We start from the raw sequence: 57,671 nt of genomic DNA on the forward strand, positions 1-57,671 counted from the left end.
AATTCATTATTCACCGTCCCAACGTTTAAAACACAATACTGCATTATGTCCACCGAATCCCAATGAGTTCGTCAACGCATATTGAATCGCTTGTTTGCGACCACTACCTGGAACATAATCTAAATCACAGGCTTCTTCTGGATTTTGTAAGCCTAATGTAGCTGGTATAAAACCGTCATGTAGTGCTTTAACCACTGCAATAGCTTCTACCCCACCGGCTGCTCCTAATAAATGTCCAAAATGACCTTTTGAACTTGAAATCGCCACTTTATAGGCAGCCTCTCCAAAAGCATATTTAATCGCCTTGGTTTCAGCACTATCATTTGTAGGAGTTGACGTACCATGTGCATTGATATAGTCAATATCTTCTGGTGTGACTCCAGCTTGTTGCATTGCCATTTTCATCGCTTCTCCAGCCCCACTACCGTCTTCTGACGGAGCTGTCATGTGGTATGCGTCAGAATTTGCACCATAACCAACTAATTCTGCTAAAATCGTTGCACCACGTTTTTTAGCTGACGAAAGTGATTCTAAAAATAAAATACCGGCACCCTCTCCCATTACGAAACCGTCACGTTCTTTATCAAATGGTCGTGACGCTGTTTTAGGGTCAGAATTAGTCGATAAAGCCGTCAAAGCTGCAAAACCACCAATGCCAATTTCATTAATCGTTCCTTCACACCCCCCAGCGATACACGCATCTAAAAATCCCATTTTAATTTTCAAAAAGGCTTCACCTATTGAATTAGTGGCACTAGCACAAGCCGTCACAATATCTAAACTAATCCCTTTCGCTCCTAATTTCATCGAAATATTACCGGCAGCCATATTGCCAATGGTCAATGGTACAAATAATGGCGGAATGCGCTTTGCACCTTTATCAATCATTTTTCGGATACCATTTTCAATTTCAACTAAACCACCAATTCCAGAACTCACTAAAGTTCCCACTCGATGAGCATTTGCAGCAATATCATATCCGCTCATATTGACAGCTTCTACAGCTGCTGCTACTCCATATTGCGAAAAATAATCCATACGTCGTACTTCTTTACGCTCTATCACAGTAGTTGGATCAAAATCTTTTACTTCTGCTGCTACACTCACTCCGGTCGCAGTCGCATCAAATTTGGTGATTGGTGCAATACCAGAATTTCCCTCTTTCATATTTTGCCAAAAATCATGTACATTATTTCCAATGGGTGATATAGTTCCAATACCTGTCACAACGACTCTTTCCATTTTAAACCTCCAATTCTAGTTTGCTTAGGCTGGCTCTTTAAGTACTTTATTCAATCTGTCGCACTAAGCAGTCTACATATTCATTCCGCCGTTAATTTCCAGTACTTGACCAGTGATATAACGATTATTAATTAAAAAGTTCACACATGATGCAATTTCATCTACTTTGCCAAAGCGTTTTAAAGGGATTTGATTTAACATTCCCTCTTTATTTCGGTCAGATAACGCATCCGTCATATCGGTCTCAATGAAACCAGGTGCAATCGCATTTACCGTAATTGAACGTGGTGCTACTTCACGTGCCAATGCCTTTGTTAGTCCAATTAATCCAGCCTTACTAGCAGCATAATTCACTTGGCCAGCATTTCCAGTTATCCCAACCACACTCGTCATATTGATAATCGTTCCTGTCCGTTTTTTTAGCATTAATGGCACAATGTGTCGGCACATATTAAACGCACCTTTTAAATTGGTTTGTAAAACAGCGTCATAATCTTCTTCTGACATACGCATTAACAAGCCGTCTTTGGTAATACCTGCATTGTTTATGAGTACATCGACTTGTCCATATTGTTCCTTAATTTCTTGAACCATTCGTTCAGCATCTTGAAAATCTCCAATATTGCCAATTACTGTTCCAACTGGTTGGTCAAAATCTTTAAATTGCGTTAATACTTCTTCCTGTATCGGACTACGACTATTCAAAATCACTTGATGTCCTTGGCTTGCTAAATTTTTTGCAATCGCTAAACCAATTCCTCTTGAACTACCTGTTACTAAACATACTAAACTCATGACTACCTCCTGTTCTACTATGATAAAAATTCTTTTAATTGATCTACATCTTCAACATAATTTATAATTTGGCACTTCACTTGTGAGTGTTGACCTGCTAATAATTTTGCCAAAGTATCTCCTGGCCCAATTTGAATCACATGCGTTAGTCCGTCTTTAACCCATTTGTCAATCGTTTGATACCAATAAACAGGCTCTACTAAGTGCTTCACTAAATTTTCTTTAATCGTTTCTAATTGGTGTGGCTGCACCGTCACATTACTCCAAACTGAAATGTCACTAGAATTAAATGCCACTGCTTGTAATACATTCGCAAAAGGGGCTTGCACTTCACGCATTAAAGGAGAGTGGAAAGGTCCTTCTACTTTCAAAGGTAAAACCTTTTTATAGCCCAATTCTTTTGCAGCTTGTTTAAACGTTTGTATCGCTTGACTTGTCCCAGCAATAACGATTTGATTAGGTGAATTATAATTAGCAATATACAATGGCAAGTAGCTCGCAATTTTAGTGACCAAAGTTTCGATTTCATCAATCGGCATTCCAATGACAGCTGCCATTTGTGCATCATCAATGAACTCGCAATGAGCTGACATCAAGCGTCCACGCTCTTTTAATAATGCCAATCCCTCTGCTTGACTCAGCATTCCACTTGCGATTAAGGCACTATATTCACCTAAACTCAATCCCCCCATAAACTCAATTGACGGCAATTCAGTTTCAATGGCTCGATAAATAGCTAAGCTTGTTGTAGCAATCGCAACTTGTGCATTTTCTGTTTTAGCTAATTGATTAATATCTTCTCGTATCCATTGTTCGATTGGATAATTTGTTATTTCAGTCGCTTCATCAAATACTGCTTTTGCAGCTGTGAAATTATCTTTAAAATCCAATCCCATATTCGCAAAATGAGCACCTTGCCCATTATATATTACGGCTAATTTCATGTATCCTCCTTATTCGGACTGCCTCGACGTCCACTTCACATAACTCTCAACTTAATCAAAATAAGATTGTTTCGCAGCAAAAACAGCTTTTGCTTGATTAACATAGTCTTGAATAATGTCGTGACATGATTGTTCTTCTTTAATCAATCCGGCAATCTGACCAGCCATCATAGAGCCAGTTTCAGTATCACCCTCCACAACTGCACGACGTAATGCTCCACGTCCCATAATTTCTAATCGTGAAATATCGGGTGTTTCATCACTCGTAATTGCTTTTTCAACTGCTAAATATTCATTCGTCAATTTATTTCTCAATACACGGACAGGGTGTCCTGTAATTTGTCCTGTTACTACTGTATCAATATCACTTGCTTTAATAATCGCTTTTTTAAAGTTATCATGTGCATTCGATTCTGTTGCAACAACAAAACGTGTTCCCACTTGAATTGCCTCACACCCCAACATAAAGGCAGCTGCCATAGAGCGACCGTCACCAAAACCACCAGCAGCGATTACTGGAACAGATACAGCATCAACAACTTGAGGCACTAAAGCTAAAGTCGTTTGCTTACCGATATGTCCCCCTGCTTCCATGCCTTCAACAACGACAGCGGCAGCACCAATACGTTCCATGCGTTTTGCTAAAGCAACTGATGCAACGACTGGAATAAAAATAATTCCTGCCTCTTTAAATCTTGGAACATATTTACCAGGATTACCTGCTCCTGTCGTAATAATTTTCACACCCGATTCAACTAAATAGTCAACAACTTCTTCGACATGTGGATTTAAGAGCATAATATTGACGGCAAAAGGCTTATTTGTTTTAGAGCGAATCGCCTCTACTTTTTGTTTCACGACTTCGACCGGGTCATGCCCCGTTCCAATGACACCTAAGCCACCAGCATTCGATACTGCACTCGCTAAGTCAGCATCTGCAACCCATGCCATTGCTCCTTGAATAATCGGATAGTCGATATTTAATAATGTGGTAATTGCTGTTTTCATTTTTATGATTCTCTTCCTTTGTATCAGAATTTGTATAAAATGATGACCTCATAAGTCATATAAGCATAGAATACACTTCTCGCTTCGTTTACTTATAAGGTCATGTAGTTGTTCAATCGTTCTTATTATAAGCTTTCGATATAATTAACTAAGTCACCAACTGTTTTTAGATTTTTGTCTGTATCAATAGTAATATCTAATTCATCTTCAATTTCACTAATAATTTGAAAAACATCTAAAGAATCAGCTTTTAAATCTTGCTCAAAATCCGTTGTTAATGTAACCTCTTCTGCTTCAATTCCTAATTGATCAACAATAATTGCTTGAATTTTTTCAAATACCATATTTATTTCCTCCATTTATTTCGAATAATTTATACTGTTAAACTAATATTTCCCCATGCTAGACCGCCGCCAAATGCACAGAGCGTAATATGTTGTGTTCCGTCAAAACGTAATCGATGTTCTGTATTTAATTGATGCATTAAAACTGGAATACTAGCTGCCGATAAATTTGCCACTTGAGCAATATTTGACGGCACTATTTCGGGATTGACCGATAATTTTTTAATCACTAAATCAATTAATCGTTGATTCGCTTGATGACAAATAATCAATTCGCTTGCTTGTTCATCTGTCTCGATAAATGTTTTTAACGAACGAATCACATTGCGACTGACAAAATTAAACACGTCTCGACCTTTCATCGACATCAGTTCATCTGTCTGTCTATTCAGTTCAATCGCACCCATTGTATCGCCGATTGCATAAAGCTCACTACGATAATGAGTAAACGATGATGCGTCATTATGAATTAAAATTGCACCTGCTCCGTCTCCAAACAAGACACAAGAACTTCGGTCAGTAAAGTCTAAAATATCACTCATTTTTTCAACACCGATTAGAAGTGTGTAAGTATCTTCATAAACACGTGCAAATTTTTCAGCAATATCTATTCCTTTAACAAAGGCTGCACAAGCACCATTAATATCAAATCCCCAAGCATTATTCGCCTGAATTGCAGCTTGAACTTGATTTGCAACACTTGGTGTTGGCAGTTTAGATGACATGGACGCCACAATGATAAGTCCTATTTTATTGATGATTGATGCATCACAATCCTTTAAAAGATTTTGTGCTGCCTTTATCGCCATATTAGCGACTGTTTCCTCTTCATCTGAAAAATAACGCTGCTTAATTCCAGTTCGTTGTTGAATCCATTCATCACTTGAGTCTAGTTGATATTGATTGATTAATTGATGATTATTAAGCGAATTATTGGGTAAATAACTACTTACTTTTATAATTTGACTCATCAGCTCATCCTTCATTCATCCTGTTTTTGACATTGTCTAAGAACTGATTTAGATTGCGTAATCCTTTAATCAGTACTTGTGCTTCTTCTCTTTCAAGACCTGTCAACGTGTCTTTTACCATATCCGTATGGAATTTATGATGCAAACGATAAACAAGACGCCCTTTTTTAGTTAAATTCAATCGTACAACACGACGGTCATTCGGCTGATTTAATCTTTCGACATATCCTTTTTTAACCAAGTTTTGAATCGAAACAGATAAAGTACCTGCTGTAACGCTAAGTTTTTTCGCTACTTCATTCGATGTCGGTAGATCTACTAAACCAATCGCTTCAATCGTGTGCATTTCTTTAATTGTTAAATCCATGAATGCACTATTTCGCAACGACTCTTCTTCGATTTGCATAATCTCATTAAATATTCTGACTAAATATCCATTGACTTCATTAATGGTCTCAAAATCCAAAATATTCACCTCTTTCATTTAGTTTGATGTTCAAACTATTTGATAATCAAAATTCTAGCTTAATACTTTAGATTTGTCAAATGTTTTTTCATAAAAAATTTTTTCACGAGTTTGCCAAATATCAAAAAGACTATTCAGAACGCAAAAAAACACTTGAACCGAAGTCCAAGTGTCTTACCTTATTTAATGGCACCTAATGCCATTTTCTTTAATTTATCTACTTCAAATGCCGTTAATTCTCGTGAATCTCCAGGGTTTAAATGACGTAAATCTAAAAATGAATAGCGTTCACGCTTCAATTTCATCACAGGGTGTCCAACTGCTTCAAACATGCGTTTTACTTGATGATTCCAACCCTCATGAATCGTCAACTCCACAATCGCTGTTTGAGTTTGAATATTTTGTGACAATAATTTTGCTCGTGCCTTACTCGTTTTTCTTCCGTCCAAAATAATCCCACGTTCAAGACGACGTAATGCTTGAATATTTGGAATACCTTTCACTTTCGCAACATAAACTTTATCCATTTGATGTCTTGGGTGCATTAACAGATTTGCAAATTCACCGTCATTCGTTAATAAAATCAAACCACTCGTATCATAATCCAAGCGTCCAACAGGATAAATACGTTCTGCATATTGCGGTAAATAATCCAAAAGTACTGCTCGTCCTTTATCATCGGACACAGCACTGATAACTTGTTTTGGCTTATACAATAATACATAGACTGGATGCTCACGATAAATAGGGACACCGTCTACTTCAACGACATCATGTGAACTCACTTTTGCACCTAATTCTTGTACAACTTTACCATTTACAGATACTCTGCCCTCTAAAATTAACGCTTCACATTTACGTCGACTATCTACTCCGGCATGCGCCATTACTTTTTGTAATCGTTCCATCTTAGTCTACCACCTCTTCTTCATCAAATAAGTTTATTTCCCACTGCTTAGTTGAAAACAGTGCTTCATTAACAGGTTCTGCTTTCAATAATAATGGCTCTAAATCTGGTAAATCATCTAATGATGTTAACCCAAAATAATCCATAAAATACGGTGTAATCCCATATAATACCGGTCTACCCGGTGCTTCCACACGACCAACCTCTTTAATTAAATCACGTAATAATAACTTTTGCAGCATCCCACTTGAAGATACACCACGAATTTCATCAATGCCAATTCGTGTAATCGGTTGACGATAGGCAATAATTGCTAAAGTTTCAATGGCTGCACGAGATAATTGTTGTGTATATGGAGATTGAGCAAATTGCTCCACATCATGTTCTAACTCTTTTTTAGTAATTAAACGATACTGTTGGTTGAAATTCACTAGTTCAATCGGTGACTCTTCATCATGCAACAAATCCAATTGTAACTGTGCTAGTACATCATTGACTTCATTTAAAGACACTGCTAAAGAATTCGCCAACTGCTCACGACTTACACCTTCACTCCCAGCAACAAATAAGATACCGAATACACGTTTTTTTAATGATAATTGCAAGTATATCCTCCTATTCTAATTCATGCCGCTTGATTTCAATGGGAGCTAAGGCACTTGCTTGATAAAATACTAGCGTCTGTTTTCTAACCATTTCTAAAATCGCCATAAAGGTGGTAATAATTTCGTTGCGTGAACCAATTTTCAATAAATCTTGAAAAGCAATTCGTCGATTCGTATTTTCAATCAACAACTGAATTTCATTAATCTTATCTGATACAGACAATGGCTCATATTCTACTTCTCTTTGCCTTGGCTCACGGTCTTGTTGTCGTTGCAAAGCTTGCGACATCAACAATGCTAACTGCTCTAATGACACAGCACCAGCCTCTAATGGTATCGCCTTTTCAAACTGTGATAAATCTTCTGCTGGACGCATATATAATTTCGCACGCTTAGCTTCATTTATCTCGAGTGCAGTCGCCACATCTTGAAATTGTTGATATAGCAACAATTGTTGTACTAAAAATTCACGTGGGTCTTCTTCATAATCACTCTCTAACTCACCACTCGGTTCAATCGGCAATAACATGCGTGCTTTAATTTCCAATAATGTTGCAGCCATTACTAAATACTCGCCGGCAATATCCAATTGCAATTCCTGCATACTGGATAAATAATACATATACTGCTCCGTAATTTCACGCATCGGAATATCATTAATATCCACTTTTAATTCTTTAATTAAATGCAAAAGCAAATCGAAAGGCCCTTGAAATGCTTCTAGTTCGAGTTTAAGAATTTCTTTAGCCATTTCGATTGCTCTCCTTTTGAAAATTAATTAGTTTCTTCCAACGATTCATGATATTTTATAGACCAATTTTTAACAATCTCACTCATCATAATCGAGCCTTGGAAAGATGCAGTAGGATATAATGCTCGCAATTCTAAATACATCTGATAACCGATTCCCTCATTGCGATATGACGGCAGCACTGCTAAACGATGGATGACAATAATATCTCCGACTTCTTCAGAAATAGCCGGTTGTTCTTCAATCACCATAGCACCGATAAAATTATCCTGTTCTTCCTTACGGAATAAAAAGATTTCAAATGCTTCCTCTTCACGAAATGTATTCAATAACTGTCTTTGGTCATTCGAAGAAATAGATTCATCAAATGTATAAGACATTAGCCCCCATACAATTTTTTCATTTTTATGTTTTGAACGAATTAACATCTTAATCCTCTTCCTTAATTAAAAATTGGGTTCAATCAAATAGCTAGTCACTTAATTTTTCTCAATAATATAAAGCTATCGACTATATCCACAAAGAAAAACAACACCGACCATACTATCATTCTTTATTTAAAAAAGCAAATTCTATTATAATCTTGAAATCAAGCCACGTAATAATTTCTTAAATTGTGGTTTAGCTTTTTGAGAATATTCCATAACTTCTTCGTGATTTAAACTTACTTGCATACCGGCTGCTAAGTTCGTAATACATGAAATACCAATCACTTCCATACCAGCGTGTTTAGCAACAATCGCTTCAGGAACTGTTGACATTCCGACTGCATCTCCACCGATAGCACGTGCATATCGAATTTCTGCCGGTGTTTCATAAGTAGGCCCTGTAAACCATGTATAAACACCCTCTTGCAAGTTAACATTAATATCAGCTGCCACTTCTTTTAATAATTGTTGTCCACGTTTACTATATGTTTCGGTCATATCAACAAATCGTGGGCCATGCTCTTCAATATTAGCACCAATTAATGGATTTTCTCCTGTAATATTCAAGTGGTCAGTAATAATCATCAAATCCCCCGGTGAAAATTTCTCGTTCACACCCCCAGCTGCATTGGTTACAACAACAGTTTGTACTCCTAATTCTTTAAAAATACGAACTGGATACGTCACTGTTTGTAAATCGTATCCCTCATAATAATGGAAACGACCTTGTAAAGCGATAACTTTTTTACCTTCTAATGTACCGTAAATTAATTTTCCGGCGTGACCCGCTACGGTTGATACTGGAAAATTCGGAATTTCTTCATAAGGAATTGCAATCGGTGATTCAATTTCATCTGCTAATTCACCTAAACCAGAACCTAAAATCAATGCGATTTGTGGTGCTTCAATACCACGTCCAATTAAATATTGAGTTGTAACGTTAAACATATTTGCCTCCTATTCTACTTCAGTTGTGCTAAGAATGATTGTCCTAATCCTGTTGATGTCACTTCAAAATTATCAGCAATCGTTGCTGCAATATCAGCGAAATGAGTTGCTTCTAATTCTTTTGGCTCTTTGAACAAAGGACTATAAATTAAGATTGGTACATATTCACGAGTATGATCTGTTCCAGTAAAAGTTGGGTCATTTCCATGGTCTGCTGTAATAATTAATAAATCGTCTTCTTTCATCGCTTGATAAATTTCTGGTAAGCGTGCATCAAATGCTTCTAGCGCATCAGCATATCCTTGTGGATTGCGGCGATGTCCGTATACTGCATCAAAATCAACTAAGTTCGTAAAACTTAACCCATGAAAATCTTGTGCCATAACCGTCAATAATTTATCGACACCGTCCATATTATCTTTTGTACGATTTGATGCCGTAATTCCTTGTTCATTGAAAATATCTGAAATTTTCCCAATCGAAATGACATCTTTACCAGCATCTTTTAACGCATCTAAAGTAGTTGGCTCAAATGGGCTTAACGCATAGTCATGACGATTTGATGTGCGTTGGAAATTACCAGGTTCACCAACATAAGGGCGAGCGATAATACGACCTAACATATACGGTTCTTCTAAAGTAATAGAACGACAATATTCACAGATACGATATAATTCTTCTAATGGAATAATCTCTTCATGTGCTGCTATTTGTAAAACAGAGTCGGCAGAAGTATAAACGATTAAATCGCCAGTTTCCATTTGATGTTTACCATAATCATCTAATACTTCCGTACCAGAATATGGTAAATTACATACAATTTTACGTCCTGAAAAAGCCTCGATTTTGTCTAATAATTCTTTTGGAAAGCCCTCTGGAAACACACGAAATGGTTGTTCAATTTTAAGCCCCATAATTTCCCAATGGCCTGTCATTGTGTCCTTACCAGCCGACACTTCTTCTAATTTTGTCCAGTAACCAGTTGGCTGTTCAACAGGTGACATACCGGCTAATGGTTCGATATTTACCAAACCTAATGCTGTCATATTCGGTAATTTTAATCCCGCTGTTTTAGCAATATTACCTAATGTATGCGAACCTACATCACCAAAATCAGCAGCATCTGGTGCTTCTCCAATTCCTACGGAATCCATTACGATTAAATGAACACGATTAAATGTTGCCATATTTTTCTTCCTTTCATCATCACTTATTGTAATTTTCTATGCTCTTGGAAATGACTTGCGATACACTTCCTGCATTCTCACTTTTGAAATATGCGTATAAATTTGCGTTGTTGAAATATCCGTATGCCCTAATAGCTCTTGCACAAATCTCAAATCAACACCATTTTCAAGTAAATGCGTTGCAAATGAATGACGTAACACATGGGGAGATACCGAATCACTATCCATTCCAGCTATTTGAACATATTTTTTAATTGTTTTCCAAATGCCTTGACGTGTAAACTGCTTACCACGCTCCGTAATAAATAACGATTCTTCCACACGTCCCTTTACTTCAAAACTATATCTCACTTCTTGTAAATATTTATCAATCCAAAAAGCTGCCTCTTCTCCCATTGGGATTATCCGCTCTTTATTTCCTTTTCCAATCGTTTGAATAAAACCGAGCGACAAGTGGCAATCACGCATTTTCAAATGCGTTAACTCACTAACCCTCAGTCCAGTCGCATACATTAATTCTAATATCGCTCGGTCACGAATACCCCAAGTTGTTTCAGTATCGGGAGCTGCTAACAGTGCATCAATTTCCTGTAATGTAATTGCTTTAGGTAGGCTTTTTTGCTTTTTAGCTCCTTGTATTAACGTCATCGGTGAATGTTCAATTACTTTTTCGATAACTAAAAAATTAAAAAATTGTTTTAAACTCGATAACATACGATTGGTCGAACTAACGGAATAGTTGACCAATTTCAAATGAGCCAAAAATAATTGAATCGTTGTTTTATCAACGTCTTTCATCGATGTGATGTTCTTTTCTTCTAAAAAATCATTAAACTTCACTAAATCTCTGGCATAACTTTCAATTGTATTTTGCGAACGATTATGGTCAATCAATAAATAACGCTTAAAATTTTCAATTTCCGTCTGTATCATTCAACTAAATATATCCCATTATTTTTTTCTTGACGAATTTTACCTTGTTTCAACAATTGACCAACTGCACGCTTAAATTGAGCTTTGCTAATGCCTAATTGAGACTGAATCATATCAGGATTAGACTTGTCGTGTAAGCCTAAATATTTAGTTGGTGATTTTTCTAAAATCGCCATTAACATTTGCGCATCATCACCAATCGCCTCATGCGCACGTGGTTTCATTGAGGCATTTAATGAGCCGTCACGAGCCACATTAATCACTCGCACCGATAATTGTTCCCCTAAGCGAATCGCTTGTGTCAATTCCGACTCATGAATAAAGACACGATACCCCTGTTCAGTAATCGCTAGAGCACCTGCTAATTTCACTTGAAAAACCGTTACTTCAATGGTTTGGTTCATCATGCCTTTAGGTGCTTTTTTAAATAAACGTGCAATCGTTTCATAATCGGCTAATTTCGCCCACATACGCTCTTTAGCATCAACTTCGTACGTTACATACAATTTATCTTGCTTTTTCGGCCATAATTGGCGATTTTCCGGTAAATCATCGAGCGATAGCACGACTTCTTTATCTTGCAAGCCAATGTCCACAAACACTCCTAAATCTTTTCGTGAACTATTCACAACACCCCAACCATAATAACCAGGTCTAATATCTGGCAACTCCGTCTGCATGACACGCTTGCCAAATCGATTCTCATAAATTAAGCCCTCTACTTGCTCACCAATCGCAAATGTTTCATCAGTGCATTCTTTAGCAACACCATAAGTCACACCCTCATATTGCACAAAATAATGCGATTCATTTTCATCAATTACTTTTCCTATAACGATTTGTCCGTATTTCAACTTAATTCACCTACTTTCCTTGAAAAATTTTTACTCTGCTGTCATTTTATCATATTTTTCGTACTGATGAAATGGACTTGTGATTGAATCACGATTATTCATTCGCTAAATACGCTTGAATTACTTGGATAAACTGCTCACTATACTTCATCGCTTTGACTGCTCCAACACCCTCAACTTCAAGAAAACTGTCATAATCTGTCGGCATTTTGCGTGCCATATCTTCCAATGTTCGATTGGAGAAAATGATATAAGCTGGCAATTGAGCTTGTTGAGCGAGTGTAAATCGCATATCTCGTAAACGATTATATAGGGCAATATCTATTTCAGAACTATCAGCCATACTATTTGAGAGTTTCTTCTCCACCTTAGTCTTTTGCTTTTTCATCGTTAATTGTTGCTCGCCTAATAATATTTGTCGTGCTAAGGGTGTCAACATTAACCCTTTATGCTCTGTTACAGCTAAATATTGATTCGCAACTAATAAGGAAATCATATCTTTAATTTGGCCTAACGAATATTCTTTCATCAACCCATAAGTCGATAACTGGTTTAAGTTATTCTCTACGATTTTTTTATCCCGACTACCTTTTACGACATTCGCTACCATTGTCATACCAAATGCGTATTTTAATCGTGCGACAGTCGATAAAATAATTTGTGCTTCTTTCGTAATATCCTGTACATCAAACTCACTTAAACAACTCGAGCAATTTTGACAGGGCTTAGATGCTTCACCAAAATAATTCAAAATAAATTGCCGTAGACAAGTCGTTTGATTCGCATATTGAATCATCGTTTCCAATCGTGGCAGTCGGTTCGTGTCTTGCCCATTTTCAATCATAAACTTCGCCGTCACAATATCTTGCTTAGCAAATAGTAAAATCGCCTCGGCTGCTAATCCGTCACGTCCTGCACGACCAGCCTCTTGATAGTAACCTTCCAAATCGGTCGGTAAATTATAATGAATCACTTTACGAACATCTGTTTTATCAATTCCCATACCAAAGGCATTCGTTGCCACAATAATGTTTTTCTTATCATAAATAAATTCTTCTTGTGCTTGATGTCGTTCTTGATTGGATAAACCAGCATGATATTTTGTTGCCTTATACCCTAATTGCACCAATTTTTCAGCAATGCGTTCCACATTTTTTCGTGTTTGAGCATAAATAATAATCGACTCATCATGGGATAAATAACTCACTAATGTACGCATTTTATCCGTTGGCTCTAGCACCGTTAATTTAATATTCGGACGGTCAAAAGTATTGCCTACCACTTTTGGTTGCTTTAATCCAAGCTGTAAAATAATATCTTGTTGCACCTTTTGCGTTGCTGTCGCCGTAAAAGCCGTAATTACCGGTCGTTGCTCCAATCGGTCAATAAATTGCCGTATTTCCACATAACTCGGTCTAAAATCATGCCCCCACTGCGACACACAGTGTGCCTCATCAATTGCGATTTGACTGATTGTCGTATTGTTTAACACCGAAAGAATTGAATCTGTCATTAAACGTTCCGGTGCAATATAGAGCAACTTAATGCTACCCTGTCTTAATTGTGCCATGACTTCAAAATATTCTTCTGTCGATAAGCCGGAATGCAAAGTAGCTGCTGGAATATTGTGCAATAATAATGTATCAATTTGGTCTTTCATCAACGAAATTAAAGGTGAAATCACAAGCGTTAAACCATTCATCAAGACTGCTGGCAATTGATAACAAATTGATTTCCCTCCACCAGTCGGCAATATCGCTAAAATATCTTGTTTAGCTAAAATTGTTTGGACGATTTCTGCTTGATTGTAACGAAACTTAGGGTAGCCAAAATAATGTTGTAATGCTGTTTCTGCGTTCAATCAGTCACCTCATTTCTCTCCCTATAACGCTTAAAACTTATCTCGCAAATCACGCAATTGTTTGAAAGCTTCTACCGTAGTGGCTTGTAAAAATAAATTAATGGCTCTTTCTTTACCAATAGTAGTTGGCAAAGTCGGCTGATTTTCTGCTCGTAATTGTTGAGCTTGTGCAAGTGCAGTAGCGATTGCTTGGTTCATCGGCTCTTGCTCATTTGCAAAACGTAAATTCGTTACCGTATATTCATGCCCAGCATACACTTCAATCGCATCTTCTAATTGAGATATTTTTTGTAAAGCTGCAAACTGTTCCGCATAATCTTTTGTAAACACTCGACCACAGCCAGCTGAAAACAAAGCATCGCCACAAAATAGCTTTTTATCCACAATAAAGGAAATATGTTCACTCGTATGCCCTGCTGTTTTAATAATCTCAACAGTATTTCCCCATAACTCAAATTGGTCACTCTCTTTGACCACTTGCGTTGCCAAATGAACTACTTCAATCGGAGCTTTAACAAATAAACTAGGATACTTTTCCAATATCGCCGTTACACCAGCAATATGGTCATCATGCCCATGCGTAATGAAAATACCAATGGGTTCAAGCTGATTGACTTCCAAATAATGCAAGACACTGTGGGATTCACCAGGGTCAACTATCACAACTTGCTGTCCCTGTTTAACGAGCCAAATATAGTTATCTCTTAGAGCAGGTAATCCAATAACTTCCATTCTAACCACTCACTTTCCTATAATTGATTTAATTTTAATTGCTTAATACCATTAAAATAGGTAATTGCCGTCACAACAATAGCACTAGCATCTGCAAAAGGTGCAGCGTATATGACCCCATTCAAGCCCCATAAATGCGAGAAAATAATGATAGCTGGCAGTAAGAAAATGATTTGACGTGTTAAAGTTAAAAACATTGCTTTTTTCGAATGCCCAATCGCTTGGAAGAAATTAGCCCCTAAAATTTGAAAGCCGATTAATGGCATACAGAGTAGCCATGCGTTTAATCCCCTTTGCGTAAATGCCATTAATTCTGGGTCATTGTTAAAAACACCAATAATTTGTTGTGGAAACAGACGGGTTAATAGCCAACCTATCGTCAATAAAATCGTTGCAGCACCAATTGCTAATTTTTCGGCTTCAATAATACGGGCATATTTTTTAGCACCGAAATTAAAACTAATAATCGGTTGAACCCCTTGATTAATACCTAGTATCGGCATTACGATAAAAGTGATGATACTGTTGATAATCCCCATACCCGATACTGCAATGTCGCCACCATATTGCAAGAGTGTGCGATTTAATGTTAAGTTCAATATACTACTACCGATTTGCGTCAAGAAATTGGGCATTCCAAGTTTTACAATTGCTCCTATTTCTGCAAAATCAAAACGCAGACGCTCAAAACGAATATGGTGCTCATTTTGGCGATTAAAGAAATAAGCTAAAGTCCACACCATTGAAATAAATTGCGATAAAATCGTTGCCCAAGCAGCTCCAGCCATGCCCCAGCCTAGTACATAAATAAAGATAGCATCTAACACAATATTCGTTCCTGCACCAAAAAACATCGTCATCATCGCTAACTTAGGTTGTCCGTCAGCTCGTAAAAAATTATTCATCGTCATGCTGACAATTTGAAACACAGAACCTAAGAAGATAACACGCATATAGGCCGCTGAATACGGTAAAATTGTCGGACTGGCACCAAACCATTTTAAGATAGTATTTAAAAATAAATGACCTAGTACCATGAACAATAAACCACTCGTCACAGCCAGTAAAAAGGAAGTATTTAACGCATGGGTAGCCTCATTCTCTTTCTTTTGCCCAAGACGGATTGAAAAGAGTGTTGCCCCGCCTACTCCAAATAAAATTCCGATTGAAGTCTGAAGAATCATAATTGGAAAGCCAATCGTAATCCCTGCTAGTCCATTTGCACCAAGTCCAGGTGCATTTCCAATAAAAATTCGGTCTACAATGTTATATAAAGCATTGATTACCATTCCAATAATTGCTGGTACTGAAAATTTAATTAATAATTCTCGTATCGGCGATGTTCCTAAAATATTGCGATTTTCTTGCATCGTATCTTCCTATCTATTTCATTCTTTATACCACGATTTTATTATAAATAACCCTTAATGTCAGCACAATTCATTTCCCACTCAAAATTGATCCTTTGAATAGAAAAATCGGCAGCATTAAACCTTAATGTGCCGATTTAATTTTGACTATGCGTTTAAATCTTCTTCTGAAATACTGTCTAAATAAGTATCTACTTTAGCTACAACACCACTCAAGCTACCTGGTTCAAATGGTGATTTCAAATTAGCACTAGCTACAATTTGTTTAAATGATTGCGTACCACCAATACGGCAAATCGTTAAGTAATCTTGCCATGCAGTTGGGTCTTGATCCACTTGATTTCTTTCCCAGAATTGCAAAGCACAAACTTGAGCCAGTGTGTAGTCAATATAGTAGAATGGTGCACCGAAAATATGTGCTTGTGAGAACCAACGTGCTCCTGTTTCTAAGAATGTAATACCCTCATTATCTTTCCAAGGATTATATTGGGCCTCTAAACGACGCCATGTATCACGACGTTGTTCAGGTGTCATCTCTGGATTTTGATATACTTCATGTTGGAAATGGTCAACCAAGACACCATAAGGTAAGAATGATACCGTACTAAATAAGTGGCTGTATTTATATTTTAAGGTTTGCTCTTCAAAGAATAATTCCATCCAAGGATATGCAAAGAATTCCATACTCATTGAATGAATTTCGCATGACTCGTATGTTGGCCATACTGATTCAGGTGTTTGAATCCAACGAGATTGATACACTTGGAATGCATGCCCTGCCTCATGGGTCAAGACATCAATATCTCCAGATGTTCCGTTGAAGTTAGAGAAAATAAATGGCGATTCATAATTAGGAATATAATCACAATAGCCACCACCCTGTTTACCAGGTTTTGTCACTAAGTCTAATAAATTACGTTCCACCATGAAATCAATAAACTCGCCTGTTTCATTCGATAATTCATGATACATTTTCACACCATTCGCCACAATTTCTTCCGGTGTGCCTTTTGGTTTCGCATTCCCCGATTCAAATTCTAGTTCCAAGTCATAAACTTTCAAAGCATCTAATCCTAAACGCTCTTTTTGACGATTGAATAATTTTTCAGCCAATGGCACAACATGTTTCAATACTTCTTGACGATAAATTTCCACATCTTGACGGTCATAGTCTAAACGATTCATTCGTAAATAGCCGACTTCCACAAAATCTTTAAAGCCTAATTCAAGTGCGATTTGATGACGTGTTTTCACTAATTCATCATAGATACGGTCAAATTCAGCTAGATTTTTTTCAAAGAACTGACTAATCGCAGTCAGAGCTGTCTTACGTTCTTGACGGTCAGTGGATTGCGTAAAGACTTTCATACCAGGTAAATTATAAATCTCACCATTATGCTCAATTTCAGCAGACGCAATTAACTTATCATATTCTGAAGCTAATTTATTTTCAGTCTGTAATAAAGGAATAATACTCACATCAAAGATTCGCAAACCATTTTCTGCAATTTTAAAGAATGTTTCTGGCAATAATTCGTTTAATTCATTACGGAATGGTGAGTTTAATACGGCTTTATAATAGGTCGTTTCCCATTCACTAATAACAGGCCCAGATTCATTCCAAAATTCTTGTTCTTCATCATAAAATGTATCACGAGTATCAATCGAATGACGTATCGTCACCAATTTTGATAAAGTTAAAATATTATTTTGTAATGCTTGAATCCCTTTGATTGCTGCTGCTACTTCATCGACAGTTGTTGCTGATTCAATTTGTGCAACAAAACCTAAAAATTCTTCTTTTAGCGACTCTAAATTTGGTCGTTCATAGTGATAATCTTCAAATTTCATGTTATCCCTCATTTCATTTCAGTTACTGAATAGTATACCATAAAAAACAAGCAGGTGACTATCAGATTATTCGCATAACATTTGTGAATACGATATAATATAAAACGATTGAAAGGACGTGACAACCAATGGAAATGCGTAACACCATACGTGAACAAATCGAACAAAAATTAGCTCTATTGCCCGACTTACCTGGTTGTTACTTAATGAAAAATGCAGATAATCAGATAATTTATGTCGGCAAAGCAAAAAATTTAAAAAATCGTGTGCGTTCATATTTTCGTGGTGCTCACGATACTAAGACGACCAAACTTGTTTCGGAAATACATCACTTTGAAACGATTATTACCAATAGTAATAAAGAAGCCTTGATTTTAGAAATTAATCTCATTCAGCAGTACAAGCCGATTTATAATATTCGTCTAAAAGAAGGAACGATGTATCCTTACTTAAAAATAACAAATGAGCGTCACCCACAATTAATTATCTCCAATATTGTCGGTAAAGACGGAGCTCACTATTTTGGCCCTTTTCCAAATGTCGGTGCTGCAACACAAACTCAGCAATTATTACATCGTGTCTACCCTTTAAGACGCTGTAATAAAAACGAAAAACGTGCGTGTTTCTATTATCATTTAGGACAATGTATTGGCCCTTGCGACCATGAAGTATCTAGAGAAGAATACCAGCAACAAATTCAACGCATTAAGCAATTCTTTAATGGGAATGTCAGTGACATTAAACAAGCCTTAAAACAAAAAATGAATGATGCGGCTGAAAAACTAGAATTTGAACAAGCAGCTGATTATCGCAATCAACTGCAATATATCGAAACAACCATTGAAAAGCAGACAGTTATGAGCCAAGACTATGATAATACCGATGTCTTCGGCTATACCTATGACAAAGGCTGGCTATCCATTCAAGTATTCATGCTACGACAAGGCTCTATTTTAAAACGTGAAGCAGCCATTTATCCTACCTTAAATGAACCGGAAGACGAAGTGACTACTTTTATCGCTCGTTTTTACTTAGAGCAAACTCAAATGAAGCCCAAAGCAATTCTCGTGCCAAGTGATATTGATAAAGAGACTTTACAAGAATTATTGTCAGTGGAGATTCATACCCCTGTCCGTGGTAAAAAACGTAGCATGCTAGAACTTTGTGAGAAAAATAGTAAAATTGCACTCGATGAAAAGTTTCGTCTAGTTGAAATGCAAACACTTAAAACAACCGGTGCTGTCGAAGCATTAGCGAAAGCCTTACATATTCCACAAGCCTATACCATTGAAGCATTTGACCACTCGAATATTCTCGGTACGAACGCTGTTACTGGAATGGTGGTCTATAAGGACGGAAAACCGGATAGGAAAAATTATCGTAAGTATAAGATTAAAACCGTAGAAGGCAGCAATGAATTTGCATCAACACAAGAAGTAATCCGACGACGCTATACTCGACTTTTACGAGAAAACTCACCACTCCCCGACTTAATCTTAATGGACGGTGGCAAAATTCAAATTCGTGCTGCACGAGATGTCATTGAAAATGAATTAGGATTAGCCATTCCAGTCGCCGGTATGGTTAAAAATGACAAACATAAAACGGCTGCCTTAATGGACGGCTATTCAGAAGAATTGGTCGATATTGACCCACGCAGTCAACTATTCCATTTCTTGCAACGTGTTCAAGAAGAAGTTCATCGCTATGCGATTAGTTATCATCGACAAGTACGAAGTAAAAATCAACTTGGTTCTCAATTAGATGTCATTGCAGGTGTCGGCCCAGCGACTCGTCAAAAATTATTAAAACATTTTAAATCGCTTGACCGAATCCGAGATGCAGCCATTGAAGATATTAAACAGTTAGGAATTCCTTTAAAAACTGCTGAACGCATTAAAGAAACATTAGCAACCTATCAACAGACGGCTCAATCAGAAACAAATTAAACACAATTAAAAAGAAAGTTGGAACAATATGTTATATTTTCAAAGTGATTATGTATTAGGGGCACACCCTTTAGTATTAGATGCCTTAATCAAAACCAATCTCGAAGCATTAACAGGTTATGGGACGGATACTTATACTGCCTTAGCCAGTGAAAAAATTAAACAAGCCTGTCAACAAGAACAGGCACAAGTTTACTTATTAACCGGTGGTACTCAGACTAATAAAATTATCATCGACACTATGCTAGCAGCCTATCAAGGTGTCATCGCAGCCGATACAGGACACATTGCTGCTCACGAAGCTGGTGCTATTGAATCCGCTGGGCATAAAGTACTAACGATTCCACATACACAAGGGAAAATTCAAGCAAAAGATGTTCAACAATTAATTGGAACTTTTTATGCTGACGCTAACCATGAACATATGGTCTATCCAGGTATGGTCTATATTTCTCACCCAACAGAATACGGAACATTATATACAAAAGAAGAATTATCTGCATTAGCTAACCTTTGCCGTCAATATGAGATTCCATTATTTTTAGACGGTGCACGACTTGCCTATGGTTTAGCTGCAACCGATACAGATGTTACACTCGCTGATATTGCAGAATTGTGCGATGTCTTTTACATCGGTGGTACTAAAGTTGGGGCACTCTGTGGTGAAGCGGTTGTCTTTACGAAACAAAATCAACCTAAGCATTTTGTAACGCTAGTCAAACAGCATGGGGCACTTTTGGCAAAAGGTCGCCTACTAGGTGTTCAATTTGATGCTCTCTTTACAGATGATTTATATTTTAAAATGGGACAACATGCCATTAGTAAAGCTGAAGAGTTAAAACACCTTTTAAAAGATAAAGGCTATCGATTCTACTTAGAGTCACCAACCAACCAACAATTTGTCATTGTTACGAATCAACAGTATCAAACACTATCAGAAATTGTGATGACAGGTTTCTGGGAAACTTACGATGACCAACATGTCGTCATTCGCTTTGCAACAAGCTGGTCAACTACTGATGAAGATATGAACCAATTAGCCGAGCAATTACCAGTGGCTGTGTACTAATTAAAATAGATTAAGGCTGAACAAAAGTCTAATACTAGCAATAATTTGCTCTAACTTGAACCACAATTTGTTGCAGTGTTGAACTTTTGTTCAGCCTTATTTTAATTTTCATACTGTCAATATCATTATCTTCTTCTCGGTTTCAAAGCTGACATTCCATGTGCCTTAACTGTCTGCATTAGATACGGCCATGCATTTTGACTAATTCTAACCGATTTTCCTTTGGCTAGTCGTTTCATTTGAGATTCATAATAACTAACCCCGATAATCGGGCCAAGTGTCTTATCTAAATTTTGTATTCCTGTTGTTAAGCGTGGTGTCATTACTTGAAAATCTCCAAAATTAGCATAGTCCTTTACCAAATGTGGACGAAGAACAAAAGGTCTAGCCAACCCAATCATCGCTACTCCGTCTTCAATAGCATCTTCCATTTGAGCAACTTTTCGGAATCCACCTGTCGATACGATTGGAACGGAAGTAATATTCGATAGAGCAACCGCATAATTAACAAATCCAGCACCATTTTCGTATTCACTACCAAAAACAGGAGTCTCATAATTGCCACCAGAAATTTCAATCAAATCAATTCCTAAATCAGACATTTTCTGAACAACTAACTTACAATCTTCAAACCCAAAACCTTTCTCCTTAAAATCCGAAGCATTTAATTTCAATGCTATCGTAAACGAAGAACCTACTTTTTCACGCAAACCTTGATAAATTTCAACAAGGAATCGCATTCTATTTTCTAAACTTCCCCCATAGCTATCTGTTCGTTGATTATCAGCAGGTGAAAGAAATTGATTAATAAGATAACCATGAGCAGCATGCAATTGAACACCATTAAAACCAGCTTTTTGGGCTAAAACACCAGCTAAAATAAATTTTTCTATTGTTTCTTCGATATCAGATAAAGTCATCTCTCTTGGCGTTCGAAAAGCTGACGCAGCAGCACCAGAAATCGGTATAGCACTTGGTGCAATCGGTGTTTCATTAATAGAACGATACATTTGTTTGCCAGGATGATTCAATTGTATCCAAATCGGAACACCCTGTTGTTGCCCAACCGCTGCCCATTTTTGAAACAAATCTAAATATTCATCTGAGTCTAGAACAACATTCCCTGGTTCACCAAGATAGCGACTGTCCACCATAACATTACCTGTTACTAAAACTCCCATTTTTTGTTTTGCCCAATACTCATAAAGCTTTATAAGCTCATGAGTTGGAGCGTGTTGACTATCTGCCATTGTTTCACTCATTGCTGATTTAAAAAAGCGATTAGCCAACACTTGACCATTTGGCAGTCTCAGTGGCCTTAGTAAATTTTTATTCATCAATTCTAGCTCCCCTATTAAATTGATTTAGTTTAGCCTCACAGTAGTTCATTAAAGCTTTCCCTTTTAATGCGTTATAACCTTTTAAATTAACTCTTGCTAATTTATTATTAGAAAAATATCTTCCAGAAATATTTGCTACATCAGATGAATTTATAAGATAGTATCCTGTTTCAATCCCTTTATCTAAGTCTTTTGAAAAAGGTTTCATCAATGTAGTCAATAGCGTACTTCTTAAATTACGTTTCACATTATCATTTCCTAAATTTGTTGAAATTAGTCCCGGATGATAAGCATTAACTGTCACATTGAGTTTTTGTTGTGCAAATAATTTTGCCTGTTCCATAGCTAACCAAATAGTAAATAATTTTGAATTATTATAAGCCATAGCTGCTGAATATCTCTGCTCAAGCCCAAAATCTAAATCTTTTATTTGAGCAAAATGATGCATGAAAGAAGAAGTATGAATCACTCTGCCCAACTCTGCTTGTTTTAACAATGGCAATAATTCAGTTGTTAAAATATACGGTACTTGAACAGATAACATAAAGGTCATCTCAATATTTTCTGCCGTTGCAACACGAGCATCCCCAAAATAAGCACCTGCATTGTTCAATAAAACATCAATTTTTTCGAAATCTCTTTGTATTTCTTGTGCAAAACGATAGACCTCTTCCATTTTTGAAAAATCAGCCAAGTATCCATGAATGCGTTTATTACCTGTTTTTAATTCAATATCACTGCGAGTTGCTCGCAATTTTTCTTGATTGCGACCATGCAAGATAATTTCATGTCCTTCACTGGCTAACTTCATTGCTAAATGTTTTCCAATACCGTCCGTAGAACCTGTAATGATGATTGTTTTTACCATATTAGTTCTCCAAAAACTCAATCAATTCTTTTGCAAATTCATCAGCAAACTGAAAGATAGAGCCATGTCCTGCTTTAGGATAAATAATCAGTCTACTATCGACTATTTTTTCATGCATATCATACGAATTTTGTGTTGGAACTTGCATATCTTTATCCCCATTAACAATTAATGTAGGTTGTGTAATATAGCTTAAATCATCTTGAGCAGCTTTGCCCCAACGTTTAATAGCTTTCAATTGGGTTAAGAATCCTGGAACACGCATCTCTTTATCTGCATAAGCAGCCTGTCTTGTTCCCATGCGTCCTAAAACTTTATTTGCCTCAACTTTCCCCTCTTCATCGTGATTGTAGAAAATATAACGTTTAGGGTCAATTCGCTCAATGGCTGCTTTCAGCATATAACGGAATGTTTTACCGGTTACTTTATCAATTTCTTTACCACCACGTGGGCCTGTACCCGCTAATATTAAACGATTAACTAAACTCGGCTTAATGCGTACTATTTCTTGAGCAATCATTCCACCCATGGATAAACCTAGTAGATTGATATGCTCATATCCCATAGTATTAATAATCTCAATCGCTTGTTCAGCCATTCCTGGAATCGTTGCTGCAACCTTACCTTGACTACCACCTACTCCGGGTAAATCTAACACAATCACATGATGTTTCACTGCAATTAAATCTAATAGTTTAGGATCCCAATTATCCAAAGTAGCTGCTAAATGGACAAGCATCACTAAAGGTAAAGCTGACTTTCCTTTACCTAATTCACGATAGGCAATTTGATTTCCTGCAACATTAATATATTGATTTTTAGTTATGATATATGACATTACTTCCTCCATACTCTCGCTCATTATATTAGAAACTCAAAACAGTTTTTCCACGAGAACGACCATTCGCTACCTTATCGAGTGCAGCATTCACTTCTTCAAATGGATAAACAGTATCAATTGACGGCTTGATTTGACGTTCACTAAAGATATCAGCTACTTCTTGTAATTGTTTTCCATTACTTGTTACAAAGATAAAATGATAATGAACCCCATATTTTGCTGCCATTTGGTCAAATTTTAACCCAGCAGTTCCAAATAGAATCTGCTTATGAAGTGGCATGTTCATTCGTTTAGCAAATTCACCATTCGGCATCGCACGTAGTGACACTAAATGACCACCTTTTTTCATAATCGTCATTTGTTTTTCCGTTTCATTACCACCAAGTGTATCTAAAACATAATCCACATCACTTACAGTCTGCGTATAATCTTCTGTTTTGTAGTCAATAAATCGGTCTGCTCCTAATGCTAAGACACGTTCAGCATTAGCACCGTCACCATTAGTAATAACTGTCAGACCCTTTGCTTTCGCAATCGGAATCGCCATACCACCGACACCACCAGTACCACCTGAAATAAAAATCGTTTTACCTGATTGTGCTTGCATTAAATCAAGTGCTTGCATAATTGTCAATGCAGTAAGTGGAATCGCTGCTGCTTCAACATCGGTTAAATAATCCGGTACTTTTGCCAAAGCACTTGCATCTACTGCTACATATTCAGCAAATGCTCCAATACTGTCTAGCGGTAAACGTCCAAAAACACGCTCTCCAATTTCAAAATTGGTAACGGCTGCTCCAACTTCTTCGACTAAACCAACTAATTCATTTCCGGCTGTTTGTGGTAATTTATAAGGGACAATCATCTTAACTTCACCACGAGAAATCATATTATCTAAAGGATTGACACCTGCTGCTGTCACTTTAACCAAAACTTGCTTACTCGTAATTTGTGGTTTTGCTATATCTGTTACCGTTAATTGAATATTATTTTTATTATAAGTTGTGTGTTGTGCTGCTTTCATATTATCTCTTCCTTTTCTTATTTGGGTTCGCTCAGCTTGACTTGACGTCCACTTCAGAAAATCCCTTTGTGCGTTCCACGCACTCCGGTATTTTCCTCCAGTGGTTCAAGTCTAAGCAGCTTCGCTCACACCATATTTTGTATTTGTATCAATTACAAGTCTATGTTGTTTGTAAGAAAATCTCCTTGTGACATCGTATAATCAAATCAATACTTGTAGAAACTATATTCAAGTCACGTCTGGAGACTTATCATTATTTATATATTTTTAATTACCTAAATATTTAATATAAATTTGGCAAGGATTCCATTCATCCCATAAGGTTGGAAAGACTTCTAACTCCTTATAACCTACCGAAGTATAAAAACTATTTGTTATATCATATTCTTTATAGTGCCCAGATTGAACTGTTTTTACTTGGGAATAGGTATATCCCAAATCCTTAGCTAATTTTTCGTACTCTTCATTTAATTGTGTTGCTGCACCTTGTCGATGAAATTTCTTTTTTATTCCCATTACAAATATATCCGCACAGTCTGGACTTGTAGTATTTAAAACTATAAATCCTACAATCTCATCTTGATAAAAAGATGCCAAGAAAGGTTTGTCTTGTGAATCAGTGATATATTCTTCTGTGCTTTCTGGCATACCAAACCATTCTGGAAGATCATAAAGAACTTCCTTAGAAATCTTTTCCTTTACTTCTTTATCTTTTATTTCTTTAACAGTAAACTCCATTTTTTCTCTCCAATTCTATATTTGGCAAAAAAATTACAAAGCTAGCTTTCATCGTTACTATCTATCATTGCCATAATACCCGATTGTAAGGTCAGATTCGTGTTTTATTAGCAATTTGATAAAGATTCGCAATGACCTGTTCCAAGGTCTGATTAGCTAATTCATCTTCTAAATGTTTTTCTACATTCGTAAAAATAGGAATCATCGCTTTTTCAATATGTTTCCCAACAGGGCATTTTTTGTTGGCATTTTGATGAATTTGAAAAAGACTGATATGATTCACTTCCTGTGTGGCAAAATAAATCTCAAGTAATGAAATCTCATTGGGCGATTTACTCAACTGATACCCAGTACGTCCTTGCTGAGACGAAATAATACCAGCATTCTTAAGCAATGCAATGACCTTTCGGATATAGCTGGCATTCGTACCTACGCTCTCTGCCAATACTTGCGAACTCAAGACGTCTTTACTCTCGCTAATCATCGCTAAGATGTGTAGTGCCACTGAAAATTTTGTATCCATACGTTCTCCTTTTGTTGTTGTATCAGTTACAAGAACAAGTTTAACACATTCAATAATCAATCACAAGTCTTTTACTGCCAATTTGAAAAATTATAGCGAAATTCGTTTCCCGTTTTCAACAAATGTTAAAGTCTTTTCAATTTGATAAGCATGAACGGCTGATGCATAAGTAACAATCTTCGTATTGAGTATCGGTGCAATATTTTGGTAAAAATTCTCTCTCACTTCTTCATTAGCAAAACCAATAATGACTGATGCGTGAAGTTGTTGCGATTTCGGATTATCGTGTGCCACATTCGGAGTATTCCAAGTCGCTTTATGCCATGGCATATACACTTGTGTTCTGACTTCTGTCACTCCAGCCACTTCGGTAATTTCTGCTGCCAAACTGTCATTAATAAACTTTTTAAAATCGCTACTACCTACACCGTCTTTTCTACGCACATACAAAACATCTCTTAATTGCGTTTCATTATTTTCAGCCATTGAAAACCAACGTGAAGAAAACGGAAATCCCATGTGCATCAATGTTCTACGAAAAACATTTACTTCATCTTTGAATGCTAAAGCAGTTTGTTTTCGTCCAGCGATTGGTGCTAAAAGATTTTCAAACGTTACTTCTGCAATGCCGTCAATTCGACGGTCAACCGGAATGTTTGTTTCCAATTCTGATACACTTGGCCAAAAACTATGTTCTGTTTCACTTAGATGTTGTTGGCGATATTCTAAAAGACCAGGTGAAGATGCAATAATTTGTGAATGTGGGCCACTCCAGTAGTTCATTCCCTCTTGACGTGCTTTATCCTGTCTCATCCAAAGTAAAATTGATACTGAAAATTTCTTGTTATATTTTTTTGTCATAAATTTCTCCTTTAATTAAGTTGTACCTGTATCTGATACAAGGATATCAAAGCATCTTTCCTTTTGCAAGTATTTTTTTCAAAAAAATAGAGCTTACCCCCAATATAGCTGAAATCACTTATTTAATAGCATTTATCAATTATATTGGTTGCAAGTCTTAACTTAATTATTGCCTACTTTACATTAGGATTTTGCTGAACTAACTTTTGATAACCTTCAATACCTAACACTTCACGAGATTCTGCATGAGCAGCACCCTTAACGATTAAGACCTTATCATCACTTCCATTAGCTTGGGATAATTTTTCACTATTATCCGGTGTAATAAATACATCATCTGCACCATGAATAAACGTGACTGGAATCGAATGATTGTGTCCAACTGCGTCAATCGCACTCGTTAATTTCATGTCAACACCGTAAATATATTTCGTCACCAAATTGACACCTGACATTAGAAAACGCACATGATTCGCATCATAACCAGCGTCAATCAAATCATACAGATTAGTAAAACCACAATCCGCCACAATAAAACGAATATTAGGATTATAGTTCAAGGCATTAAGCGAAATGGAACTGCCCATTGACTCACCTTGCAATCCTAAATAAATATCCGAACCATAACGTTGATAAGTATCATCAATCAATTTCATCAAGTCCTGTGACTCTATCTGCCCTAATGTGACAGTAACCGGAGTATTCTTCCCATGCCCACGAACATCATAAATAATACAATTGTATCCTAAGGCTCGATAAACAGGCACATATTTAACTGCACCATTACGATTGGAACGAAAACCATGCGTAATAATAACATATTTATTGCTAGCTGGATTTTCTGCCTTAACCAATGCTGCGTGCAATTGATAATCGTCTACACCTTGCACACTGTATTCTTCCACATCATATTGGTCAAAATCATTCCACATACCATGCTCTTTTTCCCACTGTTCTTCTTGCTCCAATGTCATTGGAATTGGTTTAACAATACTTCTCGCAAGATAGACCGACACACCACTATAAGCTAGCACCAACAAGAATAATAAGACTAGGAATAATAGTTTTAACCACTTCATTAATTTGTTCCTTTATTTTTCATATAATCATAAAGAAGACTAAGTGTTGCTAAAAGTGGCATACTGCCTTGTTTGAAGAAAATACTAATGTCGCTTGTAAAACCACCATAAAGTGCGACAACTAAAATATAAACTAATGTCACTAGCAATAACTCAAACTTGTTTTTACTAATAATAAGGGTATAAATCAATATTACAGCAATCATTAAATTATAAACACCTTGATTTTGGAACAATAGTGAAACCGTATCAGTTTTTAATACTTCCACTGGAATCGCAAATACTTGTGATGTCTTTTCAGAAACGGTAATAATCGTTTCTAAATAAAAGATATACAGAAACTCCAATGCTACTAACCCACTCAATACTTTTGTTCTAATTCCTACATTCATTCTACATAAAACTCCTTTTTAATTTTGGTTCAGCTCGGCTTGGCTTGAACCATGTTAATCATAATATCACTGTTAAAACTTATATTAGTGCTTGCAAATAACAAGTATCCTTTTACAAATTTTAATCGTGCACGATTATTTTAATTGGGATACAATCTTTTGTCAATTAAAAAACTTTGTGCTATGCTAGAATCAATCGCAAACGATTGGAGAACTGACATGAACGATTTACTATCGCATCAACTCTGCTATTCTTTTTATACGGTAGAGCGACTGTTTCGGCAATTTTATAAGAAAAATTTACAGAAATACGATTTAACTTACACTCAATATCTCGTCCTTGTCATTTTGTGGGAAGAAAAAATGTTATCTTTAAAAGAAATTGGCCAACGACTTGAATTATCCAGTAACACTTTAACTCCATTGCTCAAACGTTTAGAAGATAAGAATTACTTGCTCCGAATAAGACCTGATGAAGACAAACGTCAACTATATGTGCAACTAACAGAAGACGGCATGGCACTCCAACAAGACATTAAAGCACACTTAGCTGAATGCTTTTGGCAAATTGACGGTCTAACCCGTGAAAATGCTGATAACTTGATTCATGAAAATAATCAACTGATTCAAGCAATCAAAAATAGTTTGTAGATGCGTCTTGTGTGAGCAAGGACATCATCATTGAGGCTACAAAAATAAGGAGCTAGGTCAGAAATGCTATTGATTAGAATTTCTGACCTTTTTACCTAGCCCCTTATATTTTAATAACTGCCACTATTACTCATCTTTTTTGAATACCATTTTCACTTCAGCACCATTTCCGTCATCATCATAATTATTCAGCAGCAATTGCCCTTTATTAGCGTCTAATATTTTAGTAACGATTGAAAGTCCTAATCCATGCACATGATTATCGTCCACTTTCTTTGATACAAATTTACCTTTTACATCATAAAGAATTTCATTATTAAATCCAGCACCTTGGTCTCTAACAATAATAGTATAATCATTGATATTATCGTAAAAACCAATAAATATAGTGGAATCTACCGAAGAATTTTCAATCGCATTATTAACTAAATTTTGTATCGCTACGGAAACTGCATTTTTGTCTAATTTTATAGCACTTACATCATATCCAAGAATAGATAAGTTAAAACCTTTAAGTTTACAAATACTCGTGGCAATTCTTATCCAATGGTCTAAAACTTCTTTTGATACTACTTCCTTGGGTTCTTCCATTAAAACTGAAAATGTATTGAGTTTTTTTAGGAAAGACTCCAATCTCTCCACTCCATTTAAAACATCTTCTGCTCTTTCTAAAACATTTTCTTGATTTTCTTTTAATAATTCGATATTTCCCTTGATAAGTGTGATTGGAGTTCTTACATCATGTGTAATCGATTCTATCATCTCTTTTTGTGTCATCTGCATACTCCACTGCTTTTCTAACGATGCCTTTAAATTGCTTGCCATACTATCTATCGAATCAAGTACCCCTGAAATTTCTGTATATTCAGAATATTCCCTTTCAAATTCTAATTCCAATTTTTCAATACTCTCATTAGCCTTAGATATTTTGCTAATTTCACACCTTAACACTGTTGTCAAATGACTAATGAAATAAACAAAACCAACTAACCACATACTAAATATGCTGACAAAAAATACTAATTCAAAATTCCCAATGACTTTATATACACTTGAATTAGCCAGCATAGCACCAATTTTATACTTTATTATTAACGCTCGATTTCTATTTTTGAATGCCTTAAATACATCTGACCCTATCATTTGATCCGTTGAAGATTGTCCTTTTTGTAATGCCTCATTTATTTTTTGAGTATACTTTTCATCAATTGTACTTTCTAAAATTTTCCCATTTTCTCTTAGTTGATAGTCATAATAAAAGGGAATGTTGTCAGTTTGCCAATCAGATTTTAGAAACGCTTCTTTCACAGTATCAGAATTCATTTCAGCGTAATTTGCAGGATATACTAATCCTGTATTGATTAAGACCTTTAAAAGCGTATAAGAAAATAAAATCATAAATATTGTAAAAAGCAATTCTAATATCGCAAATTTACTAATTAAATAGGTTAAATTTTTTTTACTTCCCATTGATAGCCTACTCCCCAAATCGTTTTGATTGGATCCACATTGAATCCACCAAATTTTTCTCTAATTTTTTTAATTCTCTCGGTGATAGAAGTCGAACTATTTCCCTCTGCATCATAACCATAAATTGTTGTGTAGATTTTTTCTTTAGTAAAAACTTGATTTCTATTTTTTAAAAGCAATTCGCAGATTTCATACTCACTTTTAGTAAGCATTATTTCAGTATTCTCAAAGTAAATTTTTTTTGCTAATAAATCACAGGATACTGGATAATCAATGATTCTACTGTGCTTTTCTCTATTCTCTCTTCGAATATGTGCTGCTACTCTAGCTCTAATTTCCGATATAGAAAATGGCTTAGTAACATAATCATCTGCACCTAAAGCAAAACCCTCTATCTTATCTTTTTCAAAATCCTTTGCAGTCAATAATATAATGGGGGCGTCAATCAATTCTCTATACCGTGATAAAAACTCAAAGCCATCCATATCATCCATCATCACATCAAGAATAATCAAATCATATTTTGTAAGCTGTTCAGGAACAATATTTTTAGCTAAAGCACAAAGTTCAACATTGTAATCTTTCTTAAAAGTCAACTCTAAAAGTTTCAATAAATCTTTATCATCATCTATAATTAATAAATTCATCCTACTCCTCCATTCGATTCATACCATCCCATTTATTATACCAACTTGAAAACACTCCTATAAAAAAGGCAGTAATGATGACAGATACGATTAAAAATATCAAAACAAAATAATCGCTGATGTCCCGCTTTGTATAAGCAAAAACAAGTTTTATTGGCCACACAAAGGGAAACAAATACCAAATGATTTTCCCTAAATCGGTTGTACCTAACAATATTCCTGAAAGTGTAAGAAAAGTTCCAACAAGTATGCTGCCAGAAAAACCAAATTTTAAACTCAAGCATTGATACATTGGAATCATTGGAAATAGCATAACTAGCCCAATCATAAAATAAATAATCATACGGATATATTCCATGTTAACTCTACTAAATACCAACAATCCCATTATAAAGACAGCTATCAATTCAATTATAAATAGTAAGATAGAGATATAAAAGAATTTCGATAAAAATATTTTTGTTCTGCTTAACCCACATCGTAAATCCTTCGCATAATTGCCAGCACTCTTATCAATCTCATATACTGTGGGGATAAAAAAACTAATTGAAAAATTCGCTAAAATGGTGTAGATACAAAAAAAGACGTCGAATTCTTTTCCAACTAATCCGTTTGTGCTTATCGCATAAATACCATAAACAAGTGAAAATATAAGTGGACATAAAATTATCATTAGTCTTACTGGTGTTCTTTTACTTCGCAACCAATAGGATAATATTATATTATACATTTCTTTCACCCCTTTTACTTTTAATTAATAAATTTAATATTAATATCAATACATAAACAACTATACTCAAACAAAGTCCTAAGTAGGTCATCTTCATATTCATCAATTCAGAACTCTTATCAAGAAACGTTCCATTTGGATGTACTCCTACAACTGGGCTAAGCATTCGTAAGCTATATGACCATGGAAAGAGAATCCAATTATTTGTTATAGCTATCACTGGTGATGGGAATGACAATATAAAATTTAATAATATCAGTACGGCTTTCTTTTTTACTAGCCCATAAATCAAAAATGATACAGCGATTATCGGTAAACTTCCGATAAATAGACAACCAGTAGCCAAAACTAATTGAGCTAATACTATGTTTTCACCTGAAAACAATGTAACAAATATAAAGATTAAAAATGATGATACAACTAGAATAGTAAATAGCTCCATTAAAATGACAATATTTTTAGCCAATTCTATTTTTGCAAAACTTACATTCATACTTTTTTGAAAAACAATATGCTCTATCTTTTCTTTACTACTGATATTCAAAACTAATAAACTTAAAATAATTGGTAATATTAAAAGCGGATACCAATTAAAAGAAGTTGCCATTATATAACTTTTCCCTTTTGGGCTTTCTCCCATTAAGCTAACCATGGCTATATTTAATAATACAAAAATTATTGGAACAATCATTCCCAATTTTAAATTTGTCCCTCTTTTTTCTTTCATTAATTCTGTTTTAATAAAATTCATCATTTTATTTCGCATCCTTTTTTATCATTTCTAAAAATAGTTTTTCTAAATCTATCTCTTTTGAGTTATTTCCCTCATAGATTAGATGCCCATTATTAATAATCCCGATTTTATCAGCTACCTGCTGAATCTCACTTAAAATATGACTTGAGATAATGACGGTAATTCCTTTTTCTGAAAAATCTTTTATTAACTCTCTTAATTCTTGAATTCCCATAGGGTCTAATCCATTTGTCGGTTCATCCAGTATTAATAATTTTGGACTATTTATCAATGTCATTGCAATGCCAAGTCTTTGTTTCATTCCCAATGAAAAATTTTTCGCTAGTTTTTTACCAGTATTTTCTAAACCAACGATTTTTAACACATCATCAATTCTTCTTTTATCAATATTTAGTAATGTAGTTAAAACTTCTAGATTTTCATTTGCAGTTAAATTAGGATAAATAGCTGGTTGTTCGATAATAGCTCCCACATTTTTTAAATCTTCTGCGCACATACTTTTTCCTTCAAATAAAATATCCCCTGATGTACAATGCATGACTTTGGTGATTAATTTTAATAATGTCGATTTACCAGCACCATTCGGTCCTAATAGTCCGTATATTTTTCCTTTTTCAACTTTAATCGATACGTTTTCTAATATCATTTGCTCTTTTACTTTTTTTGTTAAATTTCTTGTTTCAAGCATCATATCCATTTGATATTCCTCCATTTCTTCTGTTATCAATTCTAATAAATAAAAATAACTAAATTATAATTTTGGCACAGAAAAAATAAAAAAGTTCACTCCCCCATTTTTACAGGGTGTGAACTTCCTTTTTAAATTTCCTATATGTATTTTCATAGCTAATTTTTACGAACTCTCATTTTCTTTAGTATTCTATATGAAATAAAACAGCAACTGATATTTACGATTATACTAATCATCAATTCCATAACTGATGTTTCATATAGTCCTGATAAAACAAATACAGATGATATTGGATATATGGCTCTTACAACTTCCTTCGATGCTAAGAAAATCCCTATAAAAGAATATATTTCAGCGATAATCAGAGCTATCCAATAACTCCTTTTTACAAGTCCAACAAATGCAATAATTGGAGATATTGCCATAAAAACACCAATTCCAGTTAATACATATACAACAAAATAATGAATTACTTCACTCATATTTACCGCATTTAAATGTAATACCGCTTCTATTATTAAAGATACTATAAACAATATTAGATAAATAAAAATGCTACCCAAAAGAGTAATTATCATTTTGGCAGTAATCATCCTACTCTCATCTACCGGTATTAGTTTTAATGATTTAAGTACATCTTCTTGTTCCTCACGACAAATAATATATCCTCCAAACAACGCTATCAAACTTGGCAACACAAAATATGTTGTTAAAGAATGCACCTGTAAAATATACCAACCAAATGTATCTATATACTTTTTTCCACCAAATGAAAATTGTCCTTGAAGAAATACAACTCCCAAAGTCATCATGAGTACAAATACAAGCAAAAATATCAATTTTGATCTGTGAAGTTTTTTATATTCAACTAATAAAAGTATCTTCATTTACCATTCTCTCCTTTTTAATAATAATTTTATAACTATTGTAAATACAACTACCCATCCTCCTATACAAAGAAGAGAATAAACTATATTGATATCTTGGTTTAATACTATTCCCGGAATATCTCTCACAACAATTGCTGTAGTGCTCGATAATGGATGTGCATACATATTAACGGTCAAAATTAGAAATCCCGAAAAAGCATAAATAATCGTCAAACAAATAGGTAAAATATATTTTTTGGTCAAAAATGCGATAGATAAAATGGGAAACATAGAAACTGATAAAAGTCCACTAATCTCAAAACACTTTCTAATAAGATAAATACACAATAAATAATCTATCTCTATGTGATGAATCAATTTCCCCCAAAAAAGCGTAACTAAAATTGACAAACTCATAAATACTAAGGTAAAAATAAGCATCATTATAAATTTGCTAATCAAAAGTTTCATCTTTTGTATCGGAACAATCCACAACGTCTTAAAAGTATCATTCTCATACTCTACTGACACAATCATTGTGGAAAATATCCCTAATATAATTGGTAAAATCAGCCATAAATTATAACTAAAAATCGTCCATTTGAAATATTTCATTGCATTGTCTGAAAGGTCTATATTCCCAAAATATATAGTGGCAAGCATTGGCATTAAGAGTGTCGCCAAAAACATCATCGAAACAATCTTTTTCCTTTTCAATTTAAGAAACTCTACTTTAACTAAATTAAGCAATGCCCTCTCCTCCAGTTATTTTCTTGAAGTAATCTTCCAAAGAATCATTGCATGTTTGTGATGAAATCACTGATATTTCATTCATAACCAACGACTTGTTAATTTTTGCCATATCTAATCCATAACTATATATCTTCACATGATTATTATCTTCAACAGAATAGTTGGTTATTCCAAACTCTTTTTCCAACACAATAGTCGCCTTTGATACATCAGATACTTCCAACATAATATACTTTCTATTTTTTTTATTTAATTCTTCCATGCTACTTTCTTCTAATAGAATCCCTTTATCTATAATGCCTACCGTATCAGCGAGAAGTGTTATTTCAGATAAAATATGACTAGAAATTAAAATTGTCTTTCCTTTTTTTACACTTAAATCTTTTATAAAATTTCTAACTTCTGCTATTCCAATGGGATCTAAGCCATTTGTCGGCTCATCTAAAATTAAAATCTCTGGATCATGTAAAATTGCATTAGCAATCGCAAGTCTTTGCTTCATTCCTAAAGAGTAATTCCCAAATAACTTCTTGTCTTTATATGGTAAGCCAACTACTTCTAAAGCATTTTTTACCGCATTAGGGAAAGCCGTTCCTCTAAGCAGTGCAAATATTTCCAAATTCTCCGTCCCTGTCAGATTAGGATAAAATCCTGGAGTTTCAATAATTGCACCAATTCTTGGATAAATCTTTTTCTCGTTACCTTTTATATTTTGATTAAAAACACTTACTTCACCATTCGAAATATCCGTAAGCCCCAATATCATCTTCATAATAGTTGTTTTACCTGCTCCATTTCGTCCTAACAACCCGTATATAGTACCTTTTTCAATATGTAAATTTACTGAATTTACAGCCTTTTGTTCTCCATACACTTTTGTTAAATTCTTTGTTTCAATAATATAGTTTTTCATTTTATTTTTTTCTCCTTTAATAATTTTGTCTTTTCATAGATTTTACAGAGAACACAAAAAATAGTGTGCCAATTGTTAAAATAGATACCAAGCAACTAAACTGCGATACATTTAACGAATATCCACCGATACTGTTTTCTACCATTTCTTTAGCAGCCGATGATACATTTTGATAAACCCCTAATAAACTTGCAAGCGGATGTATAGGAACTAATATCGAAACTCCAAATAACCCAATTCCTAAATAAAGCAAGCACATAGAAATAGGCAAAACATAACTCTTAGAAAAAGTAGCAATGTAAATCACCGGAAGCATTGCAATTGGAATTAATAACGCTGCAACCCCATATAATAGTGCTGCCTCTTTTAATGTAATTAAATTAAAATCGATAAAGCCTCCACTTATTACTGCACCCAATACAGATGATATATATGTTAATATCATTAAAAAGATAGTTAATAACTCAAGCAGAACAAATTTCACTAAAAATACTTCAAATCTACTAACCGAAGTTATTAGTACATTCTTTAAAGTATCATTCTTTTTTTCATCGAAAAATAACATAGTGGAAATTATCCCAATTACGATTGGCAAGAATACAAAGGTTATATTTTTAAATGCTAAACAATATAAATCTCCAAAACTATCCATGATAGGACTTTTTCTTGATATTGAAAATGCTCTTTCGATTGCAAATAAATTTAAGATGATAGTTAATATAATAATACCTGTCAAAATTCTACTTCTCTTCCATTTTTTAATTTCAGCTTTTATTAAATGCATATCGCACCTCCTTACAATACATATTATAAATTATTAACCTTGCCATAATCTTGCGACACTCTTGTTTTTATCTTACTACAATAAAAAAAGCCCCAAAAGGCTTTCTAAATCAGCAACTTATATTGCAAACTCTACAATAAAAACAGTTTTTATATTAGGCACACTACTTACGCTTATGTTAGCATTATTCACTCGCAACAATTCTTTAGCAATTGATAATCCAAGTCCTGACCCTTTGGTTAATCTTGAACTATCTGCTTGATACATTCTATCAAATATATATGGTAAGTCCTTTTCACTTATACCATTTCCATTATCTGAAATCGTCAAAGTAACTTTTGTATCCGATTTTTCTAATTTCAAATGTACTCTATCACAATTACTGTGAACAATAATATTGTTAATAATATTGTTTAAACTTCTAAAATAAGCATTTTCATCTATCCTTATATTACATTCCCGTTCTGGAATTTCAATTTCATAACTTATATGTTTTTCTTCAAAAATAGGAATCCAATCACTTACCACATGTCTTGTTAATTCATTTAAGTCTTTAACCGCAAAAGAAAACTTCCATTCTCCCGAATCTAATTTTACCCAATCAAAGAGTTTTTCTACAAAATCTTTTAAGTAATGTGCTTTACTTAAGGAAACTTTTATATAGTCGTCTTTTTCATCTCCTGTAACAAGTCCTTCTTGCACTGCTTCCAAATATCCAACCATAGATGCTAAAGGAGTTTTTACATCATGAGATAAACTTGTCATAAGTGATTTATATGCCTGCTCTGATTGTTTTTGCTCTATTAGTTTATTTTGACTTTGTAGAGTTATCTCATTTATATCATGACAGAGCTTTTCTGTAATATCATTTTTATTAATTAAAATTCTACGATTATAATCGCCATTTTTAATATCAATAAGTACCTCTTGAATCCTATCTATTTCCTTTTTTATATGCATAATCTTTCTTACTAAAGATAAAATCACAAATAAAAATATCACGATGATAATGTTTTTTATATCCATACATTACTCCCCCTTACTAAAACGATACCCTACGCCTCTCACTGTCAAAATATAAGTTGGTTCTTCAGGGTTAGGTTCTATTTTTTTGCGAAGTTTACTGATAAAGGACATGATATTGCTATCATCAAAAAGGTAATCTTCTTCCCATACATTTGTATATATTTGTTTTTTTGTAAAAATTCTTCCCTTATTAGATGCTAGAAAATATAACAAGTCAAATTCTTTACTTGTTAATTCGATATTATGATTTCCTATTTTTACAGTTCTATTCTCTTTATCTATTCTCATATCTTCTATTATGATTTCTTTAAACTGGTCTGTGCTTTTCTGATTAAAGTCTGTGAATCTTCTAACCATAGCTTCAACTCTTGCTTTAAGTTCGTTGATATTAAACGGCTTCGTTAGATAATCATCTGCACCTTGTTTAAGTCCATAAATTTTTGAATCATCATCAGACTTCGCAGTCAACATTAAAACCGGAACAGTGTATTCTTCCCTTATCATCTCCAAAACTTGAAACCCATCAAAATCAGGGAGCATAATATCTAGTAAAATCAGACACAAATTATTTGCATTTCGTATTTTCTTATACCCGTCTAATCCATTATTCGCAATATCAACAGAATATCCCTCAGTACTTAAACACTTTTTAATTAAATTACATAATGCAATATCATCATCAATAATTATTATCTCTCTCATATCTCATAACTCCATACTTCTTATTCAATATAATTATTATCAAAGGAAAATACATCAATTTGCGTACAATCTCTCTAAAGACTTACATTTTTTCTAAGTTCTCAAGATAATTATATCCTACATTTTGTGTTATATTCAATTTTTATTTGATTTTGTATTTAGGCTAACTCAATAAAAAGAAGAATACCCTCATAAAAGAGTATTCTTCCTAAAAAGCCACAATGGACATTTTTATAAAATAGGTAAATCTATGGAATTTATATAAGATAACCTTAATTTTTACTTCAAATCATCCCAATTAAAATCGGGAATTTGAAATGATTCGATTGTTTCATTCGATTGGACTGACGATTGTTGTTGACGGTTTACTTTCGCTTGATTGTACTGTTCAATATCTCGTTTCGCCTCTTCAACGGTACGAATATTTTTCTTTTTCCAACCTAGTAAAATACGGTCAATATATTTCAAACTAATTGCTTGGTTCAAAACAGCTTGTTTTAATGCCAAAATAATCAAATCGTCTTCAAACGCATCGCCTGTTTTCCAATCAGCAATTTGCATTAATTCAATTTGTGTTAACGGACGACCAAATTCGCCCTCAAATGTCGGTACTAATTCTAATTTTTGTTCCAATGATACTATCGGTGCAGTTGGCTCATTCATCTTCGGTTGCATCGTTTGCTCCAACCATTCATAAAATGGCTCAAGTGACAAGACATCATATTTTTTCCCTTGTGCGTCCGTCTCCATATCAAAACGAATATACTCTGCCATTAATAGTTCTGAGAAATGCTCATACACTTCTTTTTCTTGCCAACCTAATTGAACAGCCACCTTTTTTAATGGTGCTTCATGCTGCAATTCTCGCTGGTGGTCAATTAAATAAATCAACAAAATAAAGGCATTCGGCGAAATATTTAAGTCTTTATAGGCATGAATCATTTTTCGTGGTAAGACGGTGACACCCTCTGAAAATATTTGATACATTAAGGACATTTTGACAGCTCCACTTCTATTATCTTGTACTTTAAAAGAAGTGAGCATAAAAATCTAATAACTAGATTGCTATGCCCAACTTCAAAAACTTATTATGGATAAATACGGTTTAATAAACGTGGGAATGGTGATGTTTCACGAATATGCTCAATACCACTAATCCAAGCAACTGCACGTTCCAATCCAATTCCGAAACCAGAATGTGGAACTGAACCATATTTACGTAAATCTAAATACCACGCATACGCATCTAAATCTAATCCGAATGCTTTGATATTTTCTTCTAATGTTGCATAATCCACTTCACGCTCTGAACCACCGATAATTTCACCATAACCCTCTGGTGCAATCATATCGGCACATAATACAGTACGTGGATCTTCTGGGTTAATTTTCATATAGAATGGCTTGATTGATTTTGGATAATTCACAATAAAGATTGGTTGCTCATATTGGCTCGCAATAAATGTTTCGTGTGGTGAACCAAAATCATCGCCCCATGTAATATCATCAAATCCATTGTCATTCAATAATTGAATCGCATCTGTATAAGAAATACGTGGATAAGGTGTGACCGTATATTTGCGTAATAACTCTACATCACGACCCAATGTTTTTAATGCTAATTCGCAATTATCAATTACTGATTGAACTAAGTAAGCAACATATTTCTCTTGAACTTGTAAACTTTCTTCATGCTCAACAAATGCCATTTCTGGTTCCATCATCCAAAATTCAATTAAGTGACGACGAGTTTTAGATTTTTCAGCACGGAAAGTTGGACCGAATGAGAATACTTTACCAAATGCCATGGCTGCAGCTTCCATGTATAATTGACCACTTTGTGATAAAAACGCATCTTCATCAAAATACTTCGTATGGAATAATTCAGTTGTTCCCTCAGGTGCACTACCAGTTAAGATAGGTGGATCGACTTTAATAAAGCCTTCTTTAGCCATAAATTCATACGTTGCACGAATTAACTCATTACGAATTGTTAAAATCGCATGTTGTTTAGATGAACGTAACCATAAATGACGGTGATCCATTAAGAAGTCCGTTCCATGCTCTTTTGGTGTAATTGGATATTCATGACTTTCGCCAATTAAGTGAATTTCTTTTACTAATAATTCATAACCTAAAGCAGAACGTGTATCTTCTTGCATCACACCGACTACTTGAATACTTGATTCTTGTCCTAATGATTTCGCTAATTCAAATGTTTCTTCTGAAACATCTGCTTTTACTACAATCCCTTGAAAATATGCGACTCCGTCACGTAATTGTAAGAATGCAATCTTCCCACTACTTCTCTTGTTCGTAACCCACGCATTCATTTTAACTTCTTTGCCGACAAATTCTTTTGCCTGACGCATTGTAATTACTTCCATAAATCCTCCTAGAATCTTTTATTATAAATTTTCAATCGTTTGTATCCAACTACCGTCTTTTGCATTAATCGTATAATAGGTTAGCGTTCCATTTTCATTTTTAATAGTTGCCTCCCATACGGGTTGGTCATTAAATAAAGATAAACGCATTTGTAAAATGCGAAACGGTTTAACATCATTCAACGTGATTGCTTTCGCATCTTCTTCACTGATAATATCATTCGGTGTAAAATATTGGGTTTCGCCACCGTCTTGTGCAATTAATGCATAATGTTGCTGCTTATCCTTATCTGTAAAATCTAAACCAAAATAAGTTTTATCGAGCGTACTCCAATAAAATTTATTCACTTTTTTCACTTCATAATCATATGAAACTAATTGAATTGCCTCATCTTCTGCACGATAAATTCGGTCTTGTGTTCGAATAAATAATGCTAGAAAACTGATGAGTAATATCAAAAATAGAATGGTTAGAAAAGATATTAATTTTTTACTCAATTCACATTCTCCTAAATTTCTTTACTTATCGTTATGGAACACCAGCATTATGGACTTCACTAACCCCGACCATTCGCTAAACGGATTCCATACTGTTTCTACTTTCTCTAACATGATAAGCATACCATTTTTTTAGTTATCTGTCAGTCTATAATTTCAAAATTTAGCCATTGTTCAAAAAAAAGACGGCAGTCATTCGAATAATACTTAGTATATAGACGTTCATCAAACAAATAAAAGTCTTTTACTTGAACACGTTGATTAATGCACTGAATAAGTGAAGTAAAATCATCTTTCATCTTATCTAACAAATAATAATTGAATAATTCCATATCCGACCACTGATAATAATGAGCGACACGTTGTGCCTCAATATAGTTGGAATGCGTAAACGGTAAGGTCTGTATTAAAACATCCGTTTCTTCGCCACTAATCATACTAAACTCATTGGTAAAAGAAGTTTGACTCACGATTAAAATGGTTTTATCTTCTTCTTGGAAATTTTTACTCACTCGCTTTAATTTACCATGAATACCCTCAGCATTCACTTTATAGTGTTCTCGAATCGCCTTATTCGTCAATAATTGATAAGTACGCTCGACTGCTTGCTTATTCGGCGTCAAAATGAGCAGACGATTATGCAAGACGTCAAGCTGTTCTGCAATAAATTCTCCCATTTGCAAAATGGCTTTTTCTTGAGAAATCGACACAACTCCAGGCTGAATTTCAATCTGCTCTGGTAAATAGCCCAATGGAACATACATCGTTTGCTTTGGCACATAGAGTGACGGCAATTGAATTGTCGTCATTTGATTCAATTGTGGTACTTCATACCATTGTTGTGACACATGCCCCTGTTGAAACATCATCATACCTTTTAATGTCGGTAATACTTGTAAGTATCTCGAATTTAATTGTATCGGACGCTTTTCGATTTTTATTTGATAAAAATGCTCATTAAAGTGCATTGCTGATAAAATAATTTCTCCGTCTTGAGATGCTTTATAAAAAATCGTTTCTAAACGCTCGTAAAAATCGCTAAAGGGGAACACATTAATTTTTTTATCGCCCCATTTGGAAACAATTTTATAGAGTGGCTGCAACATACTACCAATGGTCGACTTCAAATTCTCTACTTCACTAGCAGATAGCACCAATTGCTCTTCGATTTGTTGTTTGCTCTCTTGTGGAAAATGCTGATTTAATTGCTCTAATAGTTGTTGCATTAGTTGACTAAATTGCTTTTGTAAGTTTATCACTGTTTTTAAAAACGGACTTATATCTATGCCTTTTGTCACATATTGCCGATAATCAATATACGATTGCAGTGTCGTGAAATATTCACTAATCGGCACTGTTATCGTATCCATATAACTCAATTGTTGCAGCAACTTCGTCTGATTATCAATCAACAAATGATAGTGACGTTTAGTATTCTGCTGCGTAATCGACAATACCATCAACCACGTCAGTATTGATGCTAATTGATAATATGGCACAACAATCACTTTAGCACTCTTTAATCGTTTCCAATATTTTTGATAAAAATAGGTATCGTCTTTAGGTATCGTCTTTAATTTTTCAAACAAAGCTGTCGGCTGATTTTCATTATTCAATTCCTTAAATAATCCAGTTTTCGTTGTATGCGACCAAATGGATATTGCCATTAACTGCCCAACTTCTGTCTGCGACAAAGTATATTCATCGACATTTTCCTGCATTGCCAATAAAACATTTCGATTAAGAAATGCCGAAGATGTCTGCCATTCAATAAAGTGGTCCGGCATGCTTGGTAATGGATTGGAACAAACTAAGATAGTTGGTTGCTGTAACTGTTGTGCTACTTCCACCAATAATGATTCTTCAATCGGCATCGCTGCATTGGTCACCTTAATCAACCGTTGCCCCTCATTCAATTGTAAATACTGTTCCAATAACCACGAACCCAGTGCCTTGTGTTGCGATTGCAATGAAGTGGGTTGATTCAACATGATTAGTTCGTGATAACTAGAGCCTACAATTTGAAAGTTTTGATATTCATTAAAAAAGAGCGATTCATCTTTTCGCAATTTCGTACTTAATTTAGCTAAAAATGCTTGCGTCTGATTCGGCAATAATTGATAGTGACGGCTCATTTGATCTAAAATATAAGCCGTTGTCCGAGCGTCATGTAACGCATCATGAGCATTATCAAACGGAATCTCCAATAAAGACGCCAAATCTGATACCGTATAACCTGTTGCCGTTGGAAAAATAATCTTAGCCAATGTCAACGTGTCAATCAATGCCTTAGGCTGCCACTCAATCTGACATAATTCAAAAGATTGCTGCAAAAATGTATAATCAAATGCCAAATTATGAGCCACAAAAATACAATCTCGCAAACGATTTTCCCATAAAGATGCCACTTTTTCAAAGGTTGGTGCAATGTCTACTTGCTCTTGAGTAATCCCCGTTAAATGAGAAATATGAGTCGGAATGACCATTTCAGGATTAATTATCATTGAATGTTCAGCTACGATTGAGCCATTTTCAATAATAATGGCTGCTAATTGAATCATACGGTCGCCCTCTGCAAAATTGGTACCTGTCGCCTCAATATCAACAATCGCAATTCTCTCTGCCTGCATTGTCACCCTCCTATCTCATACTCATTGATTTAACTGCTGATAAATAAATGTTTCAATGACATCTTTTTCATTTGCCAACTCATTCATCACAACGGCACGCTCAATTTGGTGCAATAATTGCCCCACTTGAGCATTCCCTTTTTCTAATCCTAAAAGTGTTAATAAATCCTTACCATTCACGACAATTTCTTTTTTATCATAAACAGGTAATGCATCATATAATGTTCTTGCATTGCTCATAATTGGTTGCGACTGTTGTTTTAAAAATACTTCAAGCAACTCAATTAATTCAATCGGATAATAATAAACTTCCCAATTAGTTAAAGGTCGCTGCAATAAAATAGTATACAGTTGATGTAACCATGTCACTTCCTGTATAAATTGATTGCTATGTGTCCATTTTCTTAAAAAAGCCTGTAATGCTTTTTCATCTAACCCTAAACCCCTCGTAAAAAGAAACCACGCTAATCGTTCATCTTGCAATACTTGATGATTCAAAGCCTTGACCATAAATTCAAGTGCATCTTTAACAGGGAGTGCCTTTAAGATGTCGATATGACTAGCAATCTCACTTTCCACCAACAATAAGGCATTCTTTTCAAAATAATTGCCTAAAAAGAATTTAGACAGTTCAACACGAATGCGTTCAATCGCAATATTAGGCAATAGATGCCCCAATGTTTGAATCGCATCATACGTCTTAGGCTCAATATCAAAACCTAACTGACTTGCAAAGCGGATTGCTCTGACAATACGCAGTGCATCTTCAGTAAAACGCTCATGCGGTACGCCAACTGCACGAATCAGTTGCTGCTCTAAATCTTCCAATCCATGATGATAATCGTATAAGTTACCCTCTCGGTCAAATGCTAAGGCATTAATTGTAAAATCTCGTCGTAATGTATCTTCACGTAAATCACGAACAAAATCAACAAAATCTGGATGTCTAAAATCACTATATTCTCCCTCAGTACGAAAAGTCGTAATTTCATAATGCACTCGATTTTCAACTACAATAATCGTTCCATGTTCTTTACCAATATCAATGGTCAAATGAAAAATACGCTCAATTTCTTCTGGTCTCGCACTGGTCGCAATATCAATATCATGAATCGCATGACCTAATAATGTATCACGCACACAACCACCAACAAAATAAGCCTCATAGCCATGAGACTCAAGTCTTTGCATAATCGGCTGAGCAGAAACAAATAAGGAATCCTTTAATTTAATCTTCACCTTTGTTTCCCCCTCGCTTTTTCAATCAATTGCAAGTAATACTCCACTTGCTCATAATTATGTTGTGCTAATCCCTCATCAATTAATTCTTGCCAATTTTTAATTTGTGCAGCACTCGTCAATTGATTTAAGACTTGCTCCACTTCATCAATCTTGGCTTGTTCAATCGGTAAATACGGATTTTCTTCAAAAATATCAAATTCATATAAGACGGCATAGACTTTCGGAATATCAATTTCAATATAAAATTGTTCACGTGCCATTTGCACATTTAAGCGAAAATCATGAAAAGCTTGCTCACATTTAGTAAATGCCTTATTTTGCTTATAGTAAACAAATGGTTTATCCGTATGCGTTAAATAAGAAATATAAATACCACGTGGCGAATAATCACAAGCTTCGGTAAATGACACATATTGAATACAATTCGGCTCTGTCATCAAAAATTGTAAAAAGTGATTCACTACTGGATTTTGATGTTTAAAATGATGTAATAACCATTGTAAAAATTGCCGTTTGCGTTGATTACGATTCACCATTTCCCTCGCCCCATTTCTTTCTTAATTCTTTTAAGCGTTCGTGGTCATAGTAGGTATCTTTATAGTCATTCATCAATTGAATGGCTTTATCCTTTTGATTTTCTTCAAGATACAATTCAACTAAATCAATCACTAATGTATCAATATTTAATGCTAATTCCAGTGCATCTCCGTAGTAATCCATTGCCGTTTCAACATCACCTAACAACTGATACACTTTAGCATAGCCATAACTTAAATAAGCAGGTTCTTCCAATTCTTCTGCCCACGAATCTAATAAGTTAAGTAAATAATCTGCCTCACCCAAGGACACATAATAGTGTGTAATCATATTGATTAACTCAAACTGTTCATCGAGCGTAGCTAAATAAACATATTGCTCTGCTTTTTTAATTAAGCTATCCGACAAGCAATTGTGTAAATATGCTACTTGCATCACTTCTACCAGCGATTCATGGTCAATCGGTAATGCCTCAGCCAGCCATTGAACACTTGACTGAACACGTGCACCGTCACCCAATCGTGAAACTATATCTAATTTCAACAAATTCGCATCAATAAAATCATTATCCAACTCCCAAGCAACCGTCACATACTCTAGTGCCGTTGCATATTGTTGTATTAAATAATAGGCTTTTGCCACATAATAAAATTCTTCTGCCGTTGAAATCACAGGTAGCATCTCATGTTGAATCAATTTTTCAATCTCTTCTACCGAAAGCACTTCATTTTTTGTAAGTAGCTCCAATAAATAATTTCGTGCTGGTAATGCCCATTCACTCTTTGAAAAATATTCTAATATGACATTAAAATATGTTTTAGCTTGTTTATAATTTCCATTATCTAACTGCAATTTTCCTAGCAAAAAATAGGCTTGTGCTGTTTGTGGATAGTCTTTGATAATTGATTCTAACACCTTTTTAGCATGTTGGGTATTTTGTAATTTACTTGCTACTTGATACTCCAATAAAAGATTATTAGCAGACTCTGGAAATTGCTTTAATTGCATTAACCATTGTAATGCTAAGTCAATCTCTTCCATTGCTAAAAATAATTGTGTAAGCTCATAACAAATTTTTTCTTTAGGTTCTACCGCCCATAGTTCTTCTAGTACCAAGCGTTTATTTTCTACATAGCCCGATTTGCCAAAGCGTTCTGCTAATGCCAACAAGGCTTTATAATAATGCTTATCTTCGTACGCTAAATCAATATAATAAGCTAATTCTTGACGTAATATAACGGGGTCAACAATGGATTGAAATCGCTCAAACAATTCCTCACTCAACATTTCCCATACCCCTCTCGTAAAATTTCATTTCTTATTATATCATGATTTTAGAGAATATTGAAATGGTAGCTGATTTTATAAGGTAAATTCCTGTCATTATATCATCATATAACTTGGTATTATTGGTTACTACCACCTTATTGCACCAAAAAAGTGCCCCATTCTCTAGGACAAAAAAAACACATAAACCAAGTCCATGTGTTTTTGTCTGCCTAAAGCAATAGCATAACTACCTAGTCTTATAATACAAACTATAATTTATAAACTTAATAGCTAATATTGCGATGTTTCTATATCATCAAAATGAATTTTATTCATAATCATCTAATGTCCATTCATCATGCCAATCAATAAATACTTTCTCACCTTCGAAGCGAATTGGCAGCCAAACATAGTCAGCAATAGATGTATTTTCGACAGGATAATCTCCCATTTTGGAAAAATCAAATTCATCTTCTCGTCCTTGAAAAATCTTTTCGAACATTTCTTTATAAACATCATACGATCTATGCATCTCATTAGGAAGCCAACGATCTGCACAAGCAATATATAAATCTTTTTTTCCTTCAACTTTGAATACAGAAGAAATTTGAGAATAAAACGATGTATTACTTTCATCACCTACATGAGGATTTCCTTGAACAGTATAAGGACCATGCCAAGTATCTGAAATCGCTATTTCAGAGGGATTAGGTAAATACCCTGTTGTTCCTGATGTCAATAAATAATGTTTACCATTTCTATAAAAATGAGCAGTTGCTTCTCTAACATAAGGAGGATGAATACGAGGAAAATGCGTTGAATAATATCCTGTAACATCCGTATAATCATCCGTTAAATCAGCACAAATTGTTTCACTGTGAACTCGTTCAAAATAATAATAAGCTTTACCGTCAGGTGCTACTGCTAAATCAAAATCTCCAGCATTCATACCTAATGGCTTTAATCCCTCTTTTACTTTAATATAGGGACCCAATATATGGTCTGCTATTAAAATAGTTTCCGTCTGCTCATTAAAACTATTCATAATTTTTAACCAACAAACATATTTTTTTGTTTTTTTATTATAAATAATATGCGGTCGATCCATACATGCTGTCGGATGCAAACTAGAGTTTTCATCTTCTAATTCAGGAGGAATAATAATCCCTTCATCTTTCCAATTATATAAATCAGTTGAACTATAGCATCTTACACCCCAATGCCATATACCGTTTTTTCCATCTGTTTTTTCTTTATTTTCCCCATACCAATAATAAATACCTTCAATATGTATTACTGACCCACCATGAGCTTGAATTCGATTTCCATTGGTATCTAACCATACTTTACCTGGTTTAAAAGAATTATTTTTCATTTCATTACTCCTTTATTTCAAATTATTTTTTATGATTATCTATAGAATGATCACGAATTAAGGCTTTCATTGCAGCAATATCTTCTCTATACTTATTTACTGGATTGAAGCGAAGTGCAATTAACATTACAAGTCCAATTACAACCGGAGCCCCTGACTTCAAAAAATTAAGAGCAAAAAGTGTGGCTGCATTTTGTTCACCAACAGCATTCGCAATATAGCCTGTCAATCCTAAAATGAAAAGTATGCCCGAGTTTGTAATTGTTCCACCACATTTTTGTGCAAATCCTTTAATTGAAGAAATCAGACCATTAGCTGAAATCCCCTCGGTAAACTGTATGTAGTCAATGGCATCATTTACTAAAACATTTACAAGTGCATTTTGCATTGTAGCAAATAATGATGCACCAAAGCTCAATATACATAGTAAGATAAAACTACTTTTTCCAAAGAAAAACATGAATACATAAAAGAAACTTGATGTTAATACTGAAAAAGTAATTGCTTTTTCAGCAGTTTTAAAGAATTTTAACGTCAATGGCATAATCAGCATCATAGATAATAGTCCAGCTGGTGAAGCAACTAACATAAAAGCACTAACAAGATCTGGACGCTGGAAATAATAAATCATATAATACACGGAAGAAGCAAATGATAACCCATAGCCAACAGAAACTAATACCCAAACAATAATAAATGGTATCAGCTCTTTATGCTTCAATATACGTTTCAAATCTTGAGTTAATGGTCGATCGGGTAACGGCTCAATATATTTTTCTTGTGATGTAGCAAAAAGACCCCAAAATGAGATACATGACAATAAACCTAAAATCAGCATCAACGGAATCCAACCATTTGAAATCCCAAAAGTATTTTCAAAAAATGATTTTAAATCTAAACCAAAAGAAGTTCCTATAGTAAACATTAAAGCTGATGAAATAGCTCCAAATGTAATAATTTTATTTCGAAGTTCATCATTTTTTACATGTGCTGGTAAAATTGACATTTGTGGCATTGTATACATGGTAACAGTCATACCAAATCCTATTTGCATGATTAACGCCCACCAAAACTTGCCATTCTGTGATAACGAAGGATTTTGCCACATTAAAGTTCCAAATATAGTTAAAAGGATAGGAGCCGGTACAAAATATGGACGATAACGACCCCAGCGTGATTTAGTTCTATCTGCAATAATACCCATAATTGGATCATTAATCGCATCCCATAAAGAACCAATAAACATTACTAAAGCTGCCATACTTGCAGTAATTCCCATAGTATCTGTCATATAGACACTAAAATATGTCGATATCAGTGCAAGCATCATCATTGCGGTTCCATTTACAGATGTTGCATGAAAAAAAGTAAATTTCTTATCTAATTTTTCTTCAAGTTCTCGTTTTTCCATATGTCATACTCCTCAAAAAAGATATTCTGGTAGAATATGTAACTTTTTCTGTCAAAACTACAATATAGAAACATTTTAAAGTAATCAGTCATAATTCAAATTTATTTTCATATCTACCAGTTACTTATATTTTAATGACAAATATGCTACAATAACATATAAAATATCAACCTACTATTAGTTTAATTACACAGAAAGCGACATTATATGAAAAAGAAAAATAATATATCAAAATTTCCTAGTCCAACTGAAAACACTCGATCCGCTGATAATTTCCCATTGATTGATTTACGTATTCCACTCTCTATGTTTTTCAAACAATCAGTCACAAATGGCTTACTATACACATCCGTTCAACCTCATGAACTAAATTTTATTGTTAGCGATCCTTCCACTGAAATGTATAAATCAAATTCATTCCAATTATTCTACGTTCTTTCAGGTCAAGTTAGAAAATGTATCGAAAATATGGAGTATACTTTTTTAGCAGGTCAAGGATGTATATTAAACCGTTTTATTGCACATAGTGATTTAATCACAAATGGACATCTGCTCATACTAAATATCTCAGAATCATTTATGAAAGATATATTATCATCACTTGACCAAGCTTACAGCCAACAACCAATTTTAAGATATCTTAATCAATTCTTGAATTCTGAACAGGATATACAAAAGAACTTTATTGAATTTTCGTCAAAATTACCCATTGAATCTCACGTATTCCGAACTCTTTTAGATAATATTCAATTAGAATTATCATCTGATACTATTGGAGCAAGTTTTTTTCAAAAAGGTTTAATACTTAGACTTTTATATATACTACAAAATCCAGAACACTTTAATTTAAATATAATTAATATTGACATCAACAAAGAGGATTTTCTTGTCAATCGCCTTACCACTCTCATTGAGGCTAGCCATGGTAATATCTCTCGTGATGAGATTAAGGCAATACTGCATTATCATCCGGAATATCTTAATCGACTACTGAAAAAAAAATACAAACAGTCTATTTCAAATTACTCTAAAACCATACGCATACAAAAAGCTCAACAATTATTAATCGAAACAAACTTAACCATTTCATCTATCGCAGAAGCTTTATTTTTTTCAAGTGAGCAATATTTTTATAACTTCTTCAAAAAAATGACGGGTTACTCCCCTAAGCAATATCGTTTAAAATTTCAAAAGATTGATGTTCCTTCTAAAATTTAAGTAATATTAGTCTTATTATTAAATTCAATTACTATAAGTGATACTTCCGGGAGGTATTCTGTTTTTATATGCGAATGATATAATTACAATTACAATTTTTTACTATTATTATGCTGGAAAAGCATAGCGACTTGAACATCTATAATATAAAATTTAAATCATATAGCATTCAGTTTGTCATGTACTGCATATAATATTTCGTATCTACGTCAGTTACGACCATAGAACGAGATAATACTCTTTGTCAAACATTAACAAATCCTTGTATCTATCTTCCTTCGAATACTCTCTTAAAAATGAGAAAGGACTAGGTAAAAAGTCCACAAATTTTAACAAATGAAATTAAAGATGTTAATTTAACAACATTCTTAACATTCGATTCGTTCCAATTTCTGACTTTTTGCCCAGTCTCTTGAACTGACATATCTTAAATAATCAACTGCACTTATCAATTTTTCTCTCTAAATTTATTTCGTTAAAAACTCCTCAATGGCTGGAAATGCCACTTGATTAAAAGCATTATCTATCCAATGTCTTCCAGCTTCAACTGTTACTAATTTCGAATCTGAAAATAGTTTGTTAGCTTCAACAGCATATTCATACGGTACAACTTCATCCTTAGTCCCATGTATGATTAATACTTGTGCCGAAATTTTTTCTATTTCCTTATTTATATTAATGCCCAGTGCATCTTTTAAGTAAACAGAACCAAGTTGGGCATTTCTATGTGTAATGACCGTAGGAATATTATCAACGGACGCAACACCTAAATTATCAAACGTTTCTTTAACATCATCAAATAAAACATATGCTGGGAAAATCAAAACTAATTTATTGATATTATCTGGATTTTCTGCTGCATACAAGGTAGAAACTACTCCTCCTTGACTAACACCTAAGAGATTAATGTTATCGGTATCTACAAAAGATTCATTTGATAATTGATTTACAACTGCAGATAAGTCTAATTTTTCTGTCAAAACTGACATGGATAGCATATCTGTTCCACCACTTTTAGAATTTCTACTACCACCATAAAAATCAAATCGATAAACTATAAAACCGAGACGTGCAAGAAAATCAGCATATTCATCATACCTTTCCAACGTATTATTAAAACCATGAGCTATAATTATAAGTGGTCGCTTCTCTTCTCTAAATGATTTGGCAGCTGTCAGCACACCGTAGAGCTGAATATCTCCCCGCTGCACCATATAGTTTTCAGAAATAATTTCTTCATCGTTTTGTGATTCCATACCATATGCTGTTACTAATTCTACTTGAAAAAGCTCTGCTACTGTTTGTTTTACTCCAGTGATTACTAATTGTGCATTGATTTTCTGACTAAGCATTAAAATAATTACACTTCCCAATAGAATGAAAATTTTTGTTTTTCTTTTCATTTTCTATTTTCCTCCTTTCGACTCTAATGTGTTGAAATAATATTTCTGAAATTTCCTTCGTGCATTATTCACGTATCCTAGTAATTTCTTCCAGTGGTTCATTTCGAAATATTCATTGTCACACTAAAGTTTTTTAATATTAGCACACTGTACCATTTTATTTCAACTCTAAGCACCACACGCTCTCTGCCATACTATCATCATTATTAATAACGACTTTGCTCAACTAACCAATCTAGCATTTCCTTATTTTGATAAACAATTTCCCATGAGCCATGATATACCTTTTTTAATCCAGCAGCTTCCATTTCTTCATCGCTATAAAGCGTAATTTTATTATGAGTTGCACCCATTTGACGCAAAATCTTTTCCATTATTTCAGCCGTGTAGTAAGTCGTAATTTGGTCATTCTCTGCTTGCACAAACCAAATCGGTACATTAATTAATGCTTTATAATCACTCAAAGTTTGCTGCATTTCATTATATGTATCTTGATACTGCTCTTGCGTAATTTTAAGTTTAGAATTATCTTCGATTTGATAGGCTAAATCATATTTTTTCGAAATAGGAATTACGGTATCTTTGGCACTTACAATTAAAGCTCCTGCAAATAAATCTGGATATTGCATCAGGAATCGTATTGCTCCCCCACCACCCGATGACGCACCGGTAATCGTAATACGATTAGCAGCTACTTTCTCTTCATTTATCAAAGATTGAATCAATTCATATTTCGCATCATTGAATGCCTCCATTAACGATAGTTCTTCCGGAACATCACTAATACCAAACGAATAATTTTCTGGATATTGAACCGATAAAACCAACGCATCATATTGATGTTCTAACCAAGTTGTCGCACCTTGATTTGCCACAAGATTCGCTCCTTCGAATGATAGTGACAATACTTCTCCACCTGTATGTTCCCAAATAATCAATGGTTTCGGTGTTACTGCAATCTCTTTAGGTGTATACAGCCAATAAGTTATTTGTGTTCCTTTACTGTCTGTAAAGATGCTTTTTTCAAATTCATCAGCATATTGTGTTAAAACCGTCATCTGTTCTTTCTCACTATTTTGGTTCAAGCCAAAGCTACCTCGCTTGCACCATATTCTATTCAAACGATTTTTGTCATCTGAGATTTTTATCTCAATAATCGAATCAAACGGTATATCTTCAATATCAATGATTAATTCACCATTATCTTGTATAATCCTTTCAATTTTCAGTTCGAACACAGAAATAACAGCTTCTTTTGTTTTAAAATTCACTTGTTTATTCGTTACAGCAATATGAATATCTGATGCAACAAATATTTCATCACTCGCATCTAATTTATAAATAAATTTATCCAGCATACGTCCTTTTGGGGATACATAAGTACTAGCAATTACTTTATCAGCTTCCATAATGTCACTTCCTAACTCTATATTCAATCCTACTCAACCGTCAAAATAATTCGCTGATACGTTGTCAATGGTGTATCACATTGATTTGATACTTCTAAAATAATATGGAATGTTTCCCCACTTTTCGCATCTTCAGGAATGTTTATTTTTACAGTTGATGTATCTATCCCTTCCATATCAAGTTCCCAATCCTTTTCAATTGTATCTGAATGAATGGACATCACAAACTCCATGCCGCCAAACGCTCTTTTTTCTTCTATCATCTGAACATGACTGAAATCCCAATAAGTCGATACTTCTTCGTAACACCACCACTTATAAACTAAAGGCAAATCATTTAAATCTTTTGCTTGTGCATTCAATATCACTGTTTGACCAGCTAATACAGATTTATCTTCAATAGTTGACACTACAGGATAGTGATTCACTTGATGAAATTGGTCAGTCGTACACCATTTTGCTCGTGCAGCAAAATCAGCTTGAATCGCTTGAATCCAACGAACAAATGAGTATTCAACTTCAAAACGTGATGTTGCAGGATTATAGTCATACGCTCGATTTTGATACGTTTGATTATGGACTTTCTTAAATCGACCGCCCCAACCACCATAGCTCGGAGATTCATACCCACGCAATGCAGTTTGCAACAAATAAAAATATGACGGAGAGTCACCTTCTGAAATAAAATCATATCGCTGACATTCTGGGTGAGCAATCAAATAAGATTCTTGCCCAAACTGATCTGAATCAAGCTCCCCTTTTAAGTAATGACCGTCTCCTATTAATGCATATTTTTCAAGTAATTCCCCTTTACCTACAATATGCTTTAATTGCCATTGACTTTCAAATAATGCTTTACGAGCAGTATCCAAGTTTTTCCAGCCGTAAGAAAAATAGCCAAAATTCATATCATCACTTAAAATCGTTAGATTCCAATTGGGTGCGATATAATCTCGATAGGTTGAGTCTTGTTCTAAAATCATGTACAACACGACTTTCATTTCAACTTTTGCTTTTATTTCAGACCATTGAGCAGTATGCTCGTATCGCTCTTGAATTGTTTTTAAAGCACGAGCAGTCGTATTCGTACCACCCCACGTTTGAATATATAATGGTCGAGTATCGTTATCTAATATTAATTCAGCTAAAAAATTAGAACCCTCTGTTTCCTCAGACATTTCACCTACATCAGAAATATTTCCAATGCGATATACTGATTGTAAGGTTTCGGGAGTCGGATAGTCTACATCATGTCGGATAAGATTTGCATAAACTTTTCCATAATATTGAATCATCTTAGGAATCCAAGTAGTACCAGTCCAACGATAAGGTGGCTTGGTTGAATTTCCACTGTAATGAAACATCGAAGACGTCAAAATAATACCTGCCACTTCCATGTCATTAGCATACATTAATAAGCGAATAAAAGAATTAATATCATCAATTTCACCATCAGTTGTTACAACGGTTCTTAATTTTTTCTTCATCTCAATTACCTCCATATCTATCAACTAAATAAATCTTATATTCATTAGTATAGCCTTAAAAAAGCGTTACCACAGTAGCCGATTAACATGCGTCTTGTGTTTATTTCTTAGATTGATATTTATATCGATTTAGGGTAGTAATTGAAACAATGCAAAAAAGGACTGAACATAAAGTCCTAGAATTACAACAAGTTGATATATCAGAATGCTATGTTATCACATTTCAAATATTGTTGTATTTTTGAACTTTTTGCCCAGTCCTATTGGATATTCGATAGAAACGAATCGCTATAAACTATTCATCTTCTTGTTTTTTACGAACAAGTGCACCTGCCATTAGAAGTAACATTAAAGCTGCTCCAGTAATAAAGTATGGAGTCTCTTTTTCTCCCGTTTCCGGTAAACTCATCACTTTAGATGACTGAACTTTTAATGATTCTGGTGTATCTTCATTAGGTTGACTTGGTTCGTTACCTTTTGGTTCTTCGTCTTTCGGTTCTTCGCCTTTCGGTTCTTCACCTTTTGGCTCTTCGCCTTTCGGTTCTTCGCCTTTCGGTTGCTCGCCTTTTGGTCCTTCGCCTTTCGGTTGCTCATCTTTTGGTTCTTCACCTTTCGGTTCTTCACCTTTTGGCTCTTCACCTTTCGGTTGCTCGCCTTTCGGTTCTTCACCTTTTGGCTCTTCACCTTTCGGTTCTTCGCCTTTCGGTTCTTCATCTTTTGGCTCTTCACCTTTTGGATCTTCGCCTTTTGGCTCTTCACCTTTTGGCTCTTCGCCTTTTGGCTCTTCACCTTTCGGTTGCTCATCTTTTGGTTGCTCATTTTCTGGTTTCAATGGATTATCACAACCGCATTCTCCGTCTTTGCCGTCTCGGCCGTCTACGCCATCACGACCGTCTTTTCCATTTTTCACAAAAGTGCGACTGATTTCTTTACCATTGCCGTCTGTAATAATAATCCAGTAACCCTCGTTACTTTCACTATCTTTTCCGGTTATTGTTTCAATTGTCGGTGTTTTTCCGTCTTTTCCGTCTACACCGTCACTTCCTGGTAATCCGTCGTTACCATCTCGGCCCGGTGCTCCGTCTTCACCTTTGTCTCCTTTTTCACCGTCTGGTATAAAGGTTTCTACTGATTCGCCGTTTCCATTAATGATTGTAACTATTGTACCTTGTTTACCTTCTTTTTCTCCACGTGTTGCCGTTACAGTCGGAGTTTTGCCGTCTTGTCCATCTACACCGTCACGTCCTGGTAATCCGTCATTACCATCTCGGCCCGGTGCTCCGTCTTCACCTTTGTCTCCTTTTTCACCGTCCGGTATAAAGGTTTCTACTGATTCGCCGTTTCCATTAGTGATTGTAACGATTGTACCTTGTTTACCTTCTTTTTCACCACGTGTTGTCGTTATAGTTGGAGTTTTGCCGTCTTGTCCATTCATTCCGTCACGTCCTGGTAATCCGTCTTTTCCGTCCATACCGTTTTGACCTGGTGCCCCGTCTTCACCTTTGTCTCCTTTTTCACCGTCCGGTATAAAGGTTTCTACTTCTTCTCCATCACCATTAGTTATTGTAACAATTGTACCTTGTTTACCTTCTTTTTCACCACGTGTTGCCGTTACAGTTGGAGTTTTGCCGTCCACTCCGTCTCGGCCTGGTGCTCCGTCTTCTCCTTTGTCTCCTTTTTCGCCATCCGGTATAAAGGTTTCAACTGATTCGCCGTTTCCATTAATGATTGTAACTATTGTACCTTGTTTACCTTCTTTTTCTCCACGTGTTGCCGTTACAGTCGGAGTTTTGCCGTCTTTTCCATCTACACCGTCACGTCCTGGTAATCCGTCTTTTCCGTCCATACCATTTTGACCTGGAGCTCCGTCTTCTCCTTTATCACCTTGTGTAATAACTGGTACTGCTGTCGCATTAATAGCATCACTTGGTGTC

57 protein-coding genes (2 of these 57 cut by a window edge) are annotated in these 57,671 nt (G+C 34.8%); 4 read left to right on the forward strand and 53 right to left on the reverse strand.

Going from position 1 to position 57,671, the window contains the following annotated elements:
- The 20 genes from accB to JDW14_05580 all read right to left on the reverse strand — a co-directional run.
- A protein-coding gene (accB, locus tag JDW14_05485) for an acetyl-CoA carboxylase biotin carboxyl carrier protein (protein QQD64791.1) crosses the window boundary here: on the reverse strand, positions 1 to 7 show its 5' end (the start). The gene continues 464 nt to the left of window position 1, outside the view; only the first 7 of its 471 coding nucleotides appear in the window; it begins with the start codon at positions 5 to 7; its stop codon lies beyond the left edge, outside the window.
- Positions 7 to 1,242, reverse strand: coding sequence for a beta-ketoacyl-ACP synthase II (fabF, locus tag JDW14_05490; protein ID QQD64792.1), 1,236 nt, complete (start codon positions 1,240 to 1,242; stop codon positions 7 to 9). Before fabF ends, accB begins: the two co-directional genes overlap by 1 nt.
- Before the next feature lie 72 nt (positions 1,243 to 1,314).
- Positions 1,315 to 2,037 carry a 3-oxoacyl-[acyl-carrier-protein] reductase gene (fabG, locus tag JDW14_05495; protein QQD64793.1) on the reverse strand — a complete coding sequence of 241 codons (723 nt, stop codon included), beginning with the start codon at positions 2,035 to 2,037 and terminating at the stop codon, positions 1,315 to 1,317.
- Between the two features lie 17 nt (positions 2,038 to 2,054).
- Positions 2,055 to 2,981 (reverse strand): ACP S-malonyltransferase, encoded by a 927-nt coding sequence (locus JDW14_05500; GenBank protein QQD64794.1) that lies wholly within the window; start codon positions 2,979 to 2,981, stop codon positions 2,055 to 2,057.
- Between the two features lie 51 nt (positions 2,982 to 3,032).
- Entirely contained in the window at positions 3,033 to 3,989 is a 957-nt protein-coding gene (gene fabK, locus JDW14_05505; GenBank protein ID QQD64795.1) for an enoyl-[acyl-carrier-protein] reductase FabK, read from the reverse strand.
- A gap of 125 nt (positions 3,990 to 4,114) precedes the next feature.
- Positions 4,115 to 4,333, reverse strand: coding sequence for an acyl carrier protein (locus JDW14_05510; protein ID QQD64796.1), 219 nt, complete (start codon positions 4,331 to 4,333; stop codon positions 4,115 to 4,117).
- A gap of 29 nt (positions 4,334 to 4,362) precedes the next feature.
- Positions 4,363 to 5,304, reverse strand: coding sequence for a beta-ketoacyl-ACP synthase 3 (locus JDW14_05515; GenBank protein ID QQD64797.1), 942 nt, complete (start codon positions 5,302 to 5,304; stop codon positions 4,363 to 4,365).
- Between the two features lie 4 nt (positions 5,305 to 5,308).
- The gene (locus tag JDW14_05520) at positions 5,309 to 5,788 is read right to left on the reverse strand and encodes a winged helix-turn-helix transcriptional regulator (GenBank protein ID QQD64798.1); all 480 of its coding nucleotides are present in this window, start codon (positions 5,786 to 5,788) and stop codon (positions 5,309 to 5,311) included.
- A 161-nt stretch (positions 5,789 to 5,949) separates the two neighbouring features.
- Positions 5,950 to 6,678 carry an rRNA pseudouridine synthase gene (locus JDW14_05525; GenBank protein QQD64799.1) on the reverse strand — a complete coding sequence of 243 codons (729 nt, stop codon included), beginning with the start codon at positions 6,676 to 6,678 and terminating at the stop codon, positions 5,950 to 5,952.
- A 1-nt stretch (position 6,679) separates the two neighbouring features.
- Entirely contained in the window at positions 6,680 to 7,282 is a 603-nt protein-coding gene (gene scpB, locus JDW14_05530; GenBank protein ID QQD64800.1) for an SMC-Scp complex subunit ScpB, read from the reverse strand.
- Between the two features lie 10 nt (positions 7,283 to 7,292).
- On the reverse strand, positions 7,293 to 8,039 hold the full coding sequence (locus tag JDW14_05535) for a segregation/condensation protein A (GenBank protein ID QQD66509.1): 747 nt from the start codon (positions 8,037 to 8,039) through the stop codon (positions 7,293 to 7,295).
- Positions 8,040 to 8,056: 17 nt separating this feature from the next.
- Positions 8,057 to 8,461, reverse strand: coding sequence for a GNAT family N-acetyltransferase (locus tag JDW14_05540; protein ID QQD64801.1), 405 nt, complete (start codon positions 8,459 to 8,461; stop codon positions 8,057 to 8,059).
- Positions 8,462 to 8,608: 147 nt separating this feature from the next.
- A complete protein-coding gene (locus JDW14_05545; protein QQD64802.1) occupies positions 8,609 to 9,409 on the reverse strand; it encodes a purine-nucleoside phosphorylase in 801 nt (266 codons plus the stop codon).
- Between the two features lie 14 nt (positions 9,410 to 9,423).
- Positions 9,424 to 10,596 (reverse strand): phosphopentomutase, encoded by a 1,173-nt coding sequence (gene deoB, locus JDW14_05550; GenBank protein QQD64803.1) that lies wholly within the window; start codon positions 10,594 to 10,596, stop codon positions 9,424 to 9,426.
- Between the two features lie 36 nt (positions 10,597 to 10,632).
- Positions 10,633 to 11,529, reverse strand: a complete 897-nt coding sequence (gene xerD, locus JDW14_05555; protein QQD64804.1) for a site-specific tyrosine recombinase XerD — start codon at positions 11,527 to 11,529, stop codon at positions 10,633 to 10,635.
- On the reverse strand, positions 11,526 to 12,389 hold the full coding sequence (locus JDW14_05560) for a hypothetical protein (protein ID QQD66510.1): 864 nt from the start codon (positions 12,387 to 12,389) through the stop codon (positions 11,526 to 11,528). The genes xerD and JDW14_05560 overlap by 4 nt, the downstream gene beginning before the upstream one ends.
- An 88-nt stretch (positions 12,390 to 12,477) precedes the next feature.
- Complete coding sequence (gene recQ, locus JDW14_05565) at positions 12,478 to 14,244, reverse strand: DNA helicase RecQ (GenBank protein QQD64805.1); 1,767 nt, start codon at positions 14,242 to 14,244, stop codon at positions 12,478 to 12,480.
- A 30-nt stretch (positions 14,245 to 14,274) separates the two neighbouring features.
- The gene (gene gloB, locus JDW14_05570; GenBank protein ID QQD64806.1) at positions 14,275 to 14,976 is read right to left on the reverse strand and encodes a hydroxyacylglutathione hydrolase; all 702 of its coding nucleotides are present in this window, start codon (positions 14,974 to 14,976) and stop codon (positions 14,275 to 14,277) included.
- Positions 14,977 to 14,993: 17 nt separating this feature from the next.
- Positions 14,994 to 16,346: an MATE family efflux transporter gene (locus JDW14_05575; protein QQD64807.1), complete on the reverse strand. Its 1,353-nt coding sequence runs from the start codon at positions 16,344 to 16,346 to the stop codon at positions 14,994 to 14,996.
- A gap of 147 nt (positions 16,347 to 16,493) precedes the next feature.
- Positions 16,494 to 18,197: a M3 family oligoendopeptidase gene (locus JDW14_05580; protein QQD64808.1), complete on the reverse strand. Its 1,704-nt coding sequence runs from the start codon at positions 18,195 to 18,197 to the stop codon at positions 16,494 to 16,496.
- Between the two features lie 146 nt (positions 18,198 to 18,343).
- Between JDW14_05580 and uvrC the strand changes: the two genes are divergently transcribed.
- The gene (gene uvrC, locus JDW14_05585) at positions 18,344 to 20,146 is read left to right on the forward strand and encodes an excinuclease ABC subunit UvrC (GenBank protein QQD66511.1); all 1,803 of its coding nucleotides are present in this window, start codon (positions 18,344 to 18,346) and stop codon (positions 20,144 to 20,146) included.
- A gap of 28 nt (positions 20,147 to 20,174) precedes the next feature.
- On the forward strand, positions 20,175 to 21,215 hold the full coding sequence (locus JDW14_05590) for an aminotransferase class I/II-fold pyridoxal phosphate-dependent enzyme (protein QQD64809.1): 1,041 nt from the start codon (positions 20,175 to 20,177) through the stop codon (positions 21,213 to 21,215).
- 125 nt (positions 21,216 to 21,340) lie between these two features.
- On the opposite strand, the gene JDW14_05595 is transcribed toward JDW14_05590, so the two are convergent.
- The 9 genes from JDW14_05595 to JDW14_05635 form a co-directional block, all read right to left on the reverse strand.
- Complete coding sequence (locus tag JDW14_05595) at positions 21,341 to 22,552, reverse strand: NADH:flavin oxidoreductase/NADH oxidase family protein (GenBank protein ID QQD64810.1); 1,212 nt, start codon at positions 22,550 to 22,552, stop codon at positions 21,341 to 21,343.
- Positions 22,545 to 23,423 (reverse strand): SDR family NAD(P)-dependent oxidoreductase, encoded by an 879-nt coding sequence (locus JDW14_05600; protein QQD64811.1) that lies wholly within the window; start codon positions 23,421 to 23,423, stop codon positions 22,545 to 22,547. Before JDW14_05600 ends, JDW14_05595 begins: the two co-directional genes overlap by 8 nt.
- Position 23,424: 1 nt before the next feature.
- The gene (locus JDW14_05605) at positions 23,425 to 24,261 is read right to left on the reverse strand and encodes an alpha/beta hydrolase (GenBank protein QQD64812.1); all 837 of its coding nucleotides are present in this window, start codon (positions 24,259 to 24,261) and stop codon (positions 23,425 to 23,427) included.
- Positions 24,262 to 24,289: 28 nt separating this feature from the next.
- The gene (locus tag JDW14_05610; GenBank protein QQD64813.1) at positions 24,290 to 25,288 is read right to left on the reverse strand and encodes an NADP-dependent oxidoreductase; all 999 of its coding nucleotides are present in this window, start codon (positions 25,286 to 25,288) and stop codon (positions 24,290 to 24,292) included.
- A 267-nt stretch (positions 25,289 to 25,555) separates the two neighbouring features.
- Positions 25,556 to 26,026 (reverse strand): GNAT family N-acetyltransferase, encoded by a 471-nt coding sequence (locus tag JDW14_05615; GenBank protein ID QQD64814.1) that lies wholly within the window; start codon positions 26,024 to 26,026, stop codon positions 25,556 to 25,558.
- 91 nt (positions 26,027 to 26,117) lie between these two features.
- Entirely contained in the window at positions 26,118 to 26,549 is a 432-nt protein-coding gene (locus JDW14_05620; GenBank protein ID QQD64815.1) for an Rrf2 family transcriptional regulator, read from the reverse strand.
- 90 nt (positions 26,550 to 26,639) lie between these two features.
- Positions 26,640 to 27,410 carry a hypothetical protein gene (locus JDW14_05625; protein ID QQD64816.1) on the reverse strand — a complete coding sequence of 257 codons (771 nt, stop codon included), beginning with the start codon at positions 27,408 to 27,410 and terminating at the stop codon, positions 26,640 to 26,642.
- 173 nt (positions 27,411 to 27,583) lie between these two features.
- Positions 27,584 to 28,489, reverse strand: coding sequence for an alpha/beta hydrolase (locus JDW14_05630; protein ID QQD64817.1), 906 nt, complete (start codon positions 28,487 to 28,489; stop codon positions 27,584 to 27,586).
- Positions 28,489 to 28,881 (reverse strand): DUF1304 family protein, encoded by a 393-nt coding sequence (locus JDW14_05635; protein QQD64818.1) that lies wholly within the window; start codon positions 28,879 to 28,881, stop codon positions 28,489 to 28,491. The genes JDW14_05630 and JDW14_05635 overlap by 1 nt, the downstream gene beginning before the upstream one ends.
- 219 nt (positions 28,882 to 29,100) lie before the next feature.
- Between JDW14_05635 and JDW14_05640 the strand changes: the two genes are divergently transcribed.
- Positions 29,101 to 29,532 (forward strand): MarR family transcriptional regulator, encoded by a 432-nt coding sequence (locus JDW14_05640; protein ID QQD64819.1) that lies wholly within the window; start codon positions 29,101 to 29,103, stop codon positions 29,530 to 29,532.
- Between the two features lie 126 nt (positions 29,533 to 29,658).
- On the opposite strand, the gene JDW14_05645 is transcribed toward JDW14_05640, so the two are convergent.
- From JDW14_05645 to JDW14_05740, 20 genes are all read right to left on the reverse strand, one after another.
- Positions 29,659 to 31,002 carry a HAMP domain-containing histidine kinase gene (locus tag JDW14_05645; protein ID QQD64820.1) on the reverse strand — a complete coding sequence of 448 codons (1,344 nt, stop codon included), beginning with the start codon at positions 31,000 to 31,002 and terminating at the stop codon, positions 29,659 to 29,661.
- Positions 30,981 to 31,649, reverse strand: a complete 669-nt coding sequence (locus tag JDW14_05650) for a response regulator transcription factor (protein QQD64821.1) — start codon at positions 31,647 to 31,649, stop codon at positions 30,981 to 30,983. Before JDW14_05650 ends, JDW14_05645 begins: the two co-directional genes overlap by 22 nt.
- Position 31,650: 1 nt before the next feature.
- A complete protein-coding gene (locus tag JDW14_05655; protein ID QQD64822.1) occupies positions 31,651 to 32,379 on the reverse strand; it encodes a hypothetical protein in 729 nt (242 codons plus the stop codon).
- Positions 32,372 to 33,133, reverse strand: coding sequence for an ABC transporter permease (locus JDW14_05660; protein QQD64823.1), 762 nt, complete (start codon positions 33,131 to 33,133; stop codon positions 32,372 to 32,374). Before JDW14_05660 ends, JDW14_05655 begins: the two co-directional genes overlap by 8 nt.
- 1 nt (position 33,134) lies before the next feature.
- The gene (locus JDW14_05665) at positions 33,135 to 33,830 is read right to left on the reverse strand and encodes a lantibiotic protection ABC transporter ATP-binding subunit (protein QQD64824.1); all 696 of its coding nucleotides are present in this window, start codon (positions 33,828 to 33,830) and stop codon (positions 33,135 to 33,137) included.
- Positions 33,831 to 33,979: 149 nt separating this feature from the next.
- Positions 33,980 to 34,711 (reverse strand): ABC transporter permease, encoded by a 732-nt coding sequence (locus JDW14_05670; protein QQD64825.1) that lies wholly within the window; start codon positions 34,709 to 34,711, stop codon positions 33,980 to 33,982.
- Complete coding sequence (locus JDW14_05675) at positions 34,712 to 35,443, reverse strand: ABC transporter permease (GenBank protein ID QQD64826.1); 732 nt, start codon at positions 35,441 to 35,443, stop codon at positions 34,712 to 34,714. It lies immediately after the preceding gene.
- Positions 35,436 to 36,359, reverse strand: a complete 924-nt coding sequence (locus JDW14_05680) for an ATP-binding cassette domain-containing protein (GenBank protein QQD64827.1) — start codon at positions 36,357 to 36,359, stop codon at positions 35,436 to 35,438. The genes JDW14_05675 and JDW14_05680 overlap by 8 nt, the downstream gene beginning before the upstream one ends.
- A gap of 16 nt (positions 36,360 to 36,375) precedes the next feature.
- Positions 36,376 to 37,143, reverse strand: a complete 768-nt coding sequence (locus JDW14_05685; GenBank protein ID QQD64828.1) for an ABC transporter permease — start codon at positions 37,141 to 37,143, stop codon at positions 36,376 to 36,378.
- Positions 37,144 to 37,260: 117 nt separating this feature from the next.
- Positions 37,261 to 38,169, reverse strand: a complete 909-nt coding sequence (locus tag JDW14_05690) for a HAMP domain-containing histidine kinase (protein ID QQD64829.1) — start codon at positions 38,167 to 38,169, stop codon at positions 37,261 to 37,263.
- 3 nt (positions 38,170 to 38,172) lie between these two features.
- Positions 38,173 to 38,871 (reverse strand): response regulator transcription factor, encoded by a 699-nt coding sequence (locus JDW14_05695; protein QQD64830.1) that lies wholly within the window; start codon positions 38,869 to 38,871, stop codon positions 38,173 to 38,175.
- A 279-nt stretch (positions 38,872 to 39,150) separates the two neighbouring features.
- On the reverse strand, positions 39,151 to 39,867 hold the full coding sequence (locus JDW14_05700) for a DnaD domain protein (protein QQD64831.1): 717 nt from the start codon (positions 39,865 to 39,867) through the stop codon (positions 39,151 to 39,153).
- A gap of 92 nt (positions 39,868 to 39,959) precedes the next feature.
- Entirely contained in the window at positions 39,960 to 41,258 is a 1,299-nt protein-coding gene (asnS, locus tag JDW14_05705) for an asparagine--tRNA ligase (GenBank protein ID QQD64832.1), read from the reverse strand.
- Positions 41,259 to 41,279: 21 nt separating this feature from the next.
- The gene (locus tag JDW14_05710) at positions 41,280 to 41,756 is read right to left on the reverse strand and encodes a hypothetical protein (protein QQD64833.1); all 477 of its coding nucleotides are present in this window, start codon (positions 41,754 to 41,756) and stop codon (positions 41,280 to 41,282) included.
- A gap of 143 nt (positions 41,757 to 41,899) precedes the next feature.
- Positions 41,900 to 44,386 (reverse strand): hypothetical protein, encoded by a 2,487-nt coding sequence (locus tag JDW14_05715; GenBank protein ID QQD64834.1) that lies wholly within the window; start codon positions 44,384 to 44,386, stop codon positions 41,900 to 41,902.
- Between the two features lie 21 nt (positions 44,387 to 44,407).
- A complete protein-coding gene (locus JDW14_05720; GenBank protein ID QQD64835.1) occupies positions 44,408 to 45,625 on the reverse strand; it encodes a CCA tRNA nucleotidyltransferase in 1,218 nt (405 codons plus the stop codon).
- Positions 45,622 to 46,164 (reverse strand): YpiB family protein, encoded by a 543-nt coding sequence (locus JDW14_05725; GenBank protein ID QQD64836.1) that lies wholly within the window; start codon positions 46,162 to 46,164, stop codon positions 45,622 to 45,624. Before JDW14_05725 ends, JDW14_05720 begins: the two co-directional genes overlap by 4 nt.
- Positions 46,151 to 47,452 carry a tetratricopeptide repeat protein gene (locus JDW14_05730; GenBank protein ID QQD64837.1) on the reverse strand — a complete coding sequence of 434 codons (1,302 nt, stop codon included), beginning with the start codon at positions 47,450 to 47,452 and terminating at the stop codon, positions 46,151 to 46,153. Before JDW14_05730 ends, JDW14_05725 begins: the two co-directional genes overlap by 14 nt.
- 310 nt (positions 47,453 to 47,762) lie before the next feature.
- A complete protein-coding gene (locus tag JDW14_05735) occupies positions 47,763 to 48,809 on the reverse strand; it encodes a family 43 glycosylhydrolase (protein ID QQD64838.1) in 1,047 nt (348 codons plus the stop codon).
- A gap of 22 nt (positions 48,810 to 48,831) precedes the next feature.
- Complete coding sequence (locus tag JDW14_05740) at positions 48,832 to 50,220, reverse strand: MFS transporter (protein QQD64839.1); 1,389 nt, start codon at positions 50,218 to 50,220, stop codon at positions 48,832 to 48,834.
- A gap of 207 nt (positions 50,221 to 50,427) precedes the next feature.
- Here JDW14_05740 and JDW14_05745 point away from each other — a divergent pair, with 207 nt between their 5' ends.
- Complete coding sequence (locus JDW14_05745) at positions 50,428 to 51,438, forward strand: helix-turn-helix transcriptional regulator (protein QQD64840.1); 1,011 nt, start codon at positions 50,428 to 50,430, stop codon at positions 51,436 to 51,438.
- A 467-nt stretch (positions 51,439 to 51,905) separates the two neighbouring features.
- Here the strand turns inward: JDW14_05745 and JDW14_05750 are convergent, their stop codons facing one another.
- From JDW14_05750 to JDW14_05765, 4 genes are all read right to left on the reverse strand, one after another.
- Positions 51,906 to 52,841 (reverse strand): alpha/beta fold hydrolase, encoded by a 936-nt coding sequence (locus tag JDW14_05750; GenBank protein ID QQD64841.1) that lies wholly within the window; start codon positions 52,839 to 52,841, stop codon positions 51,906 to 51,908.
- A gap of 206 nt (positions 52,842 to 53,047) precedes the next feature.
- Positions 53,048 to 54,250: a prolyl oligopeptidase family serine peptidase gene (locus tag JDW14_05755; protein ID QQD64842.1), complete on the reverse strand. Its 1,203-nt coding sequence runs from the start codon at positions 54,248 to 54,250 to the stop codon at positions 53,048 to 53,050.
- A gap of 29 nt (positions 54,251 to 54,279) precedes the next feature.
- Positions 54,280 to 55,737: a DUF1593 domain-containing protein gene (locus tag JDW14_05760; GenBank protein QQD64843.1), complete on the reverse strand. Its 1,458-nt coding sequence runs from the start codon at positions 55,735 to 55,737 to the stop codon at positions 54,280 to 54,282.
- 295 nt (positions 55,738 to 56,032) lie between these two features.
- Positions 56,033 to 57,671: the 3' portion of a putative Ig domain-containing protein gene (locus JDW14_05765; GenBank protein ID QQD64844.1), read on the reverse strand. 4,004 nt of this gene lie beyond the right edge of the window; the window shows 1,639 of its 5,643 coding nt (coding positions 4,005-5,643); the start codon falls outside the window, past its right edge; its stop codon occupies positions 56,033 to 56,035.

The sequence above is a fragment of the Aerococcaceae bacterium zg-252 genome, assembly GCA_016237705.1.
In the GTDB taxonomy this organism is placed as follows: domain Bacteria; phylum Bacillota; class Bacilli; order Lactobacillales; family Aerococcaceae; genus Globicatella; species Globicatella yangjingiae.

What these genes read in the sequence shown, in the direction of transcription:
- JDW14_05610 (QQD64813.1), bottom strand. Translation starts at nt 25,288, where the DNA reads ATGAAAGCAGCACAACACACAACTTATAATAAAAATAATATTCAATTA.
- JDW14_05715 (QQD64834.1), bottom strand. Translation starts at nt 44,386, where the DNA reads ATGCAGGCAGAGAGAATTGCGATTGTTGATATTGAGGCGACAGGTACC.
- JDW14_05755 (QQD64842.1), bottom strand. Translation starts at nt 54,250, where the DNA reads ATGGAAGCTGATAAAGTAATTGCTAGTACTTATGTATCCCCAAAAGGA.
- JDW14_05640 (QQD64819.1), top strand. Translation starts at nt 29,101, where the DNA reads ATGAACGATTTACTATCGCATCAACTCTGCTATTCTTTTTATACGGTA.
- gloB (QQD64806.1), bottom strand. Translation starts at nt 14,976, where the DNA reads ATGGAAGTTATTGGATTACCTGCTCTAAGAGATAACTATATTTGGCTC.
- asnS (QQD64832.1), bottom strand. Translation starts at nt 41,258, where the DNA reads ATGGAAGTAATTACAATGCGTCAGGCAAAAGAATTTGTCGGCAAAGAA.
- fabF (QQD64792.1), bottom strand. Translation starts at nt 1,242, where the DNA reads ATGGAAAGAGTCGTTGTGACAGGTATTGGAACTATATCACCCATTGGA.
- fabG (QQD64793.1), bottom strand. Translation starts at nt 2,037, where the DNA reads ATGAGTTTAGTATGTTTAGTAACAGGTAGTTCAAGAGGAATTGGTTTA.
- JDW14_05630 (QQD64817.1), bottom strand. Translation starts at nt 28,489, where the DNA reads ATGAAGTGGTTAAAACTATTATTCCTAGTCTTATTATTCTTGTTGGTG.
- fabK (QQD64795.1), bottom strand. Translation starts at nt 3,989, where the DNA reads ATGAAAACAGCAATTACCACATTATTAAATATCGACTATCCGATTATT.
- JDW14_05605 (QQD64812.1), bottom strand. Translation starts at nt 24,261, where the DNA reads ATGTCATATATCATAACTAAAAATCAATATATTAATGTTGCAGGAAAT.
- JDW14_05615 (QQD64814.1), bottom strand. Translation starts at nt 26,026, where the DNA reads ATGGAGTTTACTGTTAAAGAAATAAAAGATAAAGAAGTAAAGGAAAAG.
- JDW14_05520 (QQD64798.1), bottom strand. Translation starts at nt 5,788, where the DNA reads ATGAAAGAGGTGAATATTTTGGATTTTGAGACCATTAATGAAGTCAAT.
- JDW14_05680 (QQD64827.1), bottom strand. Translation starts at nt 36,359, where the DNA reads ATGAAAAACTATATTATTGAAACAAAGAATTTAACAAAAGTGTATGGA.
- JDW14_05510 (QQD64796.1), bottom strand. Translation starts at nt 4,333, where the DNA reads ATGGTATTTGAAAAAATTCAAGCAATTATTGTTGATCAATTAGGAATT.
- JDW14_05670 (QQD64825.1), bottom strand. Translation starts at nt 34,711, where the DNA reads ATGAAGATACTTTTATTAGTTGAATATAAAAAACTTCACAGATCAAAA.
- JDW14_05735 (QQD64838.1), bottom strand. Translation starts at nt 48,809, where the DNA reads ATGAAAAATAATTCTTTTAAACCAGGTAAAGTATGGTTAGATACCAAT.
- JDW14_05650 (QQD64821.1), bottom strand. Translation starts at nt 31,649, where the DNA reads ATGAATTTATTAATTATAGATGATGATAAAGATTTATTGAAACTTTTA.
- JDW14_05700 (QQD64831.1), bottom strand. Translation starts at nt 39,867, where the DNA reads ATGTCCTTAATGTATCAAATATTTTCAGAGGGTGTCACCGTCTTACCA.
- JDW14_05745 (QQD64840.1), top strand. Translation starts at nt 50,428, where the DNA reads ATGAAAAAGAAAAATAATATATCAAAATTTCCTAGTCCAACTGAAAAC.
- JDW14_05660 (QQD64823.1), bottom strand. Translation starts at nt 33,133, where the DNA reads ATGATGAATTTTATTAAAACAGAATTAATGAAAGAAAAAAGAGGGACA.
- JDW14_05690 (QQD64829.1), bottom strand. Translation starts at nt 38,169, where the DNA reads ATGGATATAAAAAACATTATCATCGTGATATTTTTATTTGTGATTTTA.
- JDW14_05590 (QQD64809.1), top strand. Translation starts at nt 20,175, where the DNA reads ATGTTATATTTTCAAAGTGATTATGTATTAGGGGCACACCCTTTAGTA.
- JDW14_05685 (QQD64828.1), bottom strand. Translation starts at nt 37,143, where the DNA reads ATGCATTTAATAAAAGCTGAAATTAAAAAATGGAAGAGAAGTAGAATT.
- JDW14_05545 (QQD64802.1), bottom strand. Translation starts at nt 9,409, where the DNA reads ATGTTTAACGTTACAACTCAATATTTAATTGGACGTGGTATTGAAGCA.
- JDW14_05595 (QQD64810.1), bottom strand. Translation starts at nt 22,552, where the DNA reads ATGAATAAAAATTTACTAAGGCCACTGAGACTGCCAAATGGTCAAGTG.
- JDW14_05575 (QQD64807.1), bottom strand. Translation starts at nt 16,346, where the DNA reads ATGCAAGAAAATCGCAATATTTTAGGAACATCGCCGATACGAGAATTA.
- JDW14_05760 (QQD64843.1), bottom strand. Translation starts at nt 55,737, where the DNA reads ATGAAGAAAAAATTAAGAACCGTTGTAACAACTGATGGTGAAATTGAT.
- JDW14_05750 (QQD64841.1), bottom strand. Translation starts at nt 52,841, where the DNA reads ATGAAAAGAAAAACAAAAATTTTCATTCTATTGGGAAGTGTAATTATT.
- JDW14_05725 (QQD64836.1), bottom strand. Translation starts at nt 46,164, where the DNA reads ATGGTGAATCGTAATCAACGCAAACGGCAATTTTTACAATGGTTATTA.
- JDW14_05525 (QQD64799.1), bottom strand. Translation starts at nt 6,678, where the DNA reads ATGGAACGATTACAAAAAGTAATGGCGCATGCCGGAGTAGATAGTCGA.
- JDW14_05665 (QQD64824.1), bottom strand. Translation starts at nt 33,830, where the DNA reads ATGGATATGATGCTTGAAACAAGAAATTTAACAAAAAAAGTAAAAGAG.
- JDW14_05740 (QQD64839.1), bottom strand. Translation starts at nt 50,220, where the DNA reads ATGGAAAAACGAGAACTTGAAGAAAAATTAGATAAGAAATTTACTTTT.
- JDW14_05540 (QQD64801.1), bottom strand. Translation starts at nt 8,461, where the DNA reads ATGTTAATTCGTTCAAAACATAAAAATGAAAAAATTGTATGGGGGCTA.
- JDW14_05645 (QQD64820.1), bottom strand. Translation starts at nt 31,002, where the DNA reads ATGGGAAGTAAAAAAAATTTAACCTATTTAATTAGTAAATTTGCGATA.
- JDW14_05730 (QQD64837.1), bottom strand. Translation starts at nt 47,452, where the DNA reads ATGTTGAGTGAGGAATTGTTTGAGCGATTTCAATCCATTGTTGACCCC.
- JDW14_05655 (QQD64822.1), bottom strand. Translation starts at nt 32,379, where the DNA reads ATGTATAATATAATATTATCCTATTGGTTGCGAAGTAAAAGAACACCA.
- JDW14_05625 (QQD64816.1), bottom strand. Translation starts at nt 27,410, where the DNA reads ATGACAAAAAAATATAACAAGAAATTTTCAGTATCAATTTTACTTTGG.
- JDW14_05620 (QQD64815.1), bottom strand. Translation starts at nt 26,549, where the DNA reads ATGGATACAAAATTTTCAGTGGCACTACACATCTTAGCGATGATTAGC.
- JDW14_05580 (QQD64808.1), bottom strand. Translation starts at nt 18,197, where the DNA reads ATGAAATTTGAAGATTATCACTATGAACGACCAAATTTAGAGTCGCTA.
- xerD (QQD64804.1), bottom strand. Translation starts at nt 11,529, where the DNA reads ATGATACAGACGGAAATTGAAAATTTTAAGCGTTATTTATTGATTGAC.
- JDW14_05515 (QQD64797.1), bottom strand. Translation starts at nt 5,304, where the DNA reads ATGAGTCAAATTATAAAAGTAAGTAGTTATTTACCCAATAATTCGCTT.
- deoB (QQD64803.1), bottom strand. Translation starts at nt 10,596, where the DNA reads ATGGCAACATTTAATCGTGTTCATTTAATCGTAATGGATTCCGTAGGA.
- JDW14_05695 (QQD64830.1), bottom strand. Translation starts at nt 38,871, where the DNA reads ATGAGAGAGATAATAATTATTGATGATGATATTGCATTATGTAATTTA.
- JDW14_05600 (QQD64811.1), bottom strand. Translation starts at nt 23,423, where the DNA reads ATGGTAAAAACAATCATCATTACAGGTTCTACGGACGGTATTGGAAAA.
- JDW14_05500 (QQD64794.1), bottom strand. Translation starts at nt 2,981, where the DNA reads ATGAAATTAGCCGTAATATATAATGGGCAAGGTGCTCATTTTGCGAAT.
- JDW14_05635 (QQD64818.1), bottom strand. Translation starts at nt 28,881, where the DNA reads ATGAATGTAGGAATTAGAACAAAAGTATTGAGTGGGTTAGTAGCATTG.